We start from the raw sequence: 57,671 nt of genomic DNA on the forward strand, positions 1-57,671 counted from the left end.
CTGCCTTTGTCCAGATATTTCTGGCCTCTTCGTCTTCCGGATAGATGGTTACCCAGAGCTTTTCGACGGGAATTTGCAGTACGCCGGTAATATATTCCCAGGCCCATGGAATGACTTCCTCTTTAAAATAGTCCCCAAAAGAAAAATTCCCGAGCATCTCAAAAAAAGTATGGTGTCTGGCCGTTTTGCCGACACTCTCCAGGTCAGGGGTTCGGACACATTTTTGAGCGGTGGTCGCTCTCGAAAACGGAGGCTCCACTTGCCTTAAAAAATATTGCTTAAACGGAACCATTCCGGCTACCGTTAAAAGTAAAGTAGGATCATCTTTCGGGATCAGGGAAGCACTGGGCTGAATAACATGTCCCTTTCCCTCAAAATACTTCAGAAACATTTCACGCAGTTGATTTCCGGTATACATCTACTTCCTCCTTATATGGAAGGCTCCTCGTACCTTGTAACACGGTACTTAAGCTTATATTTATTACAGAATAGCAAGGGCAAATCTTGCTAAGACATAAGAAAACTTGGCTGGCACCAAGCCTCTTTGGCACAGGCGGCAGCCTTAGTTGCACTTAGGTAGTTCAGAAAGTACTTATACTTTTTGATAAACTAAAATAAGTATAGCCAAAAGAGAAGTTGCCTGTCAACAGACTTGACGGCCGCAAATCCTACTTAATTCTTCGTTGACTTCAGATCTCGCGGTGCAATCAGATAATAATATACATTTCTGATGATAATACGCAGGACCGCCGCCAGTGGAACGGCAAAAAGCATTCCGAGCAAACCGCCGATTTCCCCGCCGGCCAAAAGAGCAAAAACGACCCAGAGCGGATGAAGCCCGATTTTATTGCTCATCAGACGCGGATTAATCAGATTGCTGTCCAGCTGTTGGACGATGAAGATGACCAGTGTGACTTTTACAGCCATCAGAGGGGATCTGCTTAGGCCCAGCAAAATTGATGGTATGCCGCCTAAGATCGGACCAAAATACGGGATCAGATTGGTAATTCCGCAAATGATCCCGATAATCAGCGCATATTCCATACCGATGAGCTTAATCCCTATGCCGATCAAAAAGCCGACGATAACCGCATCAATCATATTGCCCTGGATATACCGCTTGATTACATAATCGATTTCCTGTAATAGCTTGTGCCACTGCTCCCGCATCCTGCCAGGGACAAGCATTAAAACCCCGTCCGTGATTTTTCTCCAGTCCGTTAAAAAATAGATGGCCAGAATTGGGGAAAGAACCATCAACCCGATGGAAGAAAGCAAAGCCGGAATATCTTCCATGACCTTTTCCAGCCAGCCGGTCAGATAGGATTGCCCCTGAATCAGTTTTTTATCCATTAATCTGCTGAGTTCTTCAGGCAGGATACTTTGCGGGTAGACACTTTTCCCGGTTTGTACATAATGGTAAATGACTTCCAGCCTCTCCGGCAGTACAACGGACAGTTTTCCAAGCTCCAGGTAAAACGTAGGCAGCAGCAGTAAAAACAGCACAGCAAGCAAAACCACAATCCAAAGGAAAATCAAGGCAATTGCCCACCGCCGGCGCAGGCCTTTTTTTTCGAGCCAATTGACCATGGGACTTAAAAGGTAGGCGATAACGGCACCTGCTGCAAAAGAAAAAGCAATCTTTTTAACCTTCATAAACAGCAGGAAACCCGCGATAACCAGCAAGATGCCAAAAATCCAACGCAGCTTGGTCTGTCCCATACGCGCCCCCCAGTTATGTTTTAAGACAAATAAAGGGCGGTCTTTTCAAAATGAATTTGAAAATCCCAACCCCCGATGGACAGGCCGTAGCCTTTGCTTCTTGGCCTTGCCGCTACTTGCTATCCATGGTATAAGCGAAGCGCCAACTCTATTCTCCGCATGCACGGTATGAAGAACTCTAGACATGGCAACTCGGCGTCATTCAGCAGCTGCCTGAGCCTGAACGATCTGCTCGCTTTCAAGGAAGAAATCTTCCCACGCTACCAGTGTCCCATCTTCTTCCAAATCAAATACGACTACCTGATCGGTATGACTGTTAAACTCAATAAAACAGTCCCAGCAATAGTATTGTTCCACACCGACCTTTCCGGTCTGTCGTCCCCCGCAAACCGGGCAAATCATGACAATGAACCTCCTTCAATTACAACAACATCCTGGCTCTCGCAAAGAATGTTTTCCTCAAATACAGCCTCCCTGCCCTTCATCAAATCCGCAAAAAGGCCGTCTGATATTTCATAACCAAGTACTTTTTGGACCGTATTGTCCACATAGATATCACCTATTGTTCCTTTGATATCGCCTTCTCCATTAAAGACCTTGTTTCCGACTTTCTGAGACCAGGATGCACCTGAAATCTTTTTCCCTTCTGGATTCTTAACAGCAAGGGAATCCTTGCCGAAAGATACGATATCATCTCTGCTCATGTCTTCGAGCGGGTGCGTAAGCAGGGAATCTTTTTCCACGATAACGCCGGAAACCGTATTGTCTTTTTCATTATATATGATATCTTTTACCCAACCCAGACGTTCCCCGGAATTCAGATCAATCACCGGGAGCCGGACAATATCTCTCATCCTCCGCATAATTCCCTCATTTGCCTTAGGATTATATCCGGTATTATTGCCGGAATATCAGGATAATATTCCTTTCAGCAGTATTGCAATCTATATTATGACATAAAACTGAAATATTGCTGAAAGGAGTATTTCGCACGAGTCAGCCCTTCGGCAATCGTTTCTTATTCTGTCTTAAGAAGATCTTGGCGGATTCCGCGCTTATCCGATACAATGACCCCTCCGCCCTGAACTGTCGGCCCGTCATAAAATACAACCGACTGACCGGGAGTAACTGCCCGCTGCGGAGTCTCAAACTCAACCCTGACAAGATTATTTTCAGGATAAAGAACAGCTGCTGCGGGATTCGCCTTGTAACGAATCTTCGCCTGCACCTTCAAGGGTCCGGACAGCCTTTCCAGAGCAATCCAGTTCAAACCTGTCGCCCAGAGAACATCGGTAAAGACATCATTGTCTTCTCCGAGTATTACCCTGTTGCCAACCGGGTCAATCGAAGCCACAAACATTGGTTTGCCAAATGTTGTCCCTAATCCTTTGCGCTGTCCGACCGTATAATGGATCAATCCCCTGTGTCTGCCGATAATGCGGCCGGAGAGATCCGTGAAATCACCTGGTTCAGAATCTTTTTCCATTGCCGCCCTAATATATTCCGCATAGTTGTTGTCAGGAATAAAACAGATTTCCTGACTCTCACTGCTGTCGGCAGCTTTCAGGTTCCTAGCTCTCGCCAAGTCCCTGACCTGTTCTTTCGTATAATCACCAAGCGGGAAAAGTGCATGGGCAATCTGGTCCTGGCTCAAGGAGTATAATACATAACTCTGGTCTTTTTTCGCATCCAGCCCGGTTTGGATCAGCCAGCGGCCTGAAGTCGCGTCAACCGTTTTCCGAACGTAATGACCGGTCGCAAGATAGTCGGCACCAAGCCCGCGCGACTGTTTCAGCAATTCTCCGAATTTGATTTTCCGGTTACACAGCACACACGGATTCGGCGTTTCCCCTCTGTAGTAGCTTTCCGCAAAAGAATCAATGACTTCCTGTTTGAAAACCGTCCGGAAATCAAGCACATGCAGCGGTATCCTGAGCTGCTCAGCCGCTTCCAGTGCAGCAGTTTCAGCAGAGCCGCCTTCATGGGTTAGAATGGTGACTCCGATCACTTCATGACCATTTTCTTGAAGTAAAGCAGCGGCCGTGGAACTATCCACGCCGCCACTCATTCCAACAGCAACTTTCATACGTTTAACCTTCATACTTCCTCAGACCTTGGTCTTTTTCTGGATGTAGTCTTTGATAGCTTCATGAACAGCATCTGCGGCAAGATTGGAACAGTGCAGCTTGGCTTCAGGCAAACCTCCAAGGGCTTCGGCCACAGCAGCATTCGAAATATCCAGGGCTTCATTCACGCTTTTGCCTTTGACCATTTCCGTAACCATACTGCTGGTCGCTACCGCAGCCCCGCAGCCAAATGTCTTAAACTTGATATCTTTGATAATGTCGTTTTCAACAACCATGGAAATCCGCATAATGTCGCCGCACTTGGCGTTGCCGACTTGCCCTACGCCATTTGCATTTTCAATTTCACCTACGTTGCGGGGATTCGTAAAATGGTCGATTACTTTTTCTGAATACATCTGATTCACTCCTGTCTTATTCCTGTCTTTCAGCTTGCTTCGAGGAACTATTTATTTGCTTTAACTAGTTCAAATTGCTTTATGATATAAAGGAGACATTTCTCTTAAGCGCTGCACGATCTTCGGAAGCTCCTGTAACACATAATCGATCTCTTCATCCGTATTCTGTCTGCCAAGCGAGAGTCTCAGGGAACCATGGGCAACCTCATGGCTTAGACCCATGGCCAGTAAAACATGCGAAGGGTCCAAAGATCCCGAAGTACAGGCCGAACCGCTGGAACCGGCTATTCCAACCAAATCGAGACTTAAGAGCAGGGATTCTCCTTCAATGAAATTAACGCTGATATTGACATTGTTCGGGAGACGCTTGGCACCGCGCGGGCCGTTCACCTTGACATGATCAATGCCGGCGAGAATTCCGTCAAATAATTTATCACGGAGTCTGACCAGTTCAGTATTTTCGTCTGCCATCCTTTGTCCGGCCAACTCACAGGCTTTGCCGAAACCAATGATCCCCGGAGCGTTTTCCGTACCGGAACGGATCTTTCTCTCCTGCGAACCGCCAAAAACAAGCGGAGAAATCCTGACGCCTTTGCGGATGTATAAAGCACCGACCCCTTTAGGGCCATAGATCTTATGGCTCGATATCGTTAAAAGATCAACATTCATCTGATTTACATCGATTGGCAGTTTTCCAAGGGACTGGACGGCATCGACATGGAAAAGAATTCCTTTTTCCCTGGCAATCCGGCCTATTTCAGCGACAGGCTGAATCGACCCAACCTCGTTGTTGGCGTGCATAATACTGATTAAAATCGTGTCCGGACGGATTGCCTTTTCGATATCCTGAACACTTATCAAGCCTTCCTCATCGACCGGCACAATGGTTATTTCGTAGCCGTTTTTAGCCAGGTATTTAAAAGTATCCAGAACAGCATGGTGCTCAATCGCCGAAGTTATCAGGTGCGTACCTTTTTTTACGTTTGCTCTGGCAGCACCCTGAATGGCCAGATTATCAGCTTCCGTTCCGCCGCTGGTAAAGGTAATCTCCGAAGGGTTTGCTCCAATCAGAGATGCAACCTGTTCTCTGGCTTCGTCGATGGCCTTATGGACTTGTCTTCCAAAGGAATGTACGCTGGATGGGTTTCCGTAGTACTCTGTAAAGTACACCGTCATCAATTCTGCCACCTGCGGGTCAACCGGCGTTGTGGCACTATGATCTAAATATATTCGTTTCATCTTATCCTCCGTTAAGCAGCTCTTATCTGCCGACCCTTATCTGACAGATCGTAGCAAAATCATCATCTCAGACATCTATTGCAGGAATCCCAAGTCTTCTCCGCCGCTGCCTGCTTCTTTTAGTAAATCCGCCAGAGAAATGGAATCGACAACACCGTTGATGGAATCCCTAACCTTCACCCATACTTCCCGCGTTACGCAGAAATCTGTTTTCTGGCAGCAGTCTTCTTCCGACTGGGTACCACACTCGACTGGTGCGATCGGTCCTTCCAGTACCCTGATCACATCACCGATATTGATTTGTTCCGGACGTTTGGCCAGTTCATACCCGCCCTGGGGCCCCCGGATGCTTCTGACCAGCCCCGCCTTACGCAGCTCAGGAATAAGCTGTTCCAGATAATGCTCGGATAGTTTCTGCCTGTCAGCGACAGACTTCAGGGAAACCGGACCATCAGCTGCATGCTGGGCTAAATCAACCATGATTTGTACCCCATATCTGCCTCTGGTAGAAAATCTCACGCAATTCACCTCATACCATGCAAAATGTTTGCCCTTCATCAGTACGTTTATATCCTACTAAACCAATCGGAATTTGTCAATAAGCATTCTGGTTATTCTTTTGCAATTTTATTTGTTATAATGGATTCATCTTTCATCTTTCATCTTTCATAACATTTCCTTTTTATGATTGATTTATTAATGATCAAGTATATCTGCAAGAATAATTTTGGAGGAAAAAGAAAATGAATCTTTTTTCGGCTGCTTTTGACTCCGGTAAAGTTGCTCCCCTGGCCGAGAGAATGCGTCCCCGCACCCTCGAAGAATTTATCGGCCAACAGGAAATTCTCGGTCCCGGCAAACTTTTGCGCCGTGCCATTGAAGCAGACCGGGTGACATCGATCATTTTATACGGTCCGCCTGGAACAGGTAAAACATCCCTGGCCCAGGTCATCGCCAATAAAACGACCTCAAACTTTATCCGGATCAATGCTGTTTCTTCCGGCGTCAAAGAGCTCAGAGATATCCTGGAAAAAGCCGAGGAAAGGCTGCATCTTTATCAGCAGCAGACGCTTGTGTTCTGCGATGAAGTTCACCGTTTCAACAAAGGCCAGCAAGATGTTCTTCTCCCGGCTATTGAACGCGGTATGATCACCTTTATCGGAGCAACCACTGAAAACCCTTATTTTGAAATCAACTCCGCTCTTTTAAGCCGTTCCACGATTTTCAGGCTGAATCTTCTTTCAGAACAGGAACTCCGTCTGGGGCTTGAGAATGCCTTGAAGGACAAAGAGCGCGGTCTTGGTGATTACCATACGGAGATTACCGCAGAAGCATTTCAGCATTGGGTGGATTATGCCGGCGGAGATTTGCGCCGGGCGTTAAATGCGCTCGAACTTGCAGTTCTGACCACAGCTCCCGAAGACGGGGTCCGCAGGATTGATCTGGAAACCGCCATAGAGTCCGTTCAGGAAAGGCACTTCCGTTTTGACAAAAACGGTGACAACCATTACGACATGATTTCGGCGATGATCAAAAGTATGCGCGGGTCCGATCCTGATGCGGCCCTTTATTGGTTTGCTGTTCTGCTGGAATCAGGCGAGAACCCGCGGTTCATCATGCGCAGGATCATCGTGCATGCTTCCGAAGATGTCGGCCTCGCTGACCCGACAGTCATGCTACAGGCCCATGCTGCAGCCAATGCCTTGGAGTGGGTTGGCCTGCCCGAAGCCAGGATACCGATGGCACAAGCCGTCCTGGCTATTGCGACTGCTCCGAAGAGCAATTCTGTTGTTGCGGCGATCAGTCAGGCCCAGGAATACGTTAAAACGAACAAAGCCGGCCAAGTGCCGCTGCATCTGAAGGATGCCTCTTACCCCGGCGCCAAGAAGTTTGGCCACGGCTTAGACTATCTTTACCCGCATGCTTATCCGGGCAACTGGGTCGAACAGGACTACCTTCCCGAAGAAGCCAAGGGAGCAAAATTCTTTGACCCGACCGGCCGCGGAATAGACAAGAACAGAGGAAAACCGTCTTCATAAACTTCCCTAATCAGTGAGAAAAATATTTTTTCTTCACAATGCCAATGCCAAATAGTTGGGCAACAATTAAAAATCCGAGGCAAAAAAATGCACACCTTGCTGTTTTTGGCACAAGTGTGCATCGATTACCTCAAAAAAAGAAAAAAAGAAATCAGACTAACATCAGACTAACTGTTCTTCTTTTCTCTTTTCTTTTCATACATGACCTGATCTGCTTTTGCCAGTACGTCATTCGGGGTCTGGCATCCCTGCAACGGGGCAATCCCGAAACTAAGATCGACCTTCGGTTCAATATTTTTCACATAGTCTTTAAATTCCGCTTTGACTTGTTCCAAAACTGTCTCCACGTGTCCGCTTTCACCAAAATAAATAATAATAAATTCATCGCCGCCCCAGCGGCTGATCATATTTTTCCCATTATCAAAATACCGCCTTAAAATAGCCCCCAAACGTTTAAGTCCATCGTCTCCGGCTAGATGTCCTTCTTTATCATTAATCATCTTAAAATTATCGACATCAAGCATGATCAAATGACCATTATGATTTCCGGATTCAAACTGCTGCTGCAGGATCTCATTAAAATTTCTTCGGTTCAGCAGCCCCGTCAGCTCATCAAAATGAGCGAGTTGCATGAGCCTTCGATTCGTCTGGTAGTAAGCGTCAGCAAAATAGCGTACAACTAAGAAACTCAAAAACAGGACAATTGGAACCTGAATCAGCTGATCCACGAAAAAACTGCCGGGATCGAGTACGGGTATTTTTTCCGGGAAATAATGGGCATAAGTGTGGACACCGATAAAAGCCAGAATAATCACAGCGATAATTGTATTGCGATACCAGCCGTCCAGAATGTAACTGACGACAATCAAGAGAAAAAATATGTACGCAATCGTAAAGCTGTTACTACCTCCGGCATCGATAAAACTAAAAGGCAGAACAATCCCTGTCAGAACCAAAAAAAACAAAAATTTGCTGCGATCGGAAAAACCCCTATGTCTTTCATACAATATACTGCATAATGCTAAAACAAGTAAAAAAATCCATTTAATATTGAGGCTTAATGGGTAGCCTACAGCAAGGTTTCCAATAATAGAAAAGGCTGATAGCAGTACCATGGCCTCTAACAGGACTACATAAAACCTCTGCTTAAGATTCGTTTCCTTCACTAACCCCATCTCTATTCTTTTTAAGTTAATACCATTCTATTGAAAATCATAACATGATATTTTTTGGATAACAATCATAATTTTGGAAATATTTTCACAAAATGATCATATAGATCGTTTATTTTTTCCTGCAATCTTTAAGCTGAACATCAAGACAAAACAATAACCCGGAAGAGCCGGGTCATTCGTATATTTATTTTTTTAATTAATGTCAGTATCTAGCTTAAAATGTCCTGGCTTTTTCTTCGGCTTCCTGCATTCTCTCGGAGAGTTCTCCCTGTGCATCAAATCCGATAACATCAAGATGTTCCGCCGCGATTGTTGTAAAGTCGGTGATGCCCAAAAAACCGAAAATTGTTCTTAAATACCTGTCACCCATTTCATAAGCACCGCCTGCTCCTTCCGAATAAGCCCCACCCCTGGTTACGATATGAACCGCTTTTTTCCCCTGGCATAAGCCCACGGGGCCTTGTTCGGTGTAACGAAAGGTAATTCCGGTGACCGTAATATAATCCAGATAACATTTGAGAATGGATGGGAAACTGAGATTCCACATTGGAGCAGCGATAATGATTTTGTCACTGGCCTTAAACTCATAAGCATACTTTAAAACAGGATGATTGACGGAACCTGCGTCCTTTGGACCGAAAACAGTTTGAAGATCCCCTGCAGACAGCGGCTTGACACCTTCCTGGTAGAGATCGTGGGTAATAATCTCATCATCAGGATTGTATTGCCTGTAGGCGCTGATAAAACTCCCTGAAAGGCGAAACGTCCTCGACTGCTCGTCCGGCTTGGGATTTGCTTTAATATACAGTACTTTAGCCACAATCTTATCCTCCATAATCTTTGACATTCTTCAAATAGTTTTCGTCATTTTTAATAAAGCTATGACTGCCATTTCCAACCAAAACAATCATCTTCGCTTTGTCTGCTTTTGCTGAATTTTTCCCTTCCCCTGGAGTCTTTCCTGCAGTTTCTCCAGCTCCCGGCGTATCTCCGGCTGCAAAGTGTCTTCCAATTTAGGATCTTCCAGATCTCCCATGCTGGCAAGGCTTTCCACATAGGAATCCCGAAGACCCTGATTGATTTCCACGAGCTGATAATCTTCTTTAACCCCGGCAAGCAGAGCGTCCCTGCTGCTGAGAAAGGTTTCTGAAGTTTCCCGGACTGATTCTTTTGTTGACTTTGTCCGGACCGGAGCTTTTTGTTTGGCAGCCCGAGTTTCCGTTCTCCGGTGATCTTTCTGCGGGAGGGCATCCCGGGTCTCTTCGAGAGCAGCCTGAAAATAATTGATTTCTTCCATGAGCTTTGCCGCCCAATCCTTGACTACCTCAGGGCTCCGGGTAACGACAAAGGCCTCCTGAACAGATCCACCATTTTTCAGAAGGATCTTACATCCGGTCGGTGTCTCGTATTGATAGGCTGCACCGCGTTCCCTGGTATTGGTTACATCAATCACCCCGGGAATAATGTCTGTGATTTCGCGGCGTTTGCTCAAATCCTCCAGCCAGTCCAGGGCACCGGTAATGATGCTGTGTTCCCTTTTAATTTTATTGCGGCGAAATTTCATATGATAACCTCAAACTGCGCGATGGACAGGACAAAAATAATTAAAAAAACAGATGCTGGATATCAAAATTTCCTTTTTCACTTAAGTTTAATAAGCCCATCGAAAACTGTGGCTGTCCTCTTCTTTCTGTTGGAGACCCCGGATTGAACAGCAATACCCCTTCATAGACATTTTTATAAGGTATATGGCTGTGTCCAAAGATAATCATATCTACATCTTCTCCCGAAAAGAAATTGTAAGCCCTTTCCGGGGTATTCTTTCCTGATCCAAGATACCCATGCGTAACACCAATCCTTAGAGAACCTAGTTTGGCTATGATTTTCTCCGGCAGCTCTTCCATTAACCAGTCACAGTTTCCTCTGACTGCAATGACCGGTGCAATCAAATCCAGTTCCTCGATCAGACTCTTCGTCACAACATCTCCTGCATGAATAATTGTATCAACCTCACTTAAAACATTCCAGACAAATGATGGGAGTTTCCGTCCATAGCGAATATGTGTATCAGAAAGAATGGCAATTTTCATTTCTTTCCTCCCTTTCTGTCAGACTGCTTCGGATAATGTTCCCATTTGATACTTTTCGGATTATTTGGTTAATTTCGTATTTCTATAATAGTAATGAATAATTGCTGATTTGCCAATAGCTGTCTACATAATTTTACAGACAATATGTAAAAATAAACAGAGACATTCATCTCTGTTCTCTTTATTGTTATAGAAGGTTATAGATACTGACATTGACATTTTAAAGTTTTGCGAATTTCATTGGCAACCCTCCAGGTTTCCTGCAGATGAGGAGTAAGTAGCTCTATCTTGCCGCTGAATCGGTCTACAATCAGATCGGGCCTCGGATCATCGTTAAGGTCTTTATTGGAATGGCGGATATCTATCGCGATTTTATTGTCGTCAAACACAGGCGGAACAAAATAATTGAGTACTTCTTCTGTCGCATCTATTAGATCAGCCACTTGATCATCCGAATAACCTTCCCGTAAAAGAATCTCTTTAACCTGAGGCAAAGAATGATCTAAAGTAAGCAACATCTGCGCCCTTCTGACCATTTCAGGATCTATATTCATTCTGCCACCTCTTTTCATTAGCTGCTTATCAACATTTTTCCCTGTAAGACGGAACAAATACTACTATATTTTTTACTGACTTGGTGTTCTTGCCCAACAACAAATCTTTATTTTAATATATGTGCCAATTTAGTGGAGGTTAGAGTATGTTAAAATTTTTTTCGCTGCCTGCTGTTCTGGCAGCAATCTCCGGGGCTGCAATGGCTGTGCAGGGAACACTGAATTCACAGCTGACGCAAAAAACTTCTTTGCTTTCTTCGACGCTGATCGTACACATCATTGGCAGTTTGATCGCCCTTCTGGCCGTATTGGCTTGGAAAGTACCTATGTTTGGGCATAAATGGCTGCAAATCCCCTGGTATCTCTATTTGGGAGGAGCATTGAGTGTCGGAATCGTTGCTTTAGTCGCTATAACGATATCCAGAATCGGCGTATGCAATGCCACGACGGCCATCATCCTTGGACAAGTCGGCCTTGCAGTCATTATTGACCACTTTGGGCTTTTTGGGGTCCAAAGAATAAGCTGGAATCCGTGGCAGTTGCTGGGTCTTGCACTTTTTGTAGGTGGAGCAAAGCTGCTGTTTAAATAAATACTATATTTTTCCGGAACGGTTATTGATCATATTTAAATTCAAGAGGATATTATATACTTCTTCCGTGACCATGTATTTGTGAATATTGCCATTTGCGGAAAGCAGCAATATTTTTGTTGCTTCCCCTTTCCGATCTCCATCAATCAGCCTTATAATGTACGCATAGCTCTCTGCCGACAAAGAAAGTTGCTTAAACTCGTTGTCACCGACAAACAGCGCCCAGTATCCGTCTGAGATTTCACTGTCCCCAGTGTAGATGGAATTATAGACACTTGTTGTATCCGTCTCATCCCCTGTTGTGGTATCCTTAACCTCGCTTGAGGTTGGCAGCGTAATTTCGCCTATTTCTCCCGTATTTGCAGTTGCGGAGGTTAGCTGATCGTAAACATTATGAAAAAAATCCGGGAATAGCAAATATCCGACAATACCGACGATGAATATCCATAATGCAAGCACTTTAATATCGCCCCAGATATCATTTTGAGGAGGACGTCCCCAGGCGTTGCTGCGCATAATACCACCCCAAGAAAATATACGTCCATTTATTGGAGAATATGACGTTGCATCTTTTAAATATTCCCCCTACAATTTAACTGAGGTGAAAAATTTTGATGGATTTGTTGCAAAAGAAACTGAAATTGCTGCCGGATAATCCTGGCGTTTATTTGATGAAAAATGCTGCCGATAAGATTATTTATGTTGGCAAAGCCAAGGTGCTGAAAAACCGGGTAAGGTCTTATTTTACAGGGTCCCATGATCAGAAGACCCAAAAACTTGTCAGTGAAATTACCGACTTTGAATATATCCTGACATCTTCTGAGGTTGAGGCTCTCCTGCTCGAATGCAACCTCATCAAAAAACACGACCCGTACTATAACATTATGCTGAAGGATGATAAATCTTATCCGTATATATTAATAACATCCGAAAAACACCCCCGGATTATTGTCACCCGTAAAGTTTCCAAAAAAGCCGGCAAATATTTTGGTCCCTATCCCAATGCAACAGCGGCCAGAGAAACTGCCCGCCTGCTGAACCGGCTGCTTCCTTTCCGCAAATGCAGTCAGATCCCTACCAAATCCTGTCTTTATTATCATATTGGACAATGCCTCGGTCCGTGTATCCATCCTATTGAGCCTGAACAATATCAGGAAGTCCTCGATAAAGCCACCATGTTCCTCCGCGGCAATCAAAAAAGCATCATCAACTGGCTGGAAGGAAAAATGACCAAAGCCGCCGAAGCGCTGCAGTTTGAGGCAGCCAGAGAATACCGGGATCTGATTCAAGACCTGAAAACCATCAGTGAAAAACAAAATATTACGCTAAGTGATTTGCGAAACCGCGATATCGTGGCCTACGCGTTTAATGAGGAGCTAATGAATATTCAGGTCTTCTGTTTTCGTCAGGGTAAACTGGTTACCCGGGACAGTTTCTTCTTTGCCTACTACGATGAACCGGAAGAATCATTTCTTTCATTTCTGATCCAGTACTATACGGACGAGATGGTCATTCCGGATGAGATTTGTATTCCTGAAATCCAATTGACCGCAGTCATGGACATCCTTCCTCTGACCATACCCAAAAAAGGTAAAACCAAACAACTTCTGGCAATGGCCGCCTCCAATGCTGAGGCTGCTCTGAAAGAAAAAATGGACCTGGAAAAAGACAAAAATGAAGAGATTCGGAAAACGATGGCAGGATTATGTGAACTTCTCGGAATCGCTCAGGCCGATACGATTGAAGCCTTCGATATTTCAGGACTGTTCGGCAGCAATATTGTCGGGGGTATGGTTCAGTTTAAAGCCGGAAAACCCTTTCGGGCAAACTACCGCAAATTTAATATTGCTCCGCTCGCGAACAACAATGATGATACTGCCTACCTCAAGCATATTATCGGGCGCCGTTATTCCCGTCTGCAGAGAGAGGAATCCGCAATGCCGGATCTGATTCTGGTTGATGGCGGAAAAGGACAAGTCAAAGCCGCGCTTGATGCTCTGAAGGAGCTCCGCTTAACCATTCCGGTTGCCGGTATGGTTAAAAACGACCGGCACGAAACGCGCAGTCTGATCAATCAAGCAGGCCGTGAGCTTTCTATTGACACCAGAGTCGAGGTGTTTTATCTGATCCAGCGAATCCAGGACGAAGTGCACCGTTTTGCGATCACTTTCCACAGGCAGCAGCGGATTAAAAACATGACCGCATCGGAGCTGGATGGTATCCCCGGAATCGGGCCAAAACGAAAAAGAATGCTCCTCAGAGCTTTTGATTCTTTGGATGCGATCAAAAATGCTGCACCCGAAGAATTTATCAAGTCCGGTTTGTCGGCAGTGGCCGCCCAAGAAGTCTATAACCACTTTCACCACACGTAAAAACAGGTATGATATTATTTTATATCTTGTTAAAGATTTCTTTGATGTTTGTTTGATTTTTCTTCCTGCCTTGACAAGACAGTCAAACACGTATATCCTAGAAAATGGATTAATGACTCACAAAAACGCGAAAATATAATATATTTTCGTTTTTTGTGTCTTATTCAGGAGTGATATTTTGAAGCACAAATACTCAATTATTATTATCCACCCTGACCACGGCAAAGCACCCCGGCAGATTCAGTTTTCAGTCAAAGCGAAAAAAATGATTGTAACCAGCTCAGCTGCACTGGGTATCTTTTTTACGGGACTTTTTGCTTATGACATTTACCAGGCTCATTACATCAATGTTTATCAGCAAAAAATTGCCTATGTCGATAAGCTTGAAGATCAGTTGCAGGCCAAGGATCTGGAAATCGCGAGATTAAATGAAAAGACATCCGAAATCAATCAGAACTTGTTAACCATCTCCTCACTGGAATCTAAAATTGCTGGCATTCTTAAAATCCAGCAAAAAAGTACGACGGAAGTCAGCCGCGGCAGTTACTCCGTACAGTCATATTCCGAGCCGGAAAGCCTTGATCAGGCTTCAAATCTGCTCAATTCTCATGTGGAAACCCTGCAGGAGTATTATGATGCTTCCGTAGAATACAAAGACAAGCTGAACCGGACACCGAATATTCTTCCGGTCAATGGCCCGATCTCCTCACCTTTTGGCTATCGCCGTAATCCTTTTGGCGGCTGGAGCAGTGAATTTCATTCCGGTATTGATATTGCCTGCGATTATGGCACACCTGTCCAGGCGGTTGCTGCCGGGACCGTCACTTATGCAGGCTATGACGGTTACTGGGGACGAAGGGTGCAAATTGACCACGGCTATGGCGTTGTAACGTTTTATGCCCATAATTCCAAACTGACAGTCAAAGTCGGAGACACAGTTCAGAAAGGCGAGATTGTCGCGTACAGCGGAAATTCCGGCCGGAGCACCGGCAGCCACCTTCACTACCAGGCCTATGTTGACGGCGAACTCGTTGATCCGACAGTCTTTACTACCTATACCGAAGCGCAATAAAAAAGGAGCGGCTAAGAATGTTTAGTAAAAAAGAAAACGACACAAATCCGATTATCCGCAATATCAGCACGAACACAACGATTACATACATTGCCGAAGACTGTGAACTCAAGGGGTCTTTGGTATCGAGCGGCAATATTCGGATAGACGGCAAGCTCGAAGGCACTGTTGAAGTCGGTGGCGACTTAATCATCGGTCAGTCTGCCTCAGTAAAAGCCAATATTTCTGCTGCTACAGCAACGATTACGGGTGTTGTCTGCGGGAACATTAAGGTCGAAGACCTGTTGGAATTAAGCCCTACCTCCCGCCTCTACGGGGACATCACCGCCAAACAGCTTAAAATCGACCAGGGCGCCATCTTTGTCGGTACAAGTACAACGATCGACGCCGATAATTCAGATCATCCAGATGTCTCTTCCAGCGAAAAGAAGAAAAATCCTAAGGGAAAAGAGGTAGAATAAAAAAAAGAGTCCCAATCATAAAAGGAATGTTTCAGGTATGTTTTAACATTAGCCCAGCGATACTCCTTTTTTCCTTGTCTTGACTCCCTCTTGCTCCTCTTTATTGAATATTTACGTGTTATTTACTTAAGCCATTGACAAACACTTGCTCAGACAGCATCGTATGGTTAAATTCTAATCACAAAAAAATAATACATCTCACTTTGAGATGTATATTTTTTTACGAACCACTTATTGGCTGTAAGTCCCTTGGATTGTAGGATATGGAGAAGTAAATGTTGCGGCATAGGTCAAGTAGGTTTTCCCACCAGGATCCCTTTGGTTTCCTGCAAGGGCGGTTTCCCCTTCCCCCTGGTCTGAAATGTTGCCATTTTTCAGAACTTGATCGCCACTTAGTCCGCACTTCAATCCTTCCCGATAAAACGCTCTAGAAGTTTTCCTTAACACTCCCGGTCACCCTAGCCTCTTTTGCAGAAAAGAATTTCCGGCAGGTATAACGGATGTTTGCCAACACCAGTTAACCAATCATCGCCTTTCCAACTTTTCCACCTCAAGGCAGGCTACACTGCACTAAGTTCCTTCCTAATGCAGGTTCATCCCCAAGCCGTAGCTATATTTCAAACCACGTACCTGGGCCTCCACGGATAAAGGGTAGCGCCCACATGCCATTGCGGATCCCCCTCTGTCCTTAACTCCCAGCAGCAGCCCACGACTGGGCGTCCCAAGCCACCACCAGGAACTTCATCGGTATGCCCTTAGCGGATTCTTAGGCCCGCCCTCGAATGACCGTTTCATGCACTAGAATAACGCTCCATGATCCAAAGGAACCTTACCCATCTGAAACTAAAATATAATTCGTTTTCACTAGTTTATTTCTATTAGCTTCCACATCATTTTATACATATAGCTTCCATATCATTTTATACATAATCCGTATTCTTTGCAAAAGCCGGATGTACTATAAAGCGAATTCATATCGCAGATAACTGAACGTTCGTCGATTAAAGGATCATCTATTTCCGTCAGTTGATTATTTTTGGCTAAATTCGGCCAAAACAGTCTATATTGACGACCAAAAATCATACCATTATTTGCCGTTCAAAAATAAAAGCCGATCAAAATTATATATCATTTTTTTTGTGATATTTTTCCCATAGCGAACCATCAGCATATTGGCTGGATGAGATGTGATTTCCTCATCGTCCGTTTCTTTAATACGCAGATCCGTATGCGCCATCAGGCGGCGCATCATTTCCCTGTATTCCCAAATCGGCAGGTTTGTTCCATCCAAATCCCAGTGCCAGTAATATTCTGTTGCAATCACAATATAGTCTTCCATTTTTTCGTCACCGAAAGCAGCTTCCAGCATCCTGCGGGCTACCCCATAATTGCGGTAGCGCGGAGACACTTCAATCGCTCCGAGCTCCAGAACCTTGTCTTGTCCGGATGACCACCGTTCAAATTCATCCGGCGGATGAAACGTAATATAGCCGACCAGCTCCCCCTTGATTTGGGCTGAGACGACTTTTCCCTGTGGAAGACAGCTGATCTCAATAATGGCTTTTTTTTGTTTGGCAGCCGGACGGAAAGCTTTTAATTGCTGGTCAATTTCAAGCTTTTCCAAGATATCCGGGGGTGTCACCCCGGATATCAGCAGCTCCCCTTTCGAAGTCTGGATCGTACGGGTAATGTTGGTCCATTCCTCTTTATTCATTTACCCACCCTGCTAGGTATTCCGCCTGATCCGATGTCAGGCTGTCAATTTGCAGTCCAAGTGAATGAAGCTTCATCAGCGCAACCCTGTTGTCCAGTTGTTCCGGAACATTAAAAACTTTGTTCTCGAGCCCCTGGTTCTTTACCAGGTATTCGAGGGCCAAAGCCTGCAGCGCAAAAGACATATCCATTACTTCCACCGGATGGCCGTCTCCTGCAGCTAAATTCACCAGTCTGCCTTCAGCAAGCAAGAAGATTTTTCTCCCGTCTTCAAGGGTAAATTCTTCAGTGTTGGGGCGGACCTTTCTTTTGGAAACAGTCAGAAGATTCAGGTCCTGCTTAGAGATTTCCACATCAAAATGACCGGCGTTCGCCAGGATCGCACCATTCTTCATCCGTGCAAAATGATCTTTTGTAATGACATTTTTATTGCCAGTCACGGTAATAAAGTAATCTGCCATAGAAGCGGCTTCCTTCATCGGCATGACCTCGTATCCGTCCATCCAGGCCTCATTGGCTTTAACCGGGTCGACTTCACAGATAATGATTTTCGCCCCAAGCCCTCTGGCTCTTAATGCCACACCTTTGCCGCACCATCCATAACCAACGATACAAACCGTTTTTCCTGCAACGACCAGATTGGTTGTCCGCAGAATTGCATCCCAGACGGATTGACCCGTTCCGTATCGGTTGTCAAATAAATACTTGCTTCTGGCATCATTGACGGCCATCATCGGAAATTCAAGCTTTCCTTCCCTGGACATGGCTTTTAATCTGAGAATACCTGTTGTGGTCTCCTCCGCTCCGCCTTTAACCTGGCCAATCAGTTCCCGCCGGCAGGTATGAATTGTTGAAACAAGATCCCCACCGTCATCAATGATATAATCAGGCCCAAAATCGAGGGCCTTGTTGATATGCACTTTATACTCCTCATCTGTCGCACCGTGCCAGGCATGAGCCCTGATGCCGTTTTTGACCAGAGCCGCTACCACATCATCCTGCGTAGAGAGCGGATTGCTGGCGACCACAGCAACTTCCCCGCCTCCCGCCTGAATTGTCAAGGCCAGATATGCGGTTTTTGCTTCCAAATGAAGGCAGATGACAATTTTTTTCCCTGCAAACGGGCGCTCTTGAATATATTGATCCCGAAGTGAATTCAACACCGGCATGTACTGTTTTACCCAGTCTATTTTTCGTTGTCCGTCAGCAGCCAGCCTAATATCTCGAATGGTAGAAACTTCGTTCATCTTAGCACCTCCTCCGCTTTATTATACACGTATTTGTTCTAAAAGTCAGACTGTTTCAGGAAGAAAATCAGGCCCCTTTTCAGGACCTGATTGTGCAGTCTTGCTTGCGTACTTATGCTGTCTCTTTCGGACTTTTTTCCTTGCTGCAGGCAGCAATTTTTTGAGCGATCACATCAAACAGCGCCGATTGATATTCTTCAACTTGCCCGGCATCGGAAAGCGCCGTCAGTCTTGGATCAATCGGCAATTGGCCGAGATAAGGGATCTCATTCGCCGCAGCTTCCTTCTCTCCCGCCGGTTTGCCGAATATCTCAATGCGCTTGTTGCATTCCGGGCATTCAATATAAGCCATATTTTCAACAAGTCCATAAAAAGTAGCTTTATACATGGTGGCCATTTTTATGGCTTTGCGAACAACCATGTTTGCGAGCTGCTGAGGACTTGTGACAATAACCAAACCATCCACCGGAATAGACTGCAATACGGAGATCGGCACATCGCCGGTTCCAGGAGGCAGGTCAATTAACAGGTAATCAAGTTCTCCCCAGATCACATCCGTCCAGAACTGTTTCACCAGTTGGGAAATGACCGGACCTCTCCAAATGACAGGATCATCCTCATTTTCGAGCATAAGATTCAGAGAAACGATCTTGATGCCACTCATGGATTCTACCGGCAGAATCCCCTTTTCAGCCGCACTTGCTTTGTCTTTGAGACCAAAAACCTTCGGGATGCTGGGTCCTGTGATATCCGCATCGAGAATACCGACTTTATAGCCCTGACGCATCAGGCTTACTGCAAGCATGCTCGTTACAGAGGATTTTCCGACTCCACCCTTGCCGCTCATGACTGCGACAACATTTTTAATATTACTTAATTTTTGAGCTTCAGTAAGTTCCGGAACTGAGGAGCAGCTGCCGGAGCAGGTTGAAGCTGTTGAACAACTACTGCATGGACTACTCACTTTTTTACCTCCATTATTCGCCGACAAGTTTTTCCAGCTGATCGAGCAGCTCCACAAAAACATCCAGTGCCTGCTTGACCGGTTCCGGTTTTTCCATATCGACTCCGGCTTTGCGCAGGAGTTCGATCGGATAATCTGAGCCTCCGCTGGACAAAAACGCCAGATACCGCTGTACAGCTGGTTCCCCTTCCTGCACGATTTGCTGAGCAAGAGCCGTCGCTGCTGAAAATCCTGTTGCATACTTATAAACATAGAAAGCATTATAAAAATGCGGAATTCGTGTCCATTCCAAATTGATCTGTTCATCCAAAACAATGTCGGATCCAAAATATTTCAGGTTCAGATCCCGGTAAATTTCGGACAGGTAGTCTGCCGTGAGGGATTCATTCCGTTCGGCCGCAGCATGGATTTCCTTTTCAAACTCTGCGAACATGGTCTGTCTGAACACGGTTCCCCTGAATTGTTCCAGATAATGATTGATCAGATAGGCCTTCATTTTATTGTCATTCGAGGCATTGATCATATGACGCATAACCAGGGATTCATTCAGTGTGGAAGCAACCTCGGCCACAAATATTTTATATCCTGCATAAAGATGAGTCTGGTTCTTATTTGATAAATACGTGTGCAGGGAATGCCCCATTTCATGGGCCAGGGTAAACAGGGAATCCAGCGTATTCTGATGGTTCAGCAAAACATAAGGATGGGAGCTGTACGTGCCCCAGGAGTAGCCTCCGCTTGTTTTGCCAATATTTTCATAGATATCGATCCAGCCGGAACGAAATCCTTCGTCCAGAATTTTCAGATACTCTTCTCCCAAAGGTTCCAGCCCTTCGCGTACAATGGACTTCGCTTCCTCAAACGGAATATGCGCATCCATTTCAGGGACGAAAGGAACATAAATATCATACATATGCAGCTCCGTAACGCCGAGGACTTTTTTGCGCAGCTGAATATACCGCTGAAACTGCGGCAAATAGTCATGAACTGTCTGTATCAGCGCGTCATAAACGGAAAGCGGCACTTTGTCGTCGTCCAGGGTTCCTTGAATCGCAGAATCATAGTGTCTGACCCTTGCATAAAAAACATCGGCCTTGACACTCGCGCCGAGCATTGCTGCCCAGGAGTTGATTTGTTTGCCGTAAGCGGCATACATCGTCGTAAACGCATCCTGTCTGACCCTGCGGTCTTTGCTTTCCATATACCGGATGAAATTCCCCTTGGTCAGCTCAACTTCCCGGCCTTCTTCATCCTTGATCGGACCAATTTTCAGATCCGCATCGTTGGCCATGCTGAAGATCGTACTTGGTGCTGAAGCCAGTTCGCCGGTTTCAGCCAGGATCTTTTCCTCAGCCAGGCTTAAGACATGTTGTTTTTGTCTCAGGATATTTTCCAAGTAATGATGATAAATCTGCACTCTCTCATCCTGACGGATCTCACTGAAGCGTTCATCCGGAATAGCCAGGATTTCCGGAACAATAAATGACAAGGCGCTTCCGGCCTGTACCGAAAGCATTGTCGCCCGGTCTGTCATCCCCTGGTAACGAGAAATCCGGTTATCTTCATCCCTTCTCATCCGGGCGTACGTAAACAGTTCTTCCAAATTCTGGCCGAAACGGTCCGCCCATTCCATACATTCAACAAAAATGTCCGCACCGCCGGCAAGTTGTCCCTGATATTTTGCGAAAAGCCCGATCATCTTTTCTGTTTCGCTAAACATTGTCTCCCAGTCCTGATCACTGGCAAAAATATCTTCGAGTCTCCATTTATATTCCTGTGGGATTTCTTCCCTTGAACGTAAGGTTTCTGACAAACTGATCCCTCCATAAAATTGATCTTCCAAATATTATACACAGTAAAAGAAAAAATTACTAATTTTATTGAGCAAATTATTACTAATTGTTTGCCCTTAATAACAAGAATACCAGTCTGTGTAAACGACAGGCTGGTATCTTTTTATTCGGCTTATTCTGCCCACGTTGCAAAAGGCTTCCTGCCAAGATTAAGATTCGTGTAACGCTTCTCTCCAGTAATTTCACAGTCACCGGCAACCCATTCCGGAAATTCCAGCGGATAATCCTCCTGCGGAATTTCTATATCCACAGTAATCAAGCCGGCATTCTCCTCCTCATAAACATCAATCTCCCAGATTATCCCCTGACCGCTCTTCACTTTATATCTCGTCTTAATGATCGGCGGGCTTATTGCCAGGGACATAAGCTTCCGAACCTCTTCCTCCGTTACTTCCTTGGCCGGAGTCTCCAACTCAAACCGCCTGTTTTTCGTATAATAATCCTTGATTGTCAACATCATTTGATTTCCCTTGATTCTGAACCTGACCGATGGTTTTTCTGAAAGATAACCTTGAATCATCCGTTCCCCTTCCTTCAATTCCGGCAGAAGATGCTGATGAACAAGGTACTTGCGTTCAATCTCTAGTCCCACTATCCCCCAACTCCCATACGCGTACCGTGTCAGCCCCTAAAATAATAATATACGATTTAGGCCTGGCATGGTACTACTGTGATTCATCTCATTAGCTTCATTATACTTTAAATTTCCCATGGTTTATATACGTCTATTTATTTGATATATATTTATAATCTCAATAAGGTTGAATTTAGAATCAAGCGTCTTTTACTTTAGCGCTTCGTTTTTTGTCCCAATCAACAAGTTTTAAATAGCCCCAAGTGGCCAATGGAAACCAGATGCAAAAAAGAATGATGGGGTAGAGCAGCTGTGAGCCCGGATTTAAAATGCCCAGTTTACCAATTACCTGAGAAAACATCACACTGTAAAATATCCCGGATAAGACATAAATATAGCGGTAAATATTTTTTTCAGGCAAAAAGTAGAAGTATAAAACATAATATATTGCCCAGGAAATCGGAGCAAAAAAATGCAATTTCATTACCCCAAACTCCTGGTAGTCAATATACCCGAACATCCCGGTCAAATAACCGGTGGTCGCTGCAATAACATCAAATACAGCTCCAAATATGATTGCGTAGATTGATAATCTCCGAATTTCTGCTCTTGGAACAACCGCAAACATAATTAATGCAAAAATAAATGTATAGACCATCGGAATGAATTTTACAGCCATTAAACGTGCTCCTTTACTAAGAGAATACTGATATTAATCATTCCTGCTTTTCGAAATTATTATGCAAATGACGGTCCTAAAATAATGTTGTATATCAAGAAACAGAGATCTATGACATGACAAGCAACAGTCCAATTAAGAAAGCAATGGATGTTCATAAGGCATACAAAGCAAAGAGCACTTCTGACTGTTTATGACAGCAGCAGTGCTCTTGCTTATTTTAGCCGGAACATTTGTACCTGCTCGTAATCCTTAATCTTAATACCTGCGCTCTTACTGCTTCCCAATCTGCTGCAGTGCTTCAACTGCTGAGGCATCGGCAAGGGTCGTTGTATCACCGATTGCCCGCCCTTCAGCGATGTCCCTCAAAATTCTGCGGATAATTTTTCCACTGCGGGTTTTCGGCAATTCTTCCGTAAGATGAATTTCATCAGGCCTGGCGATTGCCCCGATTTTAGCGGCAACATGATTCTTAAGTTCGTTCACCAGGTCTTCCCTGGCTGCAACTCCTTCACGGAGAGTGACGAAAGCTGCGATCGCCTGCCCTTTCACTTCATGGCTTTTACCGATGCAGGCAGCTTCAGCCACAGCCGGATGCTCAACAAGAGCGCTTTCAACTTCTGCTGTACCGATTCGATGCCCGGAGACATTGATGACATCATCGACTCTGCCGATAATCCAGAAATAACCGTCTTCATCGACTTTGGCCCCGTCCCCGGCAAAGTATCTGCCTGGCCATGTTCCCCAGTAGGTATCCTTATAGCGTTTGTCATCGCCATAAACCGTTCTGAGCATTGCCGGCCATGGTTCCGTGATCGCCACGAATCCAACCTCTCCGTTTTGAACCGGCTGTCCGGATCTGTTCAATATTTCGGCTTTGACACCCGGGAAAGGCACAGAACAGGAGCCAGGCTTCATGTCGGTTACTCCTGGCAGAGCTGAAATCATAATCATTCCTGTTTCAGTCTGCCACCAGGTATCAACGATCGGGCATCTTTCTCCGCCGATATACTTGTGATACCATAACCAGGCTTCAGGATTGATCGGTTCTCCAACTGTCCCGAGAAGTCTTAGACTGGTCAGGTTTCTTTTCTGGGGATAGCTTTCTCCCCATTTCATAAAGGTCCTGATTGCCGTAGGCGCGGTATACAAAATGGTTATCCCGTACTTTTCAATCAGCTCCCAGTATCTGTCCTTCGCAGGATAGTCAGGCGTCCCTTCAAAAAGGAATACCGTCGCACCGTTGGCCAGCGGGCCATATACCAGATAGCTGTGGCCTGTGATCCAGCCGATATCCGCTGTACACCAGTAAATGTCATTTTCCTTCAGATCAAAAATGTACTGATGCGTAGTCGAAACACCTGTCAGGTAACCTCCGGTCGTATGCACGACGCCTTTAGGCTTTCCGGTGGTGCCGCTCGTATATAGGATGAACAAAATATCTTCCGCATCCATTTCTTCAGCCGGACAATCGGCTGCAGCATCCTTCATCAGTTCATGATACCAGACATCTCTTTCTCCCTGTACAGCATTATCAAGGCCCACCCGTCTGACCACCACGACTTTGTCAATTTCCGCGACACCTTTCAGCGCCTCATCAACATTTTCTTTTAACGGAAGGACCTTTCCGCGGCGATAGCCGGCATCAGCCGTAATCACAATCTTAGATTTAGCATCATTGATTCTGTCCCGAATGGCCTCAGCGCTGAATCCGCCAAAAACCACACTGTGAGGCGCTCCGATTCTGGAGCAGGCCAGCATGGCAATGACTGCTTCCGGAATCATCGGCATATAAATTGTGACAACATCCCCCTTTTTCACACCGAGGGATCGGAGTACGCTGGCGAATTTGCCGACTTCATGATGCAGCTCTTTATAGGTGAACGATTCTGTATCACCATTTTCACCCTCAAAAACGATGGCATTTTTATCCGCCCGGGGCCCGGCTAAATGCCGATCCAAACAATTGTAGGACGCATTGAGTTTACCACCGTTAAACCATTTGGCAAATGGCGGATTCCACTCCAGAACAGTATCCCATTTTTTGAACCAACTAAGCGTTGAAGCCCTCTCTTCCCAAAAAGCCAGTCTGTCTTCTGCCTTTTGATAAATGCCCGGGTCGGAAATGAGGGCATCTTTCCTGAATTCCGCTGAACTCTGAAAGACGTGTTTATTTTCTGAACTTAGGGTAATCTCTTTGGACATCTCGTTTTTCCTCCTTACCGACCCAACTATAATTTTATATTTGTATCATATCATAACCGACTGCCCGAATCGTCTGCTTTGGAGCCAATTGCCCGTATTTAAGGGTTAAACGCAAAATACCGGCCTTCGCCGGTATCTCCAGATTTCTTTGTTATCTTGATGTGTCTTTAAATATCTTGCTTCTCATCTGATCATTCATTCCTGCTTATAGATTAATAAGTGAAACAGGCAGCGTACGTTCCACTGCCTGTTTCAGCCACCTCGTCCACCTTTTCTCCCAGGAAGGTTCCCCATCCTTCCAATTAATTATTTTACTTGATGATATTTTCAAATGCAAGTGCCAATCCAAATATGTCCAACATAGGTGCTAGTCCTTGAGAAATTTCCTTTCCAGATAAGCGGTAATTTCCTCCGGCTGGCACCGGTATACCTCCTGGGCAGACTTCTCTCTTAAATCCTGCAGCCCGGAAGGGATATTCCAGCCTGTCAAAGCGCTGAGCCCGGTCAACGCTTCCCAGGGGTCACATTCTCTGTACCTGTCGCCGGCAATTGCTGTCAGCACGCTTTGAGCAAACTTGAAAGGACTCGCCGTTGAAGTCAGGACAGTAAACGTTTTGTCCCCGCTATTTTCTCGATAATCGTTGTAAACCTTCATCGCGACAGCCGTATGCGGGTCCAGCAGATAGTTGTCTTCTTCATACACTTTTTTAATGGTTTCGAAAACACCTTCTTCATCCGTCCAGCCAGCGGTCATATTCTCCCTACAGGCAGTCAAAGTATCCGGATCCGCACTGAACTTCCCTTCGCTGGAGAGACGTTGGAACCAGCTACTGATCTTGCCGGCATCCCTTCCGGATACTTCAAACAAAAAACGCTCAAAATTGCTGGAAATAAGGATGTCCATTGAAGGTGACGAAGTCAGATAAAACGGACGGTTGCTCTCATAAGTTCCGGCAGTGAAGAAGTCCGTAAGCACATTGTTTTTATTTGATGCACAAATCAGCTTGCCCAGTGGCAGTCCCATTCTTTTAGCATAATAAGCGGCCAGAATATTGCCAAAATTACCCGTGGGGACCACGATGTTGATTTTCTCTTCCGCAGCAATTTTTCCCAGTCTTACTGCCTCGAGATAGGCCCAGAAATAATAAATGATCTGCGGCAGCAGTCTTCCCCAGTTGATGGAATTCGCTGAGGAAAAAACCATATGGTTGGCATTCAGCTTTTGGCGCAGTTCTTCAGATGAAAAAATCTTTTTAACTGCAGTCTGGCACTCGTCAAAATTTCCGTTGATCGCCACAACGAAAGTATTTCCTCCGCCTGTTGTAACCATCTGGCGTTCCTGCACAGCACTGACGCCGCCGTCGGGATAAAAAACCACAATCCGTGTACCCGGAACATCCTTAAATCCGTCCAAGGCGGCCTTGCCGGTATCTCCGGAAGTCGCCGTAAGAATCAGAACTTCCACATCAAGCCCAAGTTCTTTAATACTTGCAGTAAGCAGATAAGGCAGCACCTGCAGGGCCATATCCTTAAAAGCAGCAGTCGGGCCGTGCCAGAGTTCCAGCATCCCGCAGCCGCCGACTTCAACAAGCGGTGCGGGGTTTGACGTATCAAAACGTCCGTCTCCGTATACTTTGACTGCTTCTTCCAGCGTTCCTGCCGGTAGATCTCCGCAATACAGCTTCATAATTTGCAGCGCAAGCTCTGCGTAACTGCAGTTGGCATATTGTTTCCAATCCACGCAGGGGATCTCCTGAGGAACAAATAGTCCTCCCTGAGGTACCATTCCTAGAGCAATCGCCTGGGCAGAGGTCTGAGCATCAATGTTGCCGCGGGTACTAAGATACATTTTTTCTCCTCCAATAATCACTGTGCAATATTTCAATCATCAATAATTGATATTTTACTTGATTTTATATGAAAAGACACGTAAAAACAATATAACTATAATAGAATCCTGCTTAACTATCAAGGATTATCCTGTATTATTTTGAACACAAGACAAGGTATTTTACGCCTGAGCAAGAATATATTGGATAAGCGACTGATGCACTGGATAAAATGACTCATATGGCTTGACATTCCTCAAATCAACCAGAAAGCAAGGCGAAATACGATGAAAGATAATTTCACCCGCAAATACAGACAGACTTTGCTGCTTGGCTTAATCAAGGTGATCCAGGAACTGTTCCCCGAAGAAATACTGAAGATTCCATATTCCATTCTTGACGGCGTTTATTGTGAATTTTCCGGCTCCCTGGTTTCTCCCAGAGAAGTCAGATTGATTGAAACAACACTAAAGAACTGGGCTAGTCATAAAAATTTCATTGGATTTTTAGGGAAAGACGAGAGTTTTCATATCTATAAATTGGATGAAACCATTATTAAATCGATTTATTCCGCCTTCGAGGATACTTCTGTCATCAAGGATTTCCGGCTTATTCCTTTTCAGCCGGGGTTTATCCTGGATTTTTCCGATGAATCCGGTTATTTGGCAGACTTTGTTCTTCCCAAAAAACTTTCAGCAACCTACGTGGAAACGCAACGCTGGCTTGAAATCCTGGATCTGTCTGAGGTCAAGGACGTGAATTCCTATATCAGAAACGGCCGCTCCATCGATCTCATTAATATTGCTGAAGCTCTCCAGGAGAAAAAGATTGCGGATATTGCGGATATCATAACCAATGAAAATAAAAATGTCAGGATCGTGCTGATTTCAGGACCATCCTCATCAGGAAAGACGACCTTTACCCAGCGTCTCTCGACTCAGCTGATCGTTAACGGCCTGAAACCGATTTCCTTATCTCTGGACAACTATTACCTGAATCGGGAAAACATTCCGCGTGATGCTTCCGGACAGCTGGATTTTGATACCCTATATTCCCTGGACCTTGCACTGCTCAATGAACATCTGGATAAGCTGATTATGGGAGAAACGGTCCAGACGCCGGTATTCAACTTTTTCACCGGAAAGAGAAATCCGGACGGAAATGATATCCGTCTCGACTCGGACAATATCCTGCTGGTCGAAGGCCTTCATGCCCTAAACCCAGGTTTGCTCACCATTAACAGGAATTCCTTCTTTAAAATCTATATCAGTGCGCTTTTCCTGCTGAATATCGACCGCCACAACCGCGTCCCGACAACTGAGGCGAGACTGATCAGACGAATTGTACGCGACGATAAATTCAGGGGCTTTGGTCCAGAGCGGACTCTGAATCAGTGGCCAAGTGTCAGACGCGGGGAAAATACCAGCGTTTTCCGCTACCAGGAAGAAGCTGATATCATGTTTAATTCCAGCCTGCTCTTTGAAATGAACGCTCTACGTTCCTTTGCCGAACCCCTTCTTGAAAAAATCCAGGAAACAAATATGTTTTACGATACTTCAATTCGTTTGCTGAATCTTCTATCGTTTTTCGAACCAATGGACACAACCAACATCCCCTTAAATTCAATCCTCCGAGAATTTATCGGTGGCAGTATCTATAGTGAATAGCCATAACAAATCATCCAAGGAGAAAATGATGGAACCCAACAGACTTATGATGCGTGATTGTAAAATGAACCGCATTCTTCGTATTTTAGAACAAACCTATCCGGAAGCACACTGTGAGCTAAATTTCCGCAACCCCTTTGAACTCCTTGTCGCAACGATTCTCAGTGCCCAAACAACAGACCAAAAGGTCAACAAAGTAACAGCCGTACTTTTCGAACGCTGCCCCACACCCAAAAAGATGTTGGAGATCACTTCCCGCGAGTTTGAAGAGATCATTCGCCCGATCGGACTCTTCCGCACCAAAGCCAAAAACATTTTGCAAACCTGCAAGCTGCTCATTGAAGAACATCACGGAGATGTCCCCGCGAATCTGGATGACCTCGTAAAAATGCCGGGGGTTGGCCGTAAAACAGCCGGAGTAGTCTTAGCAAACGCCTATGGCATTCCCGCTTTGCCTGTGGATACCCATGTGCTGAGGGTTGCCAATCGGCTCGGCCTGTCCCGGGAAAAAGACCCTTCTAAAGTAGAAAAAGAGCTTACCGCTCTTATCCCTATGGAACTATGGATTGATACCCATCACCGTTTGATTTTTCACGGTCGCAGACTTTGCCATGCCCGGAAGCCGGAATGCCCGGTCTGTCCCTTGAAAGACTGCTGTCCGGCATTTACCAGCGCTTCCTAGTATCAATTCTTCCTGAATAAAATGATAGATATTAAGTATCAGTGCTTCTTTAGCTTTTTCCAGAACGAATACCCTTTGAACATAAATCTGCCCGTTTTTTTTTGTTGCCCCGGTTCATTTTCATCAACAAGCTGAACTCTGGCCGTTTCACTGACCGATTTGATATTGGCTGCAGAAGCGGCCAGATTTTCCACCATCTCAGGCAATTTCGCATTAATGACGTTTAAGGTTTCCTGCGCCTCCCCGATAAATTCTTCAGCTTTGGCAGCAGTATCCCGGACCGTGTTTAATGCACTGTCCATTATTTGCATAGTCCGGCGTGCTGAACGTAGCAGTACAAGCAGATATATCCCGGCAGAGCAGAATATGACCGTTAAGAGGACGGCGCAAATCAGTGCATAATTCGTAGCATTCATTTTATTTCCACCCTATTTTACAACATGAGCTGTCAACTGCATTAATGTGCTGCGGTTTTTCACCCCGGACAGATTCTCACCCGTAATTTGCTCTCCTGCTTTTAATACTGTACCGTTCTCAAGCTGAATGTCATTATTCAGCGTTTTTCCGAGCAGGAACTGAAGCTGCCGCTGCTCAAAGACATTAAAATCCTCCGGATATATAATTGTCCCGTTATTTTCAGCTGTCTTCAATAAACTTTCACTCTTGCCAAATTGTTCGATTTTCTTCTTCAGAAGCTCTTTTTCACTCAAGGCCGAGCTCTCCTTACCCCTCGATGGCTCGGATGACTCTAAAGCCTTGTTCCGTTCCGGCTTGATCTGTTCTTTGGCTTGTTTTCCTGCAGAAGGATTGTCATCAATTAGAATGATCTCCTTGCCGTACGTGATCACGTGATCACATTTAAATTCGCTGCATTTCCCTTGCGGATCAACGACCTCACAGGCCGAAATCGTTCCGGTTGTTTCATCGAACAGTATTTCCTTCACCTGACCTATCAGGCACCCCCGGGTCGTCAGAACCTGAGAACTAACGACCTTAACATCTTTTTTCAGAAGTTCCACGGCAAGGTCGTTATGCGCAACATCCTGAACAACGGTGCTGTCATTGATAATTAATGCATAATCCCCCAGCCCCAGGATATCGGCGTAAGCGATTAATCTTGCACCAAAATAATCTGACGGCTGGTCGATAACAAAGAAAGCCAAACTCCCATCCTCAGAATTGATGATGATGTCTTTGACAGTGCTGATTTGCTTTCCTTCATTGATGCTGATAATTTTCAAACCCCGAATTTCTGCCGAAGACTTCATTTTCCGATATCCTCCCGCCTATTAAAAATGACTATCATTGCTCTGAATGTAGTTCTACAATCATACAAAATTCTCCTTCTTTATCGAATAAAATACAAATACAACCTTATTGCTTCAATAACTGAATAAGGTCCATATGAGGGTGAAACAAAGTGCAGCCAGCCAGGGCAGCACATTCAGCCGGATAATCTGTGCGGCTTCCGTTTGGGTGACTGCACTAACAATAGCCGGAAATCCCCATGGAATCACTGCAGCGTCTGTCCAGATCGCCGTAACCTGTCCCAGAACGGCCAACGGAACGGCTGAGATTCCGGCCGCCTGTCCGAGAGCCGCCGCAATCCCGCCGGCTAACGGCAGAGCAGCGAAACCTGATCCGCTCATTGCCCCCAATACCGCTGTAAGCATCACCAGCAAAGCACAGGAATACTTATTAAGCACCACGATACCAGATAACTTATCGGCCAGCTGTTCCAGATAGCCCGCCCCTTGGTGCAGCAGGACATTTTCATAACCGGAATGCGTCCCGAGGAGAAAGAAACCTGATATTACAACGATCGGGGCAAATACCTCCATCGAAAACTTCATTCCGGTCTGGATATGCCGCCCAAAAGTATTAAAAGATGTCTTATAATCAGTCAGAATCGTACCAAAAATTAGGACAAGGAGCGTTACGCCGCCGATAACCGCTACGGCACTGTCTCCCCGCAGTCTGCCATAGATCAGCCAGATTACTGCCAGCAAGTAAACCGCAGCTGCCGTCAGGGCCAGGATCGTTCTTTTTCTTTTCTGACTCTGATGGTTTTGCTTTATCGGCGGAAGTACATCAAGTTCTTCTTGTTCTTCTTGTTCTTCTTGTTCTTGCTCATTTTGCTGCTCCTCCCCCTTCTGCCCGTCCAGTCGTTCCCTGTTGTCTGCCACCACGTACGCAGGAATGCTTTTCTTTTGCTGAACCGTCATTACCCGAAAGCCGATTAACGAAGCGATGATTCCGCTTCCGCATACGAGCGGCAGAGACTGCCGTAAGACCTGCTCCAGAGCGACGCCTGCTGACCTGGCGGTAAGACCGGGCGCACCCTGAATTACGTAATCACCGGCTAGCGCAATTCCTTCGCCAAAAATGCAAAGACCAACCGCCAAACCAAGTGGAGGGATCCGACTGCGGTGAATCAGTGGAAGGATCAAAGCCCCTAGCAGGGAAACTGCAGGTGTCGGCCATAAAAATAAACTTAAGGAAAGAAGCATAGCCCCTGCGAGCCAGTATAAATAAGCGGCATTTTTAATTTTCAGGATTGGTTTGATTAGGATGGTTTCCGTTTTCGTTTCTTTCAGCATGCCGGTCATAGCGACCACCAATCCAATCAGCAGGATGATCGGAAGCAGATCCGCAGCTGTCAGGAGAAACCCCCGGAAAGCAACCTGGATCCCCGCAAAGAAGCTGCCGGTGTCCAGCACGCCTACTGCCAGAAGTCCAAGGGCAGCAATGATTACCGGTTTTTTCTTAAAAGAAATGGCAATGATAATCAAAAGAATAAAAGCAAAGTAGACGAGCATACCGGGACTTGGCAAACGATATTCACTTCCTTTTCCAAAAGACAAATGCTATACTTTTTATGGGTTGAATCATTTGAAATGAGAGGACTATGATCATGAAGCATTATGATATCGGTATTGTCGGCGGTGGAATCTCCGGTATAATGTGTGCCTATGAACTGATCAAACACAACCCTAAGCTTAACATCTGCATTTTTGAAAAAGGAAACAGCATACGCGACCGAAAATGCCTCCTAACTGAAAACAAATCAGTGAAATGTGCCAACTGCCCGACCTGTGCGATCATGGAGGGGTTCGGAGGGTGCGGTTCCTTTTCTGACGGAAAATATAATTTTACCACCGAATTTGGTGGCTGGCTGAATGAGTATGTCTCCAATGACAATGTCATGGATCTGATAGAGTATATGGATTCCATTCTTGTTGACTTTGGCGCAACGACCAAACGTTTCAGTACCAAAACTCCCAAAGCGCGTGAAATCGGGAAAATTGCGCTCCAAAATGATCTTCATCTTCTCCAGGCCGAAGTCAAACACCTCGGCACTGAGAATAATCTTAAAATTATGACCAATATCTTCAACTTTTTAAAAGAAAAAATTGAAATCAGACATAAGACAGAAATCACCGATATCTCCCAGGATCAAGACAGGTATATTCTGTCCGCAGCCAGCGGGGAATATTCCTGTGACTGTCTGGTCTGCGCGGTTGGCCGGGTTGGAAGCGAGTGGTTTACTTCACTATGCAGGAAGATGAGTATCCCAATGACAAACAACCAAATTGATCTCGGCGTCAGAGTCGAACTTCCTTACGAAGTGTTCAGTCAGATCACCGATGAAGTCTACGAGGCTAAGCTGCATTACTACACCCGAAAATACAATGACCTGGTCAAAACCTTCTGCATGAATCCCCGGGGACATGTCGTCACAGAAAATACCGTCGGCGTACTTACTGTAAACGGTCACAGCTATTCCGACGATAAACTGAAAAGCAACAATACGAATTTTGCGCTGCTGGTCTGCAATAAATTTACTTCTCCGTTCAACGAACCATTAAAGTATGGCAAATATATCGCCACGCTTTCCAACATGCTCGGTGAAGGCGTTATCGTTCAACGTTTCGGCGATCTTGTGAAAGGCCGGCGCACAAATGAAAAAAGGATGATGAAATCCTTCACCAAACCCACTTTACAATCCGCAAACGCTGGCGATCTCGGTCTAGCCCTTCCGAAACGCCATCTTGATAATATTATTGAAATGATCTATAAACTAGATAAAATCGCACCCGGAACGGCAAACTACGATACCCTGCTTTATGGTGTCGAAGTAAAATTTTATTCGGCAAGGCCCCAACTGAACAAGCAGTTGGAAACAAAGTATTCGAATTTTTATGCGATTGGCGACGGAGCAGGCATTACCCGTTCCCTGTCCCAGTCCGCAGCCAGCGGCATCTACGTTGCCCGCAATATCCTAAAGAAGGCTTAGCTGGTCTTCGAGGTAGTTGAAAGCTTCTTCGATACTTGGGTAGTTGCAGATGCCTTCGGCTCTGGCGGTATCCCCGATCATAAGGAAGTCCTCTGTTTCGTCTTTCATTGGCAAATCGACAATTGTGTTCCCGAATACAATAACTTCCTCACTGCGAATATCAAGGATATCTTTAATGACAGCAAGGGCCCGCCCCTTGCTGTTTTGATTAGGCATGATTTCCACACAATCATCGTATTTATTGATTTTATAATGGTTTTTCTTCACCGCTTCCAGAGCTTGTGCTGCCTGATGCAGTGAATTAATCCTTGCTAAATTTTTAGGTGCGGCAGTCAGCATCGTCTGATTGGGCTGGAACCAAAGATCCGGAAATTTTTTTAGAAGGTCTTGCTTCATTTCTTCACCTATCTGGTGCGGAATAGCTTCAAGCTTTTTCTCCCATTTACGCAGCGGCTCAAAAATAACGCCGCCGTTTTCTCCTGCAACCAAAGGTTGACAGATCCCAATTCCCCTGGCCAATCCCGCCAGATAGGAAGCCGTCCGACCGGAAATAAAAACAATTCTGATCCCCTGACGTTCCAGCGATCTTAATTTACAGGCTACCTGGGCAGTAATCGGATCGTCCGTTGGTGCCAGTGTGCCGTCAATATCAAATACAGCAAGCTTGATTCCTATGCTAATCCCCTCCTTGATTGTACGAATACTTTCTAATGCACCAAAGAACTGACCGTATAGTTGTATCCTGAAGGAGATTTTCTAATTCAATAAATATTTATTTTTATTAACCAATTATTGACTTCTCTCATATTCGCTAATATATAGCCTTCAAATATTTTGTTTGCTGTTCTCCTTAAAAAGAAAAGACACCTTGGGTTCAACCATCCATTTAAACAAAGTTCTGATTCCGTTCAAGGCCAGGATGATTGCCAGCGCTGCCCCAAGTATTATTACCAGCGCTCGCTGCGGTCCTGTCTGCAAAATCTGATAAAACCCGTATGCAACAAGGGCCTTCACGATCAATCCATGAAGCAGATACGTATACATCGTATTGCGCCCCAACGCTGAAACCAGAGGAATCTGCCTGCCAGGCACCAGCAGCATCACGCCTAACCCTAAAACTACAGCCAGCAGGTAAATACCCGCTCGGTAAAACCCCGCATACCATTCCGTAGCGCCAAGCGCTTGATAAGATGCGCTCCCATAAAACCACGAAACGGTATAATTCTGACCAAAATAACAAAAGGTCAGAAAAGCCAGCAGCATAACACAGACAGCAGCGAAGCGCCAATTTCTCGTCAACAGCTTTTCCAGATGCTTTTTCTCAAAATAAAAGCCTGCCAGGAAAAACGGAAAGAAAACAACAATCCGCGACAGACTCGCGTAGTAACCCAGCTCACCCGTATATCCGGCAATAAGGCCGAAAAGAAAGGTAACAGGCAGCGCATATCTGATCCTGACCACATAAGGCAGTGCCGCTTTCCAAATAATCATGCTGAATAAAAACCACATCATCCAGTATGGTGTAAAAAAAGTAAAATGCAGGCTTTCCTTATGGAAAATCCAAAAGTCAAAAACGGAATAGATCATTTCGAAAATAACATAGGGTATTACCAGTTTGCTGATGATTTTTATCTCATATTTCGGATCATCAATATTCTTGGCAAAATAGCCGGAAATAAAAACAAACAGCGGCATATGAAATGAATAAATGAACGCATAAATGGATTTGAAGACTGGAATATAGATGAGCGGTTCAATGATATGACCGACAACCACCAAAACAATCAGCATGAATTTCAGGTTATCGAAGTACGGATCTCTTTGATTCATCCTGGCTTGTTCCTTTCTTATCCTAATGTTTAACCGATTTCATATGTTCTGATTATATCATTCATTTTTCTAATAATCTCAGGATTTTTGATTTAAGCCGAAAAAAGGGGGTATCGCAAAACTGCCATAAAAGTAGTGGAGCGATACTCCTTCTTCTAAATGAATCGTTTTATGTATGACTTAATAAAACCTAACAAGGTAGGGCTACGCAATATATAAGCCGCTTCCGGCATGTTGCGCCCTCCTTGGCGCAAACAGCCGCGCTGCGCAATCCATGCTCCGCTTACGCTGGTTATATATTGCATAGCCTAATCTCTGGCTTTTATTCAGCAGATTTTTTTAGTTCAGTATATCTTTTTCTTTATCCTTAAGCTGTTTTAAGTTAATGAAGCGGTTTTCCACAACTAAATTATACAGCAGCTGCGGTCCTTTCGGGGCCCACAGTTACTATTTTATGGCGAAAAAACAGGGCCGCTGCTAGCGAATTATCTTAATTCGTTTTGCGACGTCCCCTTCATTCTCAGACTACTTTCTGCCTGGAGCCCATATTCGGGGTGATTTTGCAGCTGTACTGGTTCCATGTATGGTCACATTAATTGTTTGGGTATCAATACCGAAAATTTTTATAAATACGCAATCATAGGTATCTGTAAGATTAATATCCAATTCGTAATTCCGTTCTGTTTCCGTCAGTTTTGTCTGATAATAATCTACGCTTACCTGGCTTTCATCCAGTCCATTTAATACTGCATAGGTGTCGGCAATATCATTGAGCGTTGCTTCAGGATTTTCCGAATGATCGATCGCCAATGTTTCATTAAAACGCGCATCCCTGATTATTTGTCCAACCTCAAACAAGTGTAAACGATTTAAGTACATCCCGCCAATATCCACAACAAGTCCTGTAAACCCAAACAATACAATTAGCAGGACAGCAAATAGAATTGTGATATTTCCATCTTCGTTTTTTAATCGTTTACGTAACGGCAAGCAAACGCTTCTAGGCATATTGCCACCTACTTTCCGACCCAACACGTTTTGATTTGCTAACCTTCTTTTGTTATAATCAGTCGATTTTTTTTAAGGTTTTTCGTAAATGTCAGCTGTTCTCCGAATATCACTTTTCCTAACGGAGTCAACGGTTCAACTGTATAAACTAAACTGGCTGTGATCTGCGCATATCTCCATTTTTTTGTATTTTGATCCGTGCCGCCGCCACTTTTGGGCGTGTAGTAGTCTTTCTTTTCAGTCCAACATTTTAACTTAGCATCACTCACAGACAAATCTTCCTCATCAACCAGCGACGATGTCTTTTTCATCGCCTCTTTTATTGCTTTTTTGGCAGATTCTCCACTGATTGTTTGGGAATAATCACTATCATAGCTTATACTCATTGTCCAAGACGCATTGCGATAAGCATAATCAAAAGTAAGATACTTATTCATCATCCACCCTAAATCTATCACAGCAAACGTTAACATTAGAAATAAAGGAAGTACCAGGGCAAATTCAACAAGTGCCTGTCCATTTTCATTTTTTAGCACGCGCATCAAATTGAACACCCTTCCCTTCAAACGTATCTGTTCGATATCTCTAACCATCCTCAGGATACCCCTCTAAAAACACCTGTGAAGTAAATGTTGACAATACCCTAAATTCATCACCAAAAAACAATTTTGACTGCGGCATGAGCACCGGTACATCATATTCCAAAGTTACTGTCGCGTTAAAATAGGTATAATAGCTTGGTAATTCTTGAAATCGAGATCCTTTGTTCGCATGATACGTATAATTCTTCCGTTTTGTTTCTCCAGCTTTGGCCTCAATGGTTAACTGATCAAAATCCAATCTGTCTGTATAATCACTAATGGAATTTTTAACTTGTTCATTGATATTTGTCTTGCTGGTAATTTGCCGAATTCCCTCATTTGCTGCACTCTGTACCAATACTTGCGCATCGACAATTCGTCCGGCATCCAGAATAAAACCAAGAAACAGCAGTAAAATAGGTAAAACCAGTGCAAATTCCACCATAGCCTGACCTTTTTTGCATTCTCGTATTTTTCTTAAACTTATAAATTCTCTGATCTTCATATTTTTACCGCCCAGCATCAATATAATCAACTTCTGCCATATGCTGCCATTTGTTAAGCCTTGCTCTATTTTTACAATATATTTACGTTTAGTTTACAATCATTTTACATTTGGTTTTATATGGATTCTATCTATAAAAACTCAGACCCTCAAGAGGAAATTTGTCGAAATAATGTCTTCTATAAGAAATTGATACTTTCGGACTATTTCTGTTTCCCAATAGTACCAGTAGATTAATCCACGCGTTCCCAGTACCTGCATATTTTGCGTAAAAAAAAGGCCCCTGAGGGTCTCTAGTACCTTATCAACACTAATTCATATAAACCTCCGAGAAAAATTTTTGTATCACAAAGGCGAAGAAATGAGCAATGCCGGCAAATTTACCTGATTATTTTCTATATGGTAACCGGCTTTAATACAGCCCCAGCATCCTTCCAGGAAACCTGCCCGTTGGTGAATTCATCCAGCCAGCCAGTAAAGGTATCCTGATCTCCATCCCGGATATATACTTCAAGATCAATTTCTTCACTAAACTTTTCATTGCCGCTTTCCGTGCCCTTTTGCTTCAGGCCGTACCGGATCTGTTCAAACCAGGAGTACGGAATCCGGAGTACATAGATCCGGTGCGGAACGAGCTGGACAATCGCTGTGTTCTCCAATGCGAGGCGGGCTGTCCCGCCATAGGCTCTTGTAAGTCCACCGGTACCAAGCAGGATACCGCCAAAATAACGCACAACAATGATCTGGATGTTCCAGAGCTGCCGATGCTGGAGCAGTTCCATGACCGGCCTTCCCCCTGTACCCTGCGGTTCGCCGTCATCCGAGGCTTTCTCAATCCTGCCTTCGTGAATACGGTAAGCGTATACATAATGGCGGGCGTTTGGAAGGGCTTCCCGGATTTCCTTCATATTTTTTTCGGCTTCGGCCGCGCTTTCGATATATTTGACCAAAGCGATAAATCTTGATTTCTCAATGACTTGTTCGACCTCTGTCTCTCTCTCGATTGTTTTAAATGCTTCCACTTCTCGTCCCCACCATTAACTTAATTATAGTTTAGCTTCTAACTTAACTTTGAATTGGTTTTAGTCATAAACCGGTCCGTCCCAACTATAACCCGATTATGCCGGGCTTCCCCTATTTTCTCTTTTTCATCAAACGCTTCAATGTTAAACACAAGCCTGCGGCCTTCTGCTTCGATAAGCTCTGCCTCCGCCCATACTTTAAGTCCGACAGGTGTTGCTGCCAAATGTCTTATCTCCAAATAGGTCCCGACACTGGTCTGGTCATCCGCAAGATCCAGCGCCTTGGTCGCAGCATTTTCCATCAGGGCTGCGAGCATAGGAGTTGCAAAAACCTCCAGTGACCCGCTGCCGACAGCTTCTGCTGTGTTCACCGCTGTAACCAGCGACTCCGCTTTGCCTTTCTTCCCGATTTGAATCGTTGAGCTGCTCTGCATTGAATCCGCCATGTTGTTCCCCTTTTCAGCAAGATTTAATAATAACCCGAAAATACGCTTCATACTGTTCCACAGTCAGTACCTATGTTCTAATATAACATAGATTTCAACTTATATCCCCCAAAAAATCCACTGGGTATCCGTTAAGAATGGGATATGCCATTGTAAAGCATATCCCACTTATGATTGAAGTATCTTTCCCTACGTTGGCATTAATGGCTGATGCCTCGCGATATACCGTTTAAAGCCTCTCCAGCCTCATTGATATGAATATTTTCAATCGCGAGGTCACCTAACGCAATGACCCCAATAATTTGCCCCTTGTTCAGCACAGGAAGACGTTTTACCTGGTATTCAGCCATGGTTTCAGCCACGGTATCGATATCCTGCGTGCCATCGATACAGATTGGATCTAGCGTCATGCACTGCTCGGCCGTCATCTGGTTGACATCCTTGTTCGAAGCGATGACTCTCAGAACAATATCCCGGTCTGTAATAATCCCCAATACTTTGCCGGCCTGAACGACCGGAACAGCACCAATATCTTTATCTCTCATAATTCTAGCGATATCCGCAACTTTGGCTGCTGGGTCCACCCAGCTTACGTCCGTTGACATAATATCCATGACCCGCATATAAAAACACCTCCGTTTTAATATTTCAGCACTTAGTTTTTCACTGAAACCAATGAATTATGTCAGTAAATAATCCCTTTGTAAAACGTTGATTCTAATTAAAGAAAAATGATTATCTGTATTATCTTTTGCTGTAAAAATAGAATTATCCTCGGTGTTGACCCGGGGATAATTCTATTACGTTATTTACTGCTATTATTGTTGTCTATCAATTTAATTCTTTATTTTTAATTCTATTTGTTTGATTCATCTTGGTTTTCGGCCATACACGATTGCCACAACACCGCCGACGAGATTTTTATATCCCGCATCCTGAAGTCCGCATTCAGCAAAGATCAGGGTGAGCTGACGCTGAGATTCAAATTCACAGGCCGAATCATAAAGATACGTGTATTCTTTTTGTTTTCCGCCGTGAATTTTTCCCAGCCACGGAACGATCTTCTCAAAATATAGCCAGTAAAGCTGTTTGAAAACCGGCATAGTCGGTTTTCCCATATCCAGAGATACGACCATCGAACCAGGTTTGACAACACGGATCATTTCCCGGATTCCGCGGCGCAGATCAGGAAGGTTCCTGAGCCCCCAGCCAACGGTCGCTCCGTCAAAACTGTTGTCGGTAAAAGGCAAGCTCATCGCATTGCCCTGCAAAAGCTCAATACTCGCTTTGTAACGGTCATTTTCAATATTCTTCCGGCCGACAGCCAGCATTTCCTCTGAAAAATCGACTCCGGTGACTCTGCCGGAATCCCCGACGGCGACGGCAATTTCTCTGGTAAGCTTGCCGGTTCCGCAGCACAGGTCAATCATCTTCATTCCGGGTTTAGCCTCGACAATCCTGACTGCTTTGGCCCGCCAGGCGTTATCCATCCCCATACTCATCAGGGAATTCATTAGATCATATTTCCCGGCAATTGCGTTAAACGTTTCCTTGACGTATTCTGATTTATCTTTGCCTGCAAAATCCATTTTCTCTCTCCTTGTACCATCTTGCCCAGTATATGGTCAGTACTATCATATGATAATTAGCCCAAATTGTCCAATTTAAGAACTATCTAGAATATCTCACCTGAGAAGCAAATGATCTGATGAAAAGCAAATAGTAATCTAAAACACTATTGCTAATGATTTTCAACTATGGTAGGATAAAACTAATTTAATAGTATGGGGAGCTGGGGATGCTGGCTGAGAGGGATATCACGTATCCGACCCTTAAAACTGATCTGGGTAATGCCAGCGTAGTAATAATAAAAAACTTTAATAACTGCGCTGCCTTTGCAGCGTTTTTTGTTTGTCGGTCATCGTCGATAAGCAGTGTTTTATTATTTACAAAGTCACGGACAGTAATCTAAAAAAATACGTGAAGGAGAAATGTATTTTGGCAAAGATAACAATGGCCTTTCAGGTCATTCCAAAAGTGGAGGAGTCCAGAATCTATCCGGTTGTTGATGAAGCAATTAAAGTTGTCGCCCAAAGCGGCCTTCCCTACGAAGTCGGTCCGATGGAAACAGCACTTGAAGGAGAGCCTGATGAAATCTGGCAGGTCATCAAAGATGCCATGGAGGCTTGTATCAAAGCCGGGGCTTCTAGAGTAATGACCAATGTAAAAATTGACTATGTACCCCAGGGTTCCACGATCAATGAAAAAATTGCCAAGTACCGCTGAAAAGAAGGGATCCCTATTGCTGAAAAACAATAGACGGAGATTCCGACCACCGGCTGCATTGCTGAGGTATGCCCCTGCCCTTTTCTTTTTGGTCTTGCTGCTGGCAGTCTGGCAGTTTACGGTAAATTACTTCAGCATTCCCCACTGGCTTCTTCCCTCTCCTTCTCAGATCGGGAAAGCTCTCTGGAATACGAGGGACATGATCTGGGGCCATACCAAAGCAACGATCATTGAGACGACGTTGGGTTTAGGGCTTGCTGTTGCTCTGGGCATGACAGTTAGTACACTGATGACGCTGTTTCCGCTGTCCCGGCGGGTGTTTTATCCATTTCTGATCATTTCCCAGACGATCCCCTTGATAGCGGTCGCACCGCTGCTGCTGCTCTGGCTGGGGTATGGGGTACTGCCTAAAATCTTAATTGTCGTTCTGGTCTGTTTTTTTCCGATCGCGATCAGTTTGCTTGAAGGCCTTGAATTAAGCGATTTGGATCTTCTGCATCTGCTGCAAAGCATGGGCGCATCCAAATGGCAGGTATTCTCCCTAATCCGTTGGCCGCACGCTATGCCTGCATTGTTTTCAGGCTTGAAAATTGCTGCTGCCTACAGTGTCATGACGGCTGTCATCAGTGAATGGCTTGGAGCAAGCCAGGGGCTCGGTGTCTATCTGCTGCGTTCTTCGAATAATTTCCTTACCGACAGAGTATTTGCAGCAATCATTGCAATCACTGCTCTCAGCTTCTTTTATTATGCAATCATTATTATTCTGACCAGGCTCTTGCTTCCCTGGTATTCCCGATACAGGCGAACAAGCTGACCCATGGACGTATCTTTCATTCCCTTAAACAAGGAGAAAAAGATACATTCCTTCGCCCCCCAAAAAATACAAGTGAGGTATAAAAATGAAAACGAAAAAGATATTGGTTACGTTTATTGTGCTCCTTCTGATTCTCACTGTGACTCTTTCGGGTTGCAGCAAACAGGCTGAACAGAACTCCAGCCAGAATAACCAGCCGGTTAAACTAACGCTTATGCTGGACTGGACGCCGAATACGAATCATACCGGACTATTTGTTGCTCAGGATAAAGGCTACTTCAAAGACCAGGGACTCGAAGTCAACATTGTCAACCCATCGAGCCAAGGAACACTCGAGCAGCTTGTTGCAACCGGAAAGGTAGATTTTGGTATCAGTGCGCAGGAACAGGTTACATCTGCCCGCCTCAGTGACTTGCCTCTAGTCTCTCTGGCAACCATCATTCAGCACAACACCTCTGGTTTTGTCTCGCTGAGAAGCAAGAATATCCTGACAGCCAAGGATTTTGAAGGAAAAACATACGGCGGCTGGGGGTTACCTTCGGAAACCGCGATCCTTACAGCGCTGATGCAAAAAGAAAATGCCGACTTCAGCAAAATCAATATGGTCAATATCGGGGAAACCGATCAGTTGGCCTCTTTGAATAGCAATATCGATCTGACCTGGATTTTCTATGGTTGGACAGGTATCCAGGCTGAAATCAGAGGACAGGAACTTAATATGATCTGGCTGAAAGATATCGACCCTGCCCTCGATTATTACACACCGGTCATTGTCTCGAACGAGGAAATGATTCAGAGTAATCCCGATACTGTCCGCAAAATGATGCAGGCAATTAGTGCCGGCTACGAATATGCAATTGAGAATCCGGAAGAATCAGCTGAAATCTTAATCAAATACGCTCCTGAATCCGATCCGGAAATGATCAAACGCAGCCAGGCCTGGCTGAGCCCGCAGTACAAAGCCGATACGAAACAATGGGGTGTCCAGAAAGCAACTGTCTGGGAAAACTACAGCAAATGGCTCTATGACAATAAGCTCGTCACCAAAATGATGGATTCATCCAAAGCTTTTACCAATGACTTTCTTCCGACCAGATAACGGAGGTCAGACGCCTTGACACTTGCCTTAAAAAACCTTTCGAAAACCTATATTGAAAACGGTCAGTCCATGGAGATTTTCCGGGATTTGAATCTGACCATTGAGAGCGGTTCTTTCGTCTCCCTGATCGGGCCTTCCGGTTCCGGCAAGAGTACGCTGTGCAATCTTATCGCTGGTATTGAAAAGCCCGATCAGGGGCAAATCCTTCTCGATGACCAGGAAATCACCGGAATGCCAGGACATGTCGGCTACATGTTTCAAAAAGACCTGCTTCTTCCGTGGCGGACTCTTCGGGAGAATGTAACGCTGGGCTGCGATCTCATACGCCAGGATAAAAAAATCTCTTCAATCGAGGCCCTCAAGGGTTTAGAGCATTTTGGGCTGCTCGATTTTGCCGATTACTATCCTCATCAGCTTTCCGGCGGCATGAAACAGCGCGGCGCCCTGCTCCGAACCATCCTATTCGGACAGTCCACGCTGCTTTTGGATGAGCCTTTCGGGGCGCTTGATGCCCTGACCCGCAGAGAAATGCAGCTTTGGCTGCTATCAATCTGGATTGAAACGAAGCATACCGTACTCTTTATTACCCATGATATTGAAGAGGCAATTCTGCTGTCGGATAAAATTTTTGTACTCAGCAAATACCCGGCAGAAATTGTCGAGGTCATCGACGTTCCGTTTCCCCGGCCGCGTGATCCGGAACTGATTTTCTCTTCCGGGATATTGCCTTTGAAGACAAAACTGTTTCACTTGCTGGGAACTTGATATTCAAAGAACGTTTGAAGATGTTTCAATACCTGAAAAACTTTTTCGAAATCCCGCTGGGTTCTTTTACCCTTTGGCGTGATATGTTAAAATAGGGTAAGCATTTTTTCCCTGGGAGGATAAGACTAATGTATGAACTAAAAAATTTTAGTGAAGTCATCGTGAAGAAAACATTGGAAGATTATCTGCCTGTCGCCAATATCCCTTGCAAATGCGAACGGTGTCAGGCCGACATAATGGCTTTTGTACTGAACCGCTTCCCTCCAAGATATTATGTTTCCTTAAAAGGCGAAGTCATGACGCACTTTGAATCACAAATGTTTCCGGACAAAGCCCGAGTTTTGGCAGAAGTCGTTGGTGCTGCCCAGATAGTTGCTGCTTTCCCGTCCCATCCGCTTGACCAGAAAGAAGAGTAAACCTGCGTGGGATTAATGACAGTCGCGAAGGCGCTTCAAATGATATGAGGCGTCTTTGCTTTTGTATAGGTAGTTGTAGCTATCCGCTGAATGATTTCCAATCTCGGATTTGATTATCGCTATTTACTCTGTTACAATGATTGCGACTTCAAAATAAAAGCAGGTGATCAGCGTGATTTTCGAGTATCAGGGACTAAAACTCGACCAATTTCAAATGGATGCGATTGAAGCAATCAATCACGGGCATTCCGTCATTGTCTCAGCCCCTACCGGGACAGGAAAAACAATGGTAGCAGATTATCTGGTCGAAAAATCAATTCGGGAAAGCAAACGGATTATTTATACAGCACCGATAAAAGCGTTAAGCAACCAGAAATTTAAAGATTTCTCCCGCCAATTTGGCAGCGAGACCGTCGGGATCATGACCGGGGATGTTGTGATCAATCCTGGCGCTCCGCTGCTGATCATGACGACAGAGATCTTCCGCAACCAGGTCATCACCAATGATCCGGAACTGGAGCACGTTTCCTATATCATCTTTGACGAAATTCACTGGCTTAATGATGAGGACAGAGGTACAGTCTGGGAAGAATCCATCATTCTCGCTCCGCCAAATATTAAGATTCTGGGCTTAAGTGCCACAATTGCCAATGCCGTGGAACTGAAGGGCTGGATCGAGGCCATCCGCAAAGACACCGTTGTGTTGATCGAGGAACAGCAAAGGATCGTTCCTCTGGAATATTATTATTTTTGTCAGGACACCGGCATCATCGGCTATGATGACCTGATCAGGTTCTATTATCAGAAGCTTAAATCCACGGACAGAACCGATAATTCCCCGCTGTTTAAACCGACGTCACATCTTGACCTGATCAAAACTGTTGAGAAACAATATCTTCCTACCCTCTATTTTGTATTCAGCAGAAAGCAATGCGCCGATAAAGCGCATGAACTGGCCAATATCAAAAACTACCTGTCGCCGGAACAAAGCAAAGAAGTGAAAAACATTTTTTTGGAGCATTTTGGTGCTGAAGACACTTGGTCCTCTTCCACGCGCAAGTTATTCAGGGTCTGCCGGAAAGGTATTGCCTATCACCATGCAGGGCTGCTGCCTTTGCAGAAATCCGTCGTAGAGGATCTTTTCCTGGCGAAGACGATCTCAGTTCTGTACTGTACCGAGACCTTCAGTGTCGGGATCAACTACCCTGTCAAGGCCGTTTGCTTTGATTCCTTAAACAAATACGACGGACGTAGTTTCAGGGCTCTGGCAAACCACGAATTTTTTCAGATGTCCGGCAGAGCCGGCCGACGTGGTATTGACGAGATTGGTTATTCCTTTGCGATTGTTGATTTGAATTACTTTGAAAAAGAACCGCCGGTAAAATTTGATATTGCCAAGTTGGAACCTCTGACCAGTCAGTTCCGGCTTTCCTATAATACAGTTTTGAATCTCCTCGCAACATTATCGCCGGAGCAAATCGAAACCTATTTCAAAAAAAGTTTTGCTGCTCATTCCTATATCTTGACCGCCCAAAAAACGGAAGAGGAGATTCGTCTTCTGTCCGAGCAATCAGCCCAAGCCAAAGAGAACCTTTGTGAGCATGTCGGGACCTATCGGTGCCCGCTGAATTACTACCCGAAAAAGAAAGAATTGGACAGACTTCATAAAGCCTATGACAAATTGGACCCGCGACGCCGCAATAAGATTTTCGGGCGTCAGATGCACCGAAAAATCATGAGATGGGAGAAGATCCTTAAGACTGCTCCCCAGAAATGTACCAGAAAACAAAACGACAGCTGTAAATCCTTTGCCGGAAAGTGGATGAACCTCGAAAAAGAAATTACGGATCTCAAGAATCAGTTGTTCTCAATGCCGGATTACAACACCTTTAATTCCGAATTTGAAAGAAAAAAAGCTCTGCTGCAGCAAATAGGCTATATCGGGAATGACAAGCTTTTGCCGCGAGGGGAGCTCGCCAGATATATTTATGTGCAGGAAATCCTGGTAACCGAATTGATTTACTCAGGAATCATTGAACAGCTGGATGATGACCAGCTGACTGCGCTGATTTCCTGTATTGATTATGAAAGCAAACGTAATGAGTATTTCCAGAAGTTTGACCAGATTGATTTTAAGCCTGTCAGGGAAATCCTAAATTATATTCAGAGCATCTGTGGGCCTGACGCTGTACGTTTTGAATCCAGAGCGGCTGTCCTTGCGTATCATTGGAGCAAAGGCGCCGCATTAATCGAGCTTCAGCAGCTCTGCACCCTCGATGAAGGAGATATTATCGCGGTCTTAAGGCGGACCATCGATTTACTGCGCCAGATGCGGGAAGCCGTAACAGACCAGTCGTTAAGAGAACGCTTCAGCGTCTGCATCAAGAAACTGGACAGAGATGAGGCTTCGATCCAAGAGTTAAATTAAGCTGCCTTGCCCTCCGTAGCCGTCAAAAAGAGGAGCCGTTTTAGGGCTCCTTTTGTTGAGTCTGCCATTTCCGACCGGATTAACCTCAGGCAGACTTTTTTTAATTTTGAATCTTTCCTAACCAAACCAATTCTGAAGATTGACTGCCCGACACTCAGGCTCTTACGACCAGCAGTATTCAGCCAAATACCACTCCTGCAAAAAATTGCTCGTTTGCTGCTATCGATAACTCCCGGCCGCTTAAGTACTTCCTGACCGCCTGACATACCTCCTTTCAATCTTCCTGTCCTGACTTGGGCCTTTTTTCTGTTCCAGGCGATCTGGTCGCCAGCCATGACAACGCATTGTCATACGTCATTCAGAAAAAGGCTTTACTCTAACGTTAAAGATATTCTCTGTATTGCTTTGAATTCCTTGGTCAAATAGTTTCATATTGTTTCTAAGTTTGTCGAAATGGAAAGAGCATCTTACTGCCTTGACCTCCTGCAAAATGAGATGGGAAGATTGAAATTAATAGCCAATTCCATTTTTATAGGTCCCCATCAAGCATTTGGCTTACCGCTCGACTGGGGGATTTGAAAAAAGATAAGTGACAAACATTCAGCCTTTTCAAATAATCCGGCTGATATGCCCGAGCCTGTCTTTACCATAATCTTTGATATGACCGGAATCAGCTTGTCCAAAAATCATCAACGTTGATCATTTTTGGACAAGCTATATATGAGGTTTGTCACACTCATAAGACTGAACGGCTAGAGTTGGGCACCTTATCTGACTCTTTGGTAATGAAAAGCTGAAGTCCCGGCATTAAAATAAGCCGCCCGCCAAAAATTGGCCAGCAGCTTATCAAGCACTAATTGAAGTTTCTTATTTCGTTTTACAGTCCTTTGTTTAAATCCAATTCCTACTTATACTGATTTGCCAGTCTTTTCTTCAGATTCTCCGCAACCAGCGCCGGATCAATCGGATTTCTGGCAATACCGGACTCAATCGCAGCTTTGGCTGTTGCAGCAGCGACAGCAGCGGCAACTTCGGGATTGAAGGCACTTGGGATGATGTAGTCGGCACACAATTCTTCCGGTTTAACGCAGTCGGCAATTGCCTGGGCGGCAGCAATCTTCATTGCATCGTTGATATCGGTCGCGCGGACATCAATCGCACCGCGGAACATGCCCGGGAAAGCCAGAACGTTGTTGATCTGATTGATAACGTCGGAACGTCCGGTCGAGATGACAGCAGCGCCGGCATTGATGGCTCTTTCAATCGGCCAGATTTCCGGAATCGGATTGGCCTGAGCAAAGACGATCGGATCTTTGGCCATGGACTTAATCATCTCTTCGTCAATGGAATCCGGAGCTGATACGCCGATAAAGACGTCCGCACCCTTGATCGCATCTCTGAGGCTGCCTGTACACATTTCATAATTTGTCTTTTCAGCGATTTCGTCCTTATATTTATTCATACCTTCAGGGCGTCCTTTATAAATCGCACCTTTGGTATCGCACATGATAACGTTCTTCAGTCCCATGCTCATCATCAGCTTGATAATTGCAATCCCGGCGGCTCCGGCGCCGTTCGTTACGACTTTGATCTTATCTATACGCTTACCGACGACTTTCAGCGCATTAAAAAGACCCGCCAAGGTAACGACAGCCGTTCCATGCTGATCATCATGGAAGATCGGTCCTTTGAAAATATTACGGGCTTTTAACTTTCCTTCAATTTCAAAACATTCGGGAGCTTTGATGTCCTCAAGGTTAACACCGCCAAAGGTCGGGGCCATTAACTCGACAAGCTCAACAATTTTATCAATATCATTCGTATTTACACAAATCGGGAATGCGTCAACGTCGGCAAAGGCTTTAAACAGAAGGGCTTTTCCTTCCATGACAGGCATAGCCGCTGCTGGACCGAGGTTGCCAAGCCCGAGAATGGCTGTTCCATCGGAAACGATACAGACATAGTTGGCATGGTTGGTGTAAACATCAAGATTCGCTAAATCTTTCGCAATTTCTTTCACAGGATCAGCCACTCCGGGGGAATAAGCGAGCGTCAAATCGTCCCTGTCATTGGCAGGAACCGTTACTTTTACTTCAAGTTTACCAGGCCTTACGGCGTGAAACGCCAAAGCCTCTTCACGCAGGTTTTTAATCCGGGACATTCACATCTTCCTCTCACTTTATGGTTTTTTTCGTTTTATTTTTGGCTTAAGTCTTTTTTATTCAGTATGCTTTTTTTAAGTAATACATTGTCGTTATTTGACACATTGCTTATGTAAACAAATTATAAAAGCGTTTCGTTAAATTATCTCATGAATGAAAACAAAAAATCAACCATTTTGTTTTTGAAAGTAAGTATCAGAATCGGTGAAATTATCCTCTGATGTTAGGATCAATACGTTGTATTGATTTGAATAGATTAAATAGCGGATATTACAATGTCTGGCCGCCCCTACAGGGGCAGCCAGACATTGTATCACTCGAGTCATATAAAACTTTAGAGCAACCTCAGCTTAAGCTTCTTTCGCTTCAATCTCAGCCTGAGCAGCCAGAATATCTTTGGCATTCAGGTATACGGGAGTATCCACCATTTTACCGTTGTAGGATACAGCTGCTTTTCCTTTGGCAATACCCTCTTCTTCAAATACTTTGACAACGCCGTTAGCCCATTCTACATCGGCCGGATCCGGAGCATACAGACGGTTGGACGGTTCAACCTGACCCGGATGAATAATCATACGACCTTCATAGCCCATCTGTTTGCCATCGGCAACGTTCTTTTCGAAAGCGGGAATATCCTGGTAAGCAACAAACGGTGCGTCAATTGCTACGATACCGGCTGCACGGCAGGCAACACCGACTTTGGCGCGTCCCCACAGCTGCTCATTCGCTTCAGAGGTTAGTTTGATCCGCATGTCGCGGCAATAATCTACAGCGCCAAAAATAGCATTCACGTTACGTTTACTGGCCATACAGCACTCATAGGCATTCATGATTCCTTTTGCTGTTTCCAGCAGCATAGAAATTTTGATGGAACCAACTTCCAGACCACGTCGGCGCTCCAGCTCTTCGAGCTTCCAGTCCAGACGTTTGACATCATCAGGATGTCCAGTCTTGGCAAGCGTTACGCCATGAAGACCTTCCCAAACGACAGCCTCAAGGTCATCGTTGGTTAATTCTGTTTCCCAGTTGTTAATTCTGACATAAACCTGGGAACCATTGGAACCGGCATATTTCAGATTCTCGGCAATAATTTTGCGTGCATTTTCCTTTTCAGCCGGTGGTACGGAATCTTCCAGATCCAGCGTGATGATATCAGCAGGAAAGCTTGGCGCTTTCTCAACCATCTTCGGGTTATTTCCCGGTACGTAGAGAATCGATCTCATAACAGCCATTTTAAATATGCCTCCTATTTTTACCTTTAAGATTTTTTGGTAACAATGCTAAGTACTTTGTCAGCTCTAAAATGCATGTAAATCACTCAGGGAAATTTTTGTCTGACCAGACGATACCAAGAATCAATCATTATTCCTTAATTTTATCCTTCAAAATAATCGGGATATCTATTGGGGTTTCAGCGACAAAACCGCCCGCTTTAAGGACAGCTTCAATTTTACTCTTGGCTGACCCGCGGCCGCGTTCGACAATATTGGAAGCATGGGAAAAACGTTGGCCTTCGGGAGCCCAGGCTCCGGCTACGTAGATCACGAAAGGTTTTGTGAATTTTCCTTCCGCAATAACATCGGCACATTCCTCTTCCTGGGAGCTGCCGATCTCGGCATAGACGGCTACACCTTTTGTTTCAGGATCTGCTTCAAATAAGGGCAGCAAATCAGCCATAGATGTTCCAAGTACAGGCTCGGTTCCGGTATGCACGACCGTACTTATGCCGAAACCACCTTCTCTTAATACCCAAGGGATGGTCCCTGATTGTCCGCCACTGCGCGAAAAGACACCGATATTACCTTTCTTAAAGAACTTGTTAGCCCACTCGACATTGCCGCCAAGCCAGCCGACAACTGCTTCTCCCGGTGTCAGAATGCCAATGGATCCGGGACCGATTAAGCGGGTTCCTCTCAACTTGCAATAAGCGACCATTTCCATAATATCATGGATGGGTGTTCCTTCAACGCACGGAATAATATTTTTGACACCCGCGTCGGCAGCTTCAAAAACAGCGGTTTTCAGAACACTGCCCGGCACAAAGATGACGCTAAAGTCAATTTCACCCTGTTCTCTGGCAATCTCCTTAACCGTATTATAGACAGGGATGCCATGAACCTCGTCCCCTTTTTTCCCTGGGCTGGTTCCGCCGATGACTTTGGTGCCATATTCTTTCATGTATTTGGTTCTTACAGATCCTTCACGGCCGGTAATTCCCTGGATAATGACTTTAGACTGGTCACTGATTAAAATACCCATTCTTATCCCTCATTTTAATTTTGTAAAGAAAATTGGCTGGTGACAGCCTTAGCTGCACTTAGATATATCAGAAAGTAATTTATACTTTCTGATATGCAAATAAACTATTGTAAACCGCGTTTGGTTAGATAGACATCAAGGCCCGCAATCGGAATATTGATGGTCAAAGCCTTATTCCCTTCGAACTTGCAGGCGATCTCACAAGCCAGACATTCTGTTCCAAGCCGGAGAACTTCCTCTGCGCTCAGATGCTCGACGGATGGTTTCCCGTCAACAATTTGAAGCAACCCTCTGGCATATTTTTTACAAGCTGCTGCGCACGCTTTGGTTTCACATGTGTCACACTTGTTGGTATCGATGCTTATGGTAATACTTTTTTCTTTGATTTCCAGCATGGCATTTTCCTACTTTCCTTGAGCATCTTTTTCCGCTCTGTATTCTTTGGCCAGAGCCAGAAGTCTTTGACCGATAAATTTAGTATCCGTGACATGCTCTTTTCCGTATATTTCAATTCTTTTGCCAATTCCGTCCGAAGTCATAAGCTCTGCCAGACCCTTGCGCAAAATCTCCATGGATTCATCCTCGCGGTTGCCGCAGAGTAACAGAACGCAAGGCAGGCCGGGCTTCTTCGGAAGCTCTTCCCACAGTACTTTGACAATCGCATTGGCATGGTGCCATTGCTCCTGATTCGCCATCATAAAGCCGCCAAGAAGATAACCGTCAATATTCGGCTGCGACAGTACGCTCTTGGCAACGCGATAGATTTTGGATCCAACAGGATTGCCGCTCGTGTCGGCATAGTTGGCAGGCTTGAGTCCTACCTGATTCAGCGCATCAAGTCCCATCATCGCCGAACCGCCGCCGATCGGGTGATAGCCGATATAGCCGGGGCTTACTTCGTCATAACCCATATTCATCAGGAAGCCGGTTCCACGGGCATCTGTCTCTTCAATGCTCCAGCCGATCATATCAAGTTCGGTGACTTCACCAGGCAAATCGCGGGCAATTTTAATGCCAAATTCCGGATGACGTCCCACAGAACTGTTATCAATCTCCATTTTGCAGTCTGCGCAGATCAGGCTTCCATCCTCCGTCATGACAAACGGATTGATCTCCAGGGTCTGGCAGTCATACTTTTTGTAGACTTGGGACAGTTTTGTCAAGAAAGAAGCAAACTTACTCAATTCTTTATTTGGAATGCCGGCTCGGACACAAAAATCGATCGCATCGTAAATTTGTAGACCAAAAATAGGGTCGATATTCATCTTGAAAATCAGTTCTTCAGGAACACTTTCAATATCCATGCCGCCTTCTGAGCTGAACATCAGCATCGGGCAGCGGGCGTCTCTCGCATTGTTAATGACAAATGAACAATAGTATTCTTTTTTGATCGCCAGTTTCTCCTCAATTAAAACCTGTCTGACAGGGAGCCCTTTGACTGTCTTTACCAGTATTTCAGCAGCTGCCGCCGATGCTTCGGACGAAGTCTCGACCAGTTTTACAATACCGGCTTTTCCTCGTCCTCCTGCCTGGACCTGACCTTTGACAGCCACGGACTTGCCAATCCATTCTGCCGCTTGCTGTGCTTCTTCCGGAGAAGATGCGGACCTGCCCTTCGGTACGGGTATTCCCGCCTTGGCAAGCCATTCCTTACCTTGATACTCTAGAAATTTTGCCATCCATAATCCCTTCCATATCGTCATATTGATTCTAGTACTTGTATATACTGAAAGAAAACTCAAAAAATTAAAGGAATATATGGTTATTCCTTTAATTGATTGTTCATTATTAAAGTAATCTTATGTATCGCTATTAACTTGTCTTATGAATTATTATAACGAAATTATTTGCAAAAACAAGACTAAATAAGCCGAATTGCATGATTTATTAGGGAAAAACCAATCTTGTAGAACTTGATTTAGGCCAAAGCTTCGGCAATCGCTTTGCGGGCAAGTTCGTCACATCGTTCGTTCTCGGGATGCCCGGAATGACCTTTGACTTTAACCCAGACAACATCATGCTTTGCCGTGAGTTCCAGAAGCGATACCCAGAGATCACGGTTCTCAACCGGTTTCTTTTGCGAACTCTGCCAGCCATTCTTTTGCCAGCGAGAAAGCCAGTTTTGTTCAAATGCATTAATTAAATAGGCGCTGTCACTGTGGACCTGGACACTGCAGCTTTCTTTCAGGGCAGCCAGTCCTTGGACTGCCGCTGTCAGCTCCATGCGCTGATTGGTTGTATTGCCTTCAAAGCCGCTGATCTCTTTTTCATGTTCACCATACTTCAGGACTGCCGCCCAACCTCCCGGACCGGGATTGCCTGAACATGCTCCGTCCGTATAAATCTTTACACTTTTTACAGTCATTGAACCCCCTATTTTAAGTAAAGAATCAGGGCATTTTCATCACAATTAGGAAACTTAACACAATTGATGCATTCTTTCCAGACCTTATGGGGCATTGAATCCTTTTCGGTGATTTCGAATCCCATATGTTTGAAGAAATCTACCTGATACGTCAGGGTAAATACCTTGGGGCAATGAAGCTCCCTGGCCTCCTCCAGAAGGAGCTCAACAATCTTACGGCCTAACCCCTTCCCCCTGTAGCTTTCCTCAACCGCCAGTGCCCTGATCTCAGCGAGATCGTCCCAGGTTATATGTAAAGCGCCGGTTCCGACGATCCGGTCATCCTCTACCGCTACAATGACCTCCCTGATTCCTTCATACAACGCACTTCGGGTTCTTGGGAGCATGAGTCCCTGTTCTGCATAATAATTGATCAGGCTAATAATGTCTTCCACATCGCTTAGCTTTGCGTGTCTATAGGTTACCATCTTTTCTCCTTTATCTGTCCATGTTTCCCGACAAATGATGGAATGATCAGATCCGGTACCAGGCAACTGTCAGGTATTGCCGAATGCCTTTCTCCACTTTGCTTTGCATTAAAGCATAATGGACGGCAGTCTCTTTAAGATCAAGCGTACTGCCCCAATTTAGGATATTTTGGTCGATACCCTTGATGCCGCCGCTCGCTAAAGTAAGATGAGGTTTAAAAGGCCTGGTATCAGGCGGTGCTCCAAATTGGCTCGTCGCCTGCTGGATCTGCTTTTGCAGCTGAATCAGCTTCGGTTCTTTTCTTATCCCGGCCCATAGTATCCGGGGCTGTATGATATTCGGGAATACACCAAGGGAATCAAAAGAAACCGCAAATTCACCGATACGTCCCGAAACACCCGCCAGGGTCTGTTTCAAAGCATCAAGATCCTTTTCTTCCACTTCTTCTAAAAAACGCAGCGTCAGGTGCAGGTTATCACGTCTGCGCCAATAGCCGCGGAGACCTTTAACCTTAAGTTCATCCTGCCATTTTTCGAATTGGTCAAGACTCTGTTCACTAAAATTCAGGCTGATAAATAATCGCATGCAGCATGACTCCATCGTATGTGGCATTTTCTCCTTACCACAATCTTACTATGCATCGATGCCGAATGCAATGAAGTTATCTTTTACTCCTTTAAAGCCCTCCGTCCGCCATTCTTTGGGCATGATGATCAATGGATATTTATCGGGATGCCTCAGCCAGGATTGGCACAGACGCAATTCTTCCATGTAATCGGCTTCGCAAAAAAGGAATATTTTGTGGTTCCACTCCAGTTGCGGATATCCCGGGAAACCCTGATGATGCTTCGTATAGTTTTCAAAAGCTGAAAATGCCAGCAGCGTTTGTACAACTTTTAGCGATGGTTTCTCCAGAACAGGTTTAATCATCCGAATCGATTGATCCCGTTGGAAGAAATACAGTTGCCGGCTTTCAATCAAATCACTGAAGTCTCTTGGATACCAAGGAGCCTCCAGGTACTTTCCAAAATATTGGGGGATAAATTCCCTGTCATAGATTATCTTAAGATCTAATAATTCCCTGGAATCAAGGCTGCCATTGATCTCCATGTTTTCCAGCAGTTCCAGTATGCCGTTAATGGCTCTGCAAAATTCATCATTAAGGTTCCCGGAGAAATCGACCCATCCCAACTTTAGAAATTTGGAAGCAATATTTTTATTCCTGGTCCATTTTACTTTCGTAGACAGTTCAAACTTGTTCCCTTTCTTTTTAAACTCGGCAATTTGAATACTTCCCCAGCAATAGGTGATTTTATTCTTTTCGGATACTGCCCGGACTCTTCTCTTGGCCAAGCTTTCAAAATAGTGGTTGATCACCATCAGGTGATTCCAAGCCACTGGATTTAATTCTCTTTGCCAGTGTTCCCAACCGGGGTGCAACTCTCCTGTATCCAGCCGAAAAAAGCCTTTATCGTAATCTTTTTCTGCCAGAACATATAAATTGGGGGTTAATTTTTCCCGCCAAAAGACCGTCCTGGCAAACAGCATACCTCCTATTTGAGAAACCGCACCTAAAAATACAGGAGAAAATTCTTTTGCCACATAATAGATCAAAGTCCTGCTGCCATTTCCCAGATGCCCTCCCCACAGAATCCCGCCCAAAAGAAAGTCTTCCTCCCTGTAGACTCCTTGCGCAGCGATGATTCCCACTCTGAAACTGATATCCCCGGCACTGAAATAATTAAACTGGGAAGGCAGATGCCAACCTTTCCTGACTTCTTCCGGACATTCTTCCCATCCGGATACACTGAAAATGTCCGGATTAGCATCCCATAATTCCTTCCATTTTATGTTCAAGTCAAATCCTCCCTTTACAAGCTGTTTTTTTATTATTACGCTTGATAAAGGCAGGAAATGACAAGGTATCTTTCCAATCATAAAATTATAAAAAAAATTAACCCGGCAACGCCCGGGTTCTTTATTTTGTCTATTTGTTTAAATTTTCTCTAACACCTAATTGCATATAAATAACTTCTTCCCCGATATTCGTACAGTAATCGCCGATTCTTTCGATATAGCGGGTCGCTAGAAGCAGGTAGACCGCCTGGCCTGATATTGCCGAGTCTTTTGCCATCATCTCATCCAGTTCGTTAAAAATCAATTTATAGTAATGATCCACTTTGTGGTCGGTCTCAGCCAGAGACCGTGCAAGTTCAACATCTTCACAGATAAAAGCCTGGACGGCCGTACGCATCATTTGGACTGCTAGCTCAGCCATTTTCGGCATGTCAATCAACGGCTTGATCAGTGGGTCTGGTCCGATCCGCAAGGATACTTTGGCAATATCGACAGATAGATCGCCCATTCTTTCCAGAGAGGAAATGATTTTATAGCTTGCAACGATATTGCGGAGATCCGAGGCAAACGGCTGCTGGGTTGCAACAAGGTGGGTACAGAGCAGCTCGATATCCTGCTCAGAATCATTGATCTGGCTGTCATCACGGATGACCTTTTCCGCCAGAGCCATATCCCTGTTCTTCAAGCTTTCCATGGCCTGTTCCAGCGCTTTCTCAACTAACACGCTCATCTCTACTATTTTTTTCTTCAGCTCCTGAAGCTGGGCTTCAAATTTATGGCGCATCGTACCCCCCCGGTGTGACTTCATCTGCAAAATGTGCAATGTAATACAAAATAGCATAACCTAATGTACAAATGATAACAATAGAATTTACTAAAAAGAGAGCTGTCTAGAATGATCCTTAAAGCACTGGAATTTATAATTCGTAAGGGTATAATAGAATAAGAATGAGATTAGAGTCAATATAAAAAGGAACTGAATGATGTTCTATCGGATCAAACAATTATACAGTGCGCTGCACCCGGTTGTAAATGAGAATGAATACTCCTGGCTAAATACCGTACTGTCGGAGCGGGAAAGACAGCTGTTTCTGAAGCAGACCCTTACAGAGCAGAGGCATGCCCTCGATGTCGCCCGGGATATTCAGGAGCAGAGAAGTCTTATTGAAAATGGTTATGGAAAAGAAGTTTACCATAACCTATTAAGTGGTGCGCTTCTCCATGACTGCGGAAAATCAGTGATCCATCTGCTTCTGTGGCAGAGGGTATTTATTGTTGTCTTTGATTATTTACCGGAACGGATCAAAAACATCATCCGCCAAAGCAAATCAATTTTCGGCAAGACGCTGGTGATTTACGCACAGCACCCTGCCTGGGGGAAACGGCTGGCTGCCCGGGCAGGACTCTCTCCCGAAATCCAGCTCTTAATCCATAACCACCATACCCCACAAAATTCTATGGAAGAAATCCTTCACTCGGCCGATAACAGGCACTAATTTCCAAGTTATTCTTTCAAATAATCCTTAAATTCATATAATTCAAAATCCTGCGAATAAACCGGTTTATGCTGGTTTATCTTTTTGTATTTCTGAAGATGCCTGCTTTTTTGATCAAGCTTTTGCGTAAGAATCTTATTTTCCTTTTCAATCTGCTCAAGCAGGTCCATCAGGACTCTCCTGCTTAAACGCAGATTATCAAGCTGTTTTTCCAATTCCATAATTCTATGAGTCAACAGGGCAGTTTCCTCATTCGTGCTCAAGCTTTCATCCCCCGGAACAGAATATTCTTATACAGCTATTCTATACGCTTCAGATTGTTTTTAATCCTTCCCGGCTAAAAAAGTTCCAACCCGCT

The 57,671-nt window shown here is 44.9% G+C and carries 63 protein-coding genes and 1 riboswitch (1 of these 64 running past the window's edge); of the genes, 15 read left to right on the forward strand and 48 right to left on the reverse strand.

The window, feature by feature from the left end; translation table 11 throughout:
* The 8 genes from NC238_00335 to NC238_00370 all read right to left on the reverse strand — a co-directional run.
* On the reverse strand, nucleotides 1–418 hold a 418-nt coding region (locus NC238_00335), incomplete at its 3' end, for an alanine--tRNA ligase-related protein (protein MCM1564401.1).
* 254 nt (nucleotides 419–672) lie between these two features.
* Nucleotides 673–1,722 (reverse strand): AI-2E family transporter, encoded by a 1,050-nt coding sequence (locus tag NC238_00340; protein MCM1564402.1) that lies wholly within the window; start codon nucleotides 1,720–1,722, stop codon nucleotides 673–675.
* A 198-nt stretch (nucleotides 1,723–1,920) separates the two neighbouring features.
* On the reverse strand, nucleotides 1,921–2,124 hold the full coding sequence (locus tag NC238_00345; GenBank protein MCM1564403.1) for a hypothetical protein: 204 nt from the start codon (nucleotides 2,122–2,124) through the stop codon (nucleotides 1,921–1,923).
* Nucleotides 2,121–2,585 (reverse strand): PRC-barrel domain-containing protein, encoded by a 465-nt coding sequence (locus NC238_00350; protein ID MCM1564404.1) that lies wholly within the window; start codon nucleotides 2,583–2,585, stop codon nucleotides 2,121–2,123. Before NC238_00350 ends, NC238_00345 begins: the two co-directional genes overlap by 4 nt.
* A gap of 155 nt (nucleotides 2,586–2,740) precedes the next feature.
* Nucleotides 2,741–3,808, reverse strand: coding sequence for a tRNA 2-thiouridine(34) synthase MnmA (mnmA, locus tag NC238_00355; protein ID MCM1564405.1), 1,068 nt, complete (start codon nucleotides 3,806–3,808; stop codon nucleotides 2,741–2,743).
* Between the two features lie 21 nt (nucleotides 3,809–3,829).
* Nucleotides 3,830–4,204 carry a Fe-S cluster assembly scaffold protein NifU gene (gene nifU, locus NC238_00360; protein MCM1564406.1) on the reverse strand — a complete coding sequence of 125 codons (375 nt, stop codon included), beginning with the start codon at nucleotides 4,202–4,204 and terminating at the stop codon, nucleotides 3,830–3,832.
* 69 nt (nucleotides 4,205–4,273) lie between these two features.
* Nucleotides 4,274–5,443, reverse strand: a complete 1,170-nt coding sequence (gene nifS, locus NC238_00365; GenBank protein ID MCM1564407.1) for a cysteine desulfurase NifS — start codon at nucleotides 5,441–5,443, stop codon at nucleotides 4,274–4,276.
* Between the two features lie 75 nt (nucleotides 5,444–5,518).
* Nucleotides 5,519–5,962 carry an Rrf2 family transcriptional regulator gene (locus NC238_00370; protein MCM1564408.1) on the reverse strand — a complete coding sequence of 148 codons (444 nt, stop codon included), beginning with the start codon at nucleotides 5,960–5,962 and terminating at the stop codon, nucleotides 5,519–5,521.
* Between the two features lie 224 nt (nucleotides 5,963–6,186).
* On the opposite strand from NC238_00370, the gene NC238_00375 reads away from it, so the two are divergent.
* The gene (locus NC238_00375) at nucleotides 6,187–7,482 is read left to right on the forward strand and encodes a replication-associated recombination protein A (protein ID MCM1564409.1); all 1,296 of its coding nucleotides are present in this window, start codon (nucleotides 6,187–6,189) and stop codon (nucleotides 7,480–7,482) included.
* A gap of 167 nt (nucleotides 7,483–7,649) precedes the next feature.
* Here NC238_00375 and NC238_00380 read toward each other — a convergent pair whose 3' ends face one another.
* From NC238_00380 to NC238_00400, 5 genes are all read right to left on the reverse strand, one after another.
* The gene (locus tag NC238_00380; GenBank protein MCM1564410.1) at nucleotides 7,650–8,447 is read right to left on the reverse strand and encodes a GGDEF domain-containing protein; all 798 of its coding nucleotides are present in this window, start codon (nucleotides 8,445–8,447) and stop codon (nucleotides 7,650–7,652) included.
* Between the two features lie 424 nt (nucleotides 8,448–8,871).
* A complete protein-coding gene (locus NC238_00385) occupies nucleotides 8,872–9,477 on the reverse strand; it encodes an FMN-dependent NADH-azoreductase (GenBank protein ID MCM1564411.1) in 606 nt (201 codons plus the stop codon).
* 87 nt (nucleotides 9,478–9,564) lie between these two features.
* Nucleotides 9,565–10,221, reverse strand: coding sequence for a DUF2103 domain-containing protein (locus NC238_00390; GenBank protein MCM1564412.1), 657 nt, complete (start codon nucleotides 10,219–10,221; stop codon nucleotides 9,565–9,567).
* 40 nt (nucleotides 10,222–10,261) lie between these two features.
* Nucleotides 10,262–10,747, reverse strand: a complete 486-nt coding sequence (locus NC238_00395; GenBank protein MCM1564413.1) for a metallophosphoesterase — start codon at nucleotides 10,745–10,747, stop codon at nucleotides 10,262–10,264.
* Nucleotides 10,748–10,944: 197 nt separating this feature from the next.
* Nucleotides 10,945–11,301 (reverse strand): hypothetical protein, encoded by a 357-nt coding sequence (locus tag NC238_00400; protein MCM1564414.1) that lies wholly within the window; start codon nucleotides 11,299–11,301, stop codon nucleotides 10,945–10,947.
* 146 nt (nucleotides 11,302–11,447) lie between these two features.
* Between NC238_00400 and NC238_00405 the strand changes: the two genes are divergently transcribed.
* Complete coding sequence (locus tag NC238_00405; GenBank protein ID MCM1564415.1) at nucleotides 11,448–11,891, forward strand: DMT family transporter; 444 nt, start codon at nucleotides 11,448–11,450, stop codon at nucleotides 11,889–11,891.
* Nucleotides 11,892–11,894: 3 nt separating this feature from the next.
* Here NC238_00405 and NC238_00410 read toward each other — a convergent pair whose 3' ends face one another.
* On the reverse strand, nucleotides 11,895–12,407 hold the full coding sequence (locus NC238_00410) for a hypothetical protein (GenBank protein MCM1564416.1): 513 nt from the start codon (nucleotides 12,405–12,407) through the stop codon (nucleotides 11,895–11,897).
* A gap of 98 nt (nucleotides 12,408–12,505) precedes the next feature.
* Between NC238_00410 and uvrC the strand changes: the two genes are divergently transcribed.
* From uvrC to NC238_00425, 3 genes are all read left to right on the forward strand, one after another.
* Complete coding sequence (gene uvrC / locus NC238_00415) at nucleotides 12,506–14,263, forward strand: excinuclease ABC subunit UvrC (GenBank protein MCM1564417.1); 1,758 nt, start codon at nucleotides 12,506–12,508, stop codon at nucleotides 14,261–14,263.
* Between the two features lie 178 nt (nucleotides 14,264–14,441).
* Complete coding sequence (locus NC238_00420; protein ID MCM1564418.1) at nucleotides 14,442–15,335, forward strand: peptidoglycan DD-metalloendopeptidase family protein; 894 nt, start codon at nucleotides 14,442–14,444, stop codon at nucleotides 15,333–15,335.
* 17 nt (nucleotides 15,336–15,352) lie between these two features.
* Nucleotides 15,353–15,796 (forward strand): polymer-forming cytoskeletal protein, encoded by a 444-nt coding sequence (locus tag NC238_00425; GenBank protein MCM1564419.1) that lies wholly within the window; start codon nucleotides 15,353–15,355, stop codon nucleotides 15,794–15,796.
* A gap of 231 nt (nucleotides 15,797–16,027) precedes the next feature.
* Here NC238_00425 and NC238_00430 read toward each other — a convergent pair whose 3' ends face one another.
* The 9 genes from NC238_00430 to thrC all read right to left on the reverse strand — a co-directional run bounded on the left by NC238_00430 (nucleotide 16,028) and on the right by thrC (nucleotide 26,880).
* On the reverse strand, nucleotides 16,028–16,243 hold the full coding sequence (locus NC238_00430; protein ID MCM1564420.1) for a hypothetical protein: 216 nt from the start codon (nucleotides 16,241–16,243) through the stop codon (nucleotides 16,028–16,030).
* A gap of 640 nt (nucleotides 16,244–16,883) precedes the next feature.
* Nucleotides 16,884–17,510, reverse strand: a complete 627-nt coding sequence (locus NC238_00435) for a GNAT family N-acetyltransferase (GenBank protein MCM1564421.1) — start codon at nucleotides 17,508–17,510, stop codon at nucleotides 16,884–16,886.
* The gene (locus NC238_00440; protein MCM1564422.1) at nucleotides 17,503–18,756 is read right to left on the reverse strand and encodes an adenosylhomocysteinase; all 1,254 of its coding nucleotides are present in this window, start codon (nucleotides 18,754–18,756) and stop codon (nucleotides 17,503–17,505) included. Before NC238_00440 ends, NC238_00435 begins: the two co-directional genes overlap by 8 nt.
* Before the next feature lie 112 nt (nucleotides 18,757–18,868).
* Nucleotides 18,869–19,720, reverse strand: a complete 852-nt coding sequence (locus NC238_00445) for an Mrp/NBP35 family ATP-binding protein (protein ID MCM1564423.1) — start codon at nucleotides 19,718–19,720, stop codon at nucleotides 18,869–18,871.
* A gap of 13 nt (nucleotides 19,721–19,733) precedes the next feature.
* Nucleotides 19,734–21,533 (reverse strand): oligoendopeptidase F, encoded by a 1,800-nt coding sequence (pepF, locus tag NC238_00450; protein MCM1564424.1) that lies wholly within the window; start codon nucleotides 21,531–21,533, stop codon nucleotides 19,734–19,736.
* A 152-nt stretch (nucleotides 21,534–21,685) separates the two neighbouring features.
* Entirely contained in the window at nucleotides 21,686–22,165 is a 480-nt protein-coding gene (locus tag NC238_00455) for an adenylate cyclase (GenBank protein MCM1564425.1), read from the reverse strand.
* A 181-nt stretch (nucleotides 22,166–22,346) separates the two neighbouring features.
* A complete protein-coding gene (locus NC238_00460) occupies nucleotides 22,347–22,826 on the reverse strand; it encodes a hypothetical protein (protein ID MCM1564426.1) in 480 nt (159 codons plus the stop codon).
* A 273-nt stretch (nucleotides 22,827–23,099) separates the two neighbouring features.
* Nucleotides 23,100–25,031, reverse strand: a complete 1,932-nt coding sequence (gene acs / locus NC238_00465; protein MCM1564427.1) for an acetate--CoA ligase — start codon at nucleotides 25,029–25,031, stop codon at nucleotides 23,100–23,102.
* Nucleotides 25,032–25,398: 367 nt separating this feature from the next.
* Entirely contained in the window at nucleotides 25,399–26,880 is a 1,482-nt protein-coding gene (gene thrC / locus NC238_00470) for a threonine synthase (protein MCM1564428.1), read from the reverse strand.
* Nucleotides 26,881–27,147: 267 nt separating this feature from the next.
* Between thrC and NC238_00475 the strand changes: the two genes are divergently transcribed.
* Entirely contained in the window at nucleotides 27,148–28,527 is a 1,380-nt protein-coding gene (locus NC238_00475) for a nucleoside kinase (GenBank protein ID MCM1564429.1), read from the forward strand.
* 28 nt (nucleotides 28,528–28,555) lie between these two features.
* Nucleotides 28,556–29,209 (forward strand): endonuclease III, encoded by a 654-nt coding sequence (gene nth / locus NC238_00480; protein MCM1564430.1) that lies wholly within the window; start codon nucleotides 28,556–28,558, stop codon nucleotides 29,207–29,209.
* A 38-nt stretch (nucleotides 29,210–29,247) separates the two neighbouring features.
* Here the strand turns inward: nth and NC238_00485 are convergent, their stop codons facing one another.
* The 3 genes from NC238_00485 to NC238_00495 form a co-directional block, all read right to left on the reverse strand.
* Nucleotides 29,248–29,625 carry a hypothetical protein gene (locus NC238_00485; protein MCM1564431.1) on the reverse strand — a complete coding sequence of 126 codons (378 nt, stop codon included), beginning with the start codon at nucleotides 29,623–29,625 and terminating at the stop codon, nucleotides 29,248–29,250.
* Between the two features lie 12 nt (nucleotides 29,626–29,637).
* The gene (locus tag NC238_00490) at nucleotides 29,638–30,477 is read right to left on the reverse strand and encodes a PRC-barrel domain-containing protein (GenBank protein MCM1564432.1); all 840 of its coding nucleotides are present in this window, start codon (nucleotides 30,475–30,477) and stop codon (nucleotides 29,638–29,640) included.
* A 114-nt stretch (nucleotides 30,478–30,591) separates the two neighbouring features.
* A complete protein-coding gene (locus tag NC238_00495) occupies nucleotides 30,592–32,043 on the reverse strand; it encodes a Na+/H+ antiporter NhaC family protein (protein MCM1564433.1) in 1,452 nt (483 codons plus the stop codon).
* 74 nt (nucleotides 32,044–32,117) lie between these two features.
* On the opposite strand from NC238_00495, the gene NC238_00500 reads away from it, so the two are divergent.
* Nucleotides 32,118–33,506 (forward strand): NAD(P)-binding protein, encoded by a 1,389-nt coding sequence (locus NC238_00500; protein MCM1564434.1) that lies wholly within the window; start codon nucleotides 32,118–32,120, stop codon nucleotides 33,504–33,506.
* Here NC238_00500 and NC238_00505 read toward each other — a convergent pair.
* The 9 genes from NC238_00505 to NC238_00545 all read right to left on the reverse strand — a co-directional run bounded on the left by NC238_00505 (nucleotide 33,492) and on the right by NC238_00545 (nucleotide 40,487).
* A complete protein-coding gene (locus NC238_00505; GenBank protein ID MCM1564435.1) occupies nucleotides 33,492–34,142 on the reverse strand; it encodes an HAD hydrolase family protein in 651 nt (216 codons plus the stop codon). The two genes, NC238_00500 and NC238_00505, sit on opposite strands and share 15 nt — an antisense overlap.
* 189 nt (nucleotides 34,143–34,331) lie before the next feature.
* Nucleotides 34,332–35,336 (reverse strand): acyltransferase family protein, encoded by a 1,005-nt coding sequence (locus NC238_00510; protein MCM1564436.1) that lies wholly within the window; start codon nucleotides 35,334–35,336, stop codon nucleotides 34,332–34,334.
* Between the two features lie 525 nt (nucleotides 35,337–35,861).
* Entirely contained in the window at nucleotides 35,862–36,344 is a 483-nt protein-coding gene (locus NC238_00515) for a pilus assembly protein TadG-related protein (protein ID MCM1564437.1), read from the reverse strand.
* A 38-nt stretch (nucleotides 36,345–36,382) separates the two neighbouring features.
* Nucleotides 36,383–36,937 (reverse strand): pilus assembly protein, encoded by a 555-nt coding sequence (locus tag NC238_00520; protein ID MCM1564438.1) that lies wholly within the window; start codon nucleotides 36,935–36,937, stop codon nucleotides 36,383–36,385.
* Entirely contained in the window at nucleotides 36,930–37,448 is a 519-nt protein-coding gene (locus tag NC238_00525) for a pilus assembly protein (GenBank protein MCM1564439.1), read from the reverse strand. The genes NC238_00520 and NC238_00525 overlap by 8 nt, the downstream gene beginning before the upstream one ends.
* Nucleotides 37,449–37,825: 377 nt before the next feature.
* A complete protein-coding gene (locus NC238_00530; protein ID MCM1564440.1) occupies nucleotides 37,826–38,452 on the reverse strand; it encodes a YigZ family protein in 627 nt (208 codons plus the stop codon).
* A 38-nt stretch (nucleotides 38,453–38,490) separates the two neighbouring features.
* On the reverse strand, nucleotides 38,491–38,898 hold the full coding sequence (locus NC238_00535) for a thioesterase family protein (protein MCM1564441.1): 408 nt from the start codon (nucleotides 38,896–38,898) through the stop codon (nucleotides 38,491–38,493).
* Between the two features lie 200 nt (nucleotides 38,899–39,098).
* Complete coding sequence (locus NC238_00540) at nucleotides 39,099–39,521, reverse strand: CBS domain-containing protein (protein ID MCM1564442.1); 423 nt, start codon at nucleotides 39,519–39,521, stop codon at nucleotides 39,099–39,101.
* A 246-nt stretch (nucleotides 39,522–39,767) separates the two neighbouring features.
* Nucleotides 39,768–40,487 (reverse strand): demethylmenaquinone methyltransferase, encoded by a 720-nt coding sequence (locus tag NC238_00545; GenBank protein ID MCM1564443.1) that lies wholly within the window; start codon nucleotides 40,485–40,487, stop codon nucleotides 39,768–39,770.
* A gap of 186 nt (nucleotides 40,488–40,673) precedes the next feature.
* Nucleotides 40,674–40,780: riboswitch (TPP riboswitch) on the forward strand.
* Nucleotides 40,781–40,896: 116 nt separating this feature from the next.
* Here NC238_00545 and NC238_00550 point away from each other — a divergent pair.
* The 6 genes from NC238_00550 (at nucleotide 40,897) to NC238_00575 (ending at nucleotide 46,706) form a co-directional block, all read left to right on the forward strand.
* A complete protein-coding gene (locus tag NC238_00550; GenBank protein MCM1564444.1) occupies nucleotides 40,897–41,184 on the forward strand; it encodes a thiamine-binding protein in 288 nt (95 codons plus the stop codon).
* A gap of 16 nt (nucleotides 41,185–41,200) precedes the next feature.
* Nucleotides 41,201–41,998 carry an ABC transporter permease gene (locus tag NC238_00555; GenBank protein MCM1564445.1) on the forward strand — a complete coding sequence of 266 codons (798 nt, stop codon included), beginning with the start codon at nucleotides 41,201–41,203 and terminating at the stop codon, nucleotides 41,996–41,998.
* Nucleotides 41,999–42,083: 85 nt separating this feature from the next.
* Entirely contained in the window at nucleotides 42,084–43,097 is a 1,014-nt protein-coding gene (locus NC238_00560) for an ABC transporter substrate-binding protein (protein MCM1564446.1), read from the forward strand.
* A gap of 15 nt (nucleotides 43,098–43,112) precedes the next feature.
* A complete protein-coding gene (locus NC238_00565) occupies nucleotides 43,113–43,862 on the forward strand; it encodes an ABC transporter ATP-binding protein (protein ID MCM1564447.1) in 750 nt (249 codons plus the stop codon).
* A 128-nt stretch (nucleotides 43,863–43,990) separates the two neighbouring features.
* Nucleotides 43,991–44,278 carry a late competence development ComFB family protein gene (locus tag NC238_00570; GenBank protein MCM1564448.1) on the forward strand — a complete coding sequence of 96 codons (288 nt, stop codon included), beginning with the start codon at nucleotides 43,991–43,993 and terminating at the stop codon, nucleotides 44,276–44,278.
* Between the two features lie 172 nt (nucleotides 44,279–44,450).
* Nucleotides 44,451–46,706 (forward strand): DEAD/DEAH box helicase, encoded by a 2,256-nt coding sequence (locus tag NC238_00575; GenBank protein ID MCM1564449.1) that lies wholly within the window; start codon nucleotides 44,451–44,453, stop codon nucleotides 46,704–46,706.
* Here the strand turns inward: NC238_00575 and NC238_00580 are convergent.
* From NC238_00580 to phoU, 11 genes are all read right to left on the reverse strand, one after another.
* Nucleotides 46,703–47,041, reverse strand: a complete 339-nt coding sequence (locus tag NC238_00580) for a hypothetical protein (protein ID MCM1564450.1) — start codon at nucleotides 47,039–47,041, stop codon at nucleotides 46,703–46,705. The genes NC238_00575 and NC238_00580 overlap by 4 nt on opposite strands.
* Nucleotides 47,042–47,610: 569 nt before the next feature.
* Nucleotides 47,611–48,867, reverse strand: a complete 1,257-nt coding sequence (locus NC238_00585) for an NAD-dependent malic enzyme (protein ID MCM1564451.1) — start codon at nucleotides 48,865–48,867, stop codon at nucleotides 47,611–47,613.
* 351 nt (nucleotides 48,868–49,218) lie between these two features.
* Nucleotides 49,219–50,100, reverse strand: coding sequence for a CoA ester lyase (locus NC238_00590; GenBank protein MCM1564452.1), 882 nt, complete (start codon nucleotides 50,098–50,100; stop codon nucleotides 49,219–49,221).
* Between the two features lie 130 nt (nucleotides 50,101–50,230).
* Complete coding sequence (locus tag NC238_00595; protein ID MCM1564453.1) at nucleotides 50,231–51,127, reverse strand: CoA-binding protein; 897 nt, start codon at nucleotides 51,125–51,127, stop codon at nucleotides 50,231–50,233.
* Between the two features lie 104 nt (nucleotides 51,128–51,231).
* Entirely contained in the window at nucleotides 51,232–51,522 is a 291-nt protein-coding gene (locus tag NC238_00600) for a hypothetical protein (GenBank protein MCM1564454.1), read from the reverse strand.
* 9 nt (nucleotides 51,523–51,531) lie between these two features.
* Nucleotides 51,532–52,806: an acetate--CoA ligase family protein gene (locus NC238_00605; protein ID MCM1564455.1), complete on the reverse strand. Its 1,275-nt coding sequence runs from the start codon at nucleotides 52,804–52,806 to the stop codon at nucleotides 51,532–51,534.
* Between the two features lie 239 nt (nucleotides 52,807–53,045).
* On the reverse strand, nucleotides 53,046–53,492 hold the full coding sequence (rnhA, locus tag NC238_00610) for a ribonuclease HI (protein MCM1564456.1): 447 nt from the start codon (nucleotides 53,490–53,492) through the stop codon (nucleotides 53,046–53,048).
* An 8-nt stretch (nucleotides 53,493–53,500) separates the two neighbouring features.
* Nucleotides 53,501–53,959, reverse strand: a complete 459-nt coding sequence (locus NC238_00615; GenBank protein MCM1564457.1) for an N-acetyltransferase — start codon at nucleotides 53,957–53,959, stop codon at nucleotides 53,501–53,503.
* Between the two features lie 46 nt (nucleotides 53,960–54,005).
* Nucleotides 54,006–54,545, reverse strand: coding sequence for an RNA 2',3'-cyclic phosphodiesterase (gene thpR / locus NC238_00620; protein MCM1564458.1), 540 nt, complete (start codon nucleotides 54,543–54,545; stop codon nucleotides 54,006–54,008).
* A 48-nt stretch (nucleotides 54,546–54,593) separates the two neighbouring features.
* Entirely contained in the window at nucleotides 54,594–55,817 is a 1,224-nt protein-coding gene (locus NC238_00625) for a hypothetical protein (GenBank protein ID MCM1564459.1), read from the reverse strand.
* Between the two features lie 130 nt (nucleotides 55,818–55,947).
* Entirely contained in the window at nucleotides 55,948–56,601 is a 654-nt protein-coding gene (gene phoU / locus NC238_00630) for a phosphate signaling complex protein PhoU (protein MCM1564460.1), read from the reverse strand.
* Between the two features lie 196 nt (nucleotides 56,602–56,797).
* Here phoU and NC238_00635 point away from each other — a divergent pair, with 196 nt between their 5' ends.
* Nucleotides 56,798–57,313: an HDOD domain-containing protein gene (locus NC238_00635; GenBank protein ID MCM1564461.1), complete on the forward strand. Its 516-nt coding sequence runs from the start codon at nucleotides 56,798–56,800 to the stop codon at nucleotides 57,311–57,313.
* An 8-nt stretch (nucleotides 57,314–57,321) separates the two neighbouring features.
* Here NC238_00635 and NC238_00640 read toward each other — a convergent pair whose 3' ends face one another.
* Nucleotides 57,322–57,576 (reverse strand): hypothetical protein, encoded by a 255-nt coding sequence (locus tag NC238_00640; GenBank protein ID MCM1564462.1) that lies wholly within the window; start codon nucleotides 57,574–57,576, stop codon nucleotides 57,322–57,324.
* Nucleotides 57,577–57,636: 60 nt separating this feature from the next.
* On the reverse strand, nucleotides 57,637–57,671 hold the end of the coding sequence (locus NC238_00645) for an aminotransferase class I/II-fold pyridoxal phosphate-dependent enzyme (protein ID MCM1564463.1). The gene runs 1,135 nt beyond the window's last position; only the last 35 of its 1,170 coding nucleotides appear in the window; its start codon lies beyond the right edge, outside the window; it ends in the stop codon at nucleotides 57,637–57,639.

This window comes from Dehalobacter sp., assembly GCA_023667845.1.
In the GTDB taxonomy this organism is placed as follows: Bacteria; Bacillota; Desulfitobacteriia; order Desulfitobacteriales; family Syntrophobotulaceae; genus Dehalobacter.

What these genes read in the sequence shown, in the direction of transcription:
- NC238_00340 (MCM1564402.1), bottom strand. Translation starts at nt 1,722, where the DNA reads ATGGGACAGACCAAGCTGCGTTGGATTTTTGGCATCTTGCTGGTTATC.
- NC238_00345 (MCM1564403.1), bottom strand. Translation starts at nt 2,124, where the DNA reads ATGATTTGCCCGGTTTGCGGGGGACGACAGACCGGAAAGGTCGGTGTG.
- NC238_00350 (MCM1564404.1), bottom strand. Translation starts at nt 2,585, where the DNA reads ATGCGGAGGATGAGAGATATTGTCCGGCTCCCGGTGATTGATCTGAAT.
- mnmA (MCM1564405.1), bottom strand. Translation starts at nt 3,808, where the DNA reads ATGAAAGTTGCTGTTGGAATGAGTGGCGGCGTGGATAGTTCCACGGCC.
- nifU (MCM1564406.1), bottom strand. Translation starts at nt 4,204, where the DNA reads ATGTATTCAGAAAAAGTAATCGACCATTTTACGAATCCCCGCAACGTA.
- nifS (MCM1564407.1), bottom strand. Translation starts at nt 5,443, where the DNA reads ATGAAACGAATATATTTAGATCATAGTGCCACAACGCCGGTTGACCCG.
- NC238_00375 (MCM1564409.1), top strand. Translation starts at nt 6,187, where the DNA reads ATGAATCTTTTTTCGGCTGCTTTTGACTCCGGTAAAGTTGCTCCCCTG.
- NC238_00390 (MCM1564412.1), bottom strand. Translation starts at nt 10,221, where the DNA reads ATGAAATTTCGCCGCAATAAAATTAAAAGGGAACACAGCATCATTACC.
- NC238_00395 (MCM1564413.1), bottom strand. Translation starts at nt 10,747, where the DNA reads ATGAAAATTGCCATTCTTTCTGATACACATATTCGCTATGGACGGAAA.
- NC238_00400 (MCM1564414.1), bottom strand. Translation starts at nt 11,301, where the DNA reads ATGAATATAGATCCTGAAATGGTCAGAAGGGCGCAGATGTTGCTTACT.
- NC238_00405 (MCM1564415.1), top strand. Translation starts at nt 11,448, where the DNA reads ATGTTAAAATTTTTTTCGCTGCCTGCTGTTCTGGCAGCAATCTCCGGG.
- NC238_00410 (MCM1564416.1), bottom strand. Translation starts at nt 12,407, where the DNA reads ATGCGCAGCAACGCCTGGGGACGTCCTCCTCAAAATGATATCTGGGGC.
- uvrC (MCM1564417.1), top strand. Translation starts at nt 12,506, where the DNA reads ATGGATTTGTTGCAAAAGAAACTGAAATTGCTGCCGGATAATCCTGGC.
- NC238_00425 (MCM1564419.1), top strand. Translation starts at nt 15,353, where the DNA reads ATGTTTAGTAAAAAAGAAAACGACACAAATCCGATTATCCGCAATATC.
- NC238_00435 (MCM1564421.1), bottom strand. Translation starts at nt 17,510, where the DNA reads ATGAATAAAGAGGAATGGACCAACATTACCCGTACGATCCAGACTTCG.
- NC238_00440 (MCM1564422.1), bottom strand. Translation starts at nt 18,756, where the DNA reads ATGAACGAAGTTTCTACCATTCGAGATATTAGGCTGGCTGCTGACGGA.
- NC238_00460 (MCM1564426.1), bottom strand. Translation starts at nt 22,826, where the DNA reads ATGGCTGTAAAATTCATTCCGATGGTCTATACATTTATTTTTGCATTA.
- acs (MCM1564427.1), bottom strand. Translation starts at nt 25,031, where the DNA reads ATGTCCAAAGAGATTACCCTAAGTTCAGAAAATAAACACGTCTTTCAG.
- thrC (MCM1564428.1), bottom strand. Translation starts at nt 26,880, where the DNA reads ATGTATCTTAGTACCCGCGGCAACATTGATGCTCAGACCTCTGCCCAG.
- NC238_00475 (MCM1564429.1), top strand. Translation starts at nt 27,148, where the DNA reads ATGAAAGATAATTTCACCCGCAAATACAGACAGACTTTGCTGCTTGGC.
- nth (MCM1564430.1), top strand. Translation starts at nt 28,556, where the DNA reads ATGGAACCCAACAGACTTATGATGCGTGATTGTAAAATGAACCGCATT.
- NC238_00485 (MCM1564431.1), bottom strand. Translation starts at nt 29,625, where the DNA reads ATGAATGCTACGAATTATGCACTGATTTGCGCCGTCCTCTTAACGGTC.
- NC238_00490 (MCM1564432.1), bottom strand. Translation starts at nt 30,477, where the DNA reads ATGAAGTCTTCGGCAGAAATTCGGGGTTTGAAAATTATCAGCATCAAT.
- NC238_00500 (MCM1564434.1), top strand. Translation starts at nt 32,118, where the DNA reads ATGATCATGAAGCATTATGATATCGGTATTGTCGGCGGTGGAATCTCC.
- NC238_00510 (MCM1564436.1), bottom strand. Translation starts at nt 35,336, where the DNA reads ATGAATCAAAGAGATCCGTACTTCGATAACCTGAAATTCATGCTGATT.
- NC238_00515 (MCM1564437.1), bottom strand. Translation starts at nt 36,344, where the DNA reads ATGCCTAGAAGCGTTTGCTTGCCGTTACGTAAACGATTAAAAAACGAA.
- NC238_00520 (MCM1564438.1), bottom strand. Translation starts at nt 36,937, where the DNA reads ATGGTTAGAGATATCGAACAGATACGTTTGAAGGGAAGGGTGTTCAAT.
- NC238_00525 (MCM1564439.1), bottom strand. Translation starts at nt 37,448, where the DNA reads ATGCTGGGCGGTAAAAATATGAAGATCAGAGAATTTATAAGTTTAAGA.
- NC238_00535 (MCM1564441.1), bottom strand. Translation starts at nt 38,898, where the DNA reads ATGGCGGATTCAATGCAGAGCAGCTCAACGATTCAAATCGGGAAGAAA.
- NC238_00540 (MCM1564442.1), bottom strand. Translation starts at nt 39,521, where the DNA reads ATGCGGGTCATGGATATTATGTCAACGGACGTAAGCTGGGTGGACCCA.
- NC238_00545 (MCM1564443.1), bottom strand. Translation starts at nt 40,487, where the DNA reads ATGGATTTTGCAGGCAAAGATAAATCAGAATACGTCAAGGAAACGTTT.
- NC238_00560 (MCM1564446.1), top strand. Translation starts at nt 42,084, where the DNA reads ATGAAAACGAAAAAGATATTGGTTACGTTTATTGTGCTCCTTCTGATT.
- NC238_00570 (MCM1564448.1), top strand. Translation starts at nt 43,991, where the DNA reads ATGTATGAACTAAAAAATTTTAGTGAAGTCATCGTGAAGAAAACATTG.
- NC238_00580 (MCM1564450.1), bottom strand. Translation starts at nt 47,041, where the DNA reads ATGGCTGGCGACCAGATCGCCTGGAACAGAAAAAAGGCCCAAGTCAGG.
- NC238_00585 (MCM1564451.1), bottom strand. Translation starts at nt 48,867, where the DNA reads ATGTCCCGGATTAAAAACCTGCGTGAAGAGGCTTTGGCGTTTCACGCC.
- NC238_00590 (MCM1564452.1), bottom strand. Translation starts at nt 50,100, where the DNA reads ATGGCTGTTATGAGATCGATTCTCTACGTACCGGGAAATAACCCGAAG.
- NC238_00595 (MCM1564453.1), bottom strand. Translation starts at nt 51,127, where the DNA reads ATGGGTATTTTAATCAGTGACCAGTCTAAAGTCATTATCCAGGGAATT.
- NC238_00600 (MCM1564454.1), bottom strand. Translation starts at nt 51,522, where the DNA reads ATGCTGGAAATCAAAGAAAAAAGTATTACCATAAGCATCGATACCAAC.
- NC238_00605 (MCM1564455.1), bottom strand. Translation starts at nt 52,806, where the DNA reads ATGGCAAAATTTCTAGAGTATCAAGGTAAGGAATGGCTTGCCAAGGCG.
- rnhA (MCM1564456.1), bottom strand. Translation starts at nt 53,492, where the DNA reads ATGACTGTAAAAAGTGTAAAGATTTATACGGACGGAGCATGTTCAGGC.
- NC238_00615 (MCM1564457.1), bottom strand. Translation starts at nt 53,959, where the DNA reads ATGGTAACCTATAGACACGCAAAGCTAAGCGATGTGGAAGACATTATT.
- thpR (MCM1564458.1), bottom strand. Translation starts at nt 54,545, where the DNA reads ATGCGATTATTTATCAGCCTGAATTTTAGTGAACAGAGTCTTGACCAA.
- phoU (MCM1564460.1), bottom strand. Translation starts at nt 56,601, where the DNA reads ATGCGCCATAAATTTGAAGCCCAGCTTCAGGAGCTGAAGAAAAAAATA.
- NC238_00635 (MCM1564461.1), top strand. Translation starts at nt 56,798, where the DNA reads ATGATGTTCTATCGGATCAAACAATTATACAGTGCGCTGCACCCGGTT.